Annotated in this window: 65 protein-coding genes and 1 riboswitch (2 of these 66 running past the window's edge); of the genes, 61 read left to right on the top strand and 4 right to left on the bottom strand. The window is 43.0% G+C overall.

Annotated elements, in window-relative coordinates:
* The 3 genes from LWH95_RS10295 to ribT form a co-directional block, all read left to right on the top strand.
* Nucleotides 1-166, top strand: the end of a protein-coding gene (locus LWH95_RS10295; RefSeq protein ID WP_232919466.1) for a bifunctional 3,4-dihydroxy-2-butanone-4-phosphate synthase/GTP cyclohydrolase II. Its footprint begins 1031 nt before the window's first position; only the last 166 of its 1197 coding nucleotides appear in the window; the start codon falls outside the window, past its left edge; the stop codon is at nucleotides 164-166.
* 32 nt (nucleotides 167-198) lie between these two features.
* Nucleotides 199-663, top strand: coding sequence for a 6,7-dimethyl-8-ribityllumazine synthase (ribH, locus tag LWH95_RS10290; protein WP_003223915.1), 465 nt, complete (start codon nucleotides 199-201; stop codon nucleotides 661-663).
* Between the two features lie 112 nt (nucleotides 664-775).
* Complete coding sequence (ribT, locus tag LWH95_RS10285) at nucleotides 776-1150, top strand: GNAT family N-acetyltransferase RibT (RefSeq protein ID WP_003223910.1); 375 nt, start codon at nucleotides 776-778, stop codon at nucleotides 1148-1150.
* Nucleotides 1151-1163: 13 nt separating this feature from the next.
* Here the strand turns inward: ribT and LWH95_RS10280 are convergent, their stop codons facing one another.
* Entirely contained in the window at nucleotides 1164-1688 is a 525-nt protein-coding gene (locus LWH95_RS10280; protein ID WP_133487083.1) for a DUF309 domain-containing protein, read from the bottom strand.
* A 298-nt stretch (nucleotides 1689-1986) separates the two neighbouring features.
* Between LWH95_RS10280 and scpA the strand changes: the two genes are divergently transcribed.
* From scpA to aroD, 15 genes are all read left to right on the top strand, one after another.
* The gene (gene scpA, locus LWH95_RS10275; RefSeq protein WP_004398201.1) at nucleotides 1987-2742 is read left to right on the top strand and encodes a segregation/condensation protein A; all 756 of its coding nucleotides are present in this window, start codon (nucleotides 1987-1989) and stop codon (nucleotides 2740-2742) included.
* On the top strand, nucleotides 2732-3325 hold the full coding sequence (scpB, locus tag LWH95_RS10270) for an SMC-Scp complex subunit ScpB (RefSeq protein WP_003223904.1): 594 nt from the start codon (nucleotides 2732-2734) through the stop codon (nucleotides 3323-3325). Before scpA ends, scpB begins: the two co-directional genes overlap by 11 nt.
* Before the next feature lie 54 nt (nucleotides 3326-3379).
* Nucleotides 3380-3919 carry a YpuI family protein gene (locus tag LWH95_RS10265; protein WP_004398199.1) on the top strand — a complete coding sequence of 180 codons (540 nt, stop codon included), beginning with the start codon at nucleotides 3380-3382 and terminating at the stop codon, nucleotides 3917-3919.
* A 122-nt stretch (nucleotides 3920-4041) separates the two neighbouring features.
* Nucleotides 4042-5190, top strand: coding sequence for a D-alanyl-D-alanine carboxypeptidase DacB (gene dacB, locus LWH95_RS10260; RefSeq protein WP_232919465.1), 1149 nt, complete (start codon nucleotides 4042-4044; stop codon nucleotides 5188-5190).
* The gene (gene spmA / locus LWH95_RS10255; RefSeq protein WP_004398197.1) at nucleotides 5178-5768 is read left to right on the top strand and encodes a spore maturation protein SpmA; all 591 of its coding nucleotides are present in this window, start codon (nucleotides 5178-5180) and stop codon (nucleotides 5766-5768) included. Before dacB ends, spmA begins: the two co-directional genes overlap by 13 nt.
* 4 nt (nucleotides 5769-5772) lie before the next feature.
* Nucleotides 5773-6309, top strand: a complete 537-nt coding sequence (spmB, locus tag LWH95_RS10250; RefSeq protein WP_232919464.1) for a spore maturation protein — start codon at nucleotides 5773-5775, stop codon at nucleotides 6307-6309.
* A 90-nt stretch (nucleotides 6310-6399) separates the two neighbouring features.
* The gene (rluB, locus tag LWH95_RS10245) at nucleotides 6400-7134 is read left to right on the top strand and encodes a 23S rRNA pseudouridine(2605) synthase RluB (RefSeq protein ID WP_019258786.1); all 735 of its coding nucleotides are present in this window, start codon (nucleotides 6400-6402) and stop codon (nucleotides 7132-7134) included.
* 94 nt (nucleotides 7135-7228) lie between these two features.
* On the top strand, nucleotides 7229-7768 hold the full coding sequence (resA, locus tag LWH95_RS10240) for a thiol-disulfide oxidoreductase ResA (RefSeq protein ID WP_148983403.1): 540 nt from the start codon (nucleotides 7229-7231) through the stop codon (nucleotides 7766-7768).
* Nucleotides 7765-9393, top strand: coding sequence for a cytochrome c biogenesis protein ResB (resB, locus tag LWH95_RS10235; RefSeq protein WP_232919462.1), 1629 nt, complete (start codon nucleotides 7765-7767; stop codon nucleotides 9391-9393). The genes resA and resB overlap by 4 nt, the downstream gene beginning before the upstream one ends.
* Before the next feature lie 19 nt (nucleotides 9394-9412).
* Nucleotides 9413-10588, top strand: coding sequence for a cytochrome c biogenesis protein ResC (gene resC, locus LWH95_RS10230; protein ID WP_232919461.1), 1176 nt, complete (start codon nucleotides 9413-9415; stop codon nucleotides 10586-10588).
* Nucleotides 10589-10669: 81 nt separating this feature from the next.
* The gene (gene resD / locus LWH95_RS10225) at nucleotides 10670-11392 is read left to right on the top strand and encodes a DNA-binding response regulator ResD (protein WP_004398187.1); all 723 of its coding nucleotides are present in this window, start codon (nucleotides 10670-10672) and stop codon (nucleotides 11390-11392) included.
* Nucleotides 11389-13158 carry a sensor histidine kinase ResE gene (resE, locus tag LWH95_RS10220; protein WP_232919459.1) on the top strand — a complete coding sequence of 590 codons (1770 nt, stop codon included), beginning with the start codon at nucleotides 11389-11391 and terminating at the stop codon, nucleotides 13156-13158. Before resD ends, resE begins: the two co-directional genes overlap by 4 nt.
* Nucleotides 13159-13361: 203 nt before the next feature.
* A complete protein-coding gene (gene sigX, locus LWH95_RS10215; RefSeq protein ID WP_004398184.1) occupies nucleotides 13362-13946 on the top strand; it encodes an RNA polymerase sigma factor SigX in 585 nt (194 codons plus the stop codon).
* Nucleotides 13882-14991 carry a GerMN domain-containing protein gene (locus LWH95_RS10210; protein WP_232919455.1) on the top strand — a complete coding sequence of 370 codons (1110 nt, stop codon included), beginning with the start codon at nucleotides 13882-13884 and terminating at the stop codon, nucleotides 14989-14991. Before sigX ends, LWH95_RS10210 begins: the two co-directional genes overlap by 65 nt.
* Nucleotides 14992-15103: 112 nt before the next feature.
* A complete protein-coding gene (aroD, locus tag LWH95_RS10205) occupies nucleotides 15104-15871 on the top strand; it encodes a type I 3-dehydroquinate dehydratase (RefSeq protein WP_060398920.1) in 768 nt (255 codons plus the stop codon).
* Between the two features lie 42 nt (nucleotides 15872-15913).
* Here the strand turns inward: aroD and serA are convergent, their stop codons facing one another.
* Nucleotides 15914-17491, bottom strand: a complete 1578-nt coding sequence (gene serA / locus LWH95_RS10200) for a phosphoglycerate dehydrogenase (protein ID WP_232919454.1) — start codon at nucleotides 17489-17491, stop codon at nucleotides 15914-15916.
* Between the two features lie 206 nt (nucleotides 17492-17697).
* Nucleotides 17698-17832, top strand: a riboswitch (FMN riboswitch).
* A 152-nt stretch (nucleotides 17833-17984) separates the two neighbouring features.
* Here serA and fmnP point away from each other — a divergent pair.
* The gene (fmnP, locus tag LWH95_RS10195; RefSeq protein WP_004398177.1) at nucleotides 17985-18557 is read left to right on the top strand and encodes a riboflavin transporter FmnP; all 573 of its coding nucleotides are present in this window, start codon (nucleotides 17985-17987) and stop codon (nucleotides 18555-18557) included.
* A gap of 38 nt (nucleotides 18558-18595) precedes the next feature.
* Here the strand turns inward: fmnP and LWH95_RS10190 are convergent, their stop codons facing one another.
* A complete protein-coding gene (locus LWH95_RS10190) occupies nucleotides 18596-18844 on the bottom strand; it encodes a ferredoxin (RefSeq protein WP_003225461.1) in 249 nt (82 codons plus the stop codon).
* A 265-nt stretch (nucleotides 18845-19109) separates the two neighbouring features.
* On the opposite strand from LWH95_RS10190, the gene LWH95_RS10185 reads away from it, so the two are divergent.
* The 17 genes from LWH95_RS10185 to fni all read left to right on the top strand — a co-directional run bounded on the left by LWH95_RS10185 (nucleotide 19110) and on the right by fni (nucleotide 35001).
* Nucleotides 19110-20168, top strand: coding sequence for a helix-turn-helix domain-containing protein (locus LWH95_RS10185; protein WP_133487340.1), 1059 nt, complete (start codon nucleotides 19110-19112; stop codon nucleotides 20166-20168).
* Nucleotides 20161-21651, top strand: a complete 1491-nt coding sequence (locus LWH95_RS10180; protein ID WP_232919452.1) for a RecQ family ATP-dependent DNA helicase — start codon at nucleotides 20161-20163, stop codon at nucleotides 21649-21651. The genes LWH95_RS10185 and LWH95_RS10180 overlap by 8 nt, the downstream gene beginning before the upstream one ends.
* 26 nt (nucleotides 21652-21677) lie before the next feature.
* Entirely contained in the window at nucleotides 21678-22280 is a 603-nt protein-coding gene (locus tag LWH95_RS10175; RefSeq protein WP_166638368.1) for a CPBP family intramembrane glutamic endopeptidase, read from the top strand.
* Nucleotides 22231-22974, top strand: coding sequence for a LysM peptidoglycan-binding domain-containing protein (locus LWH95_RS10170; protein WP_232919451.1), 744 nt, complete (start codon nucleotides 22231-22233; stop codon nucleotides 22972-22974). The genes LWH95_RS10175 and LWH95_RS10170 overlap by 50 nt, the downstream gene beginning before the upstream one ends.
* 63 nt (nucleotides 22975-23037) lie before the next feature.
* Nucleotides 23038-23481 carry a YpbF family protein gene (locus LWH95_RS10165; RefSeq protein WP_004398163.1) on the top strand — a complete coding sequence of 148 codons (444 nt, stop codon included), beginning with the start codon at nucleotides 23038-23040 and terminating at the stop codon, nucleotides 23479-23481.
* An 84-nt stretch (nucleotides 23482-23565) separates the two neighbouring features.
* On the top strand, nucleotides 23566-24345 hold the full coding sequence (locus LWH95_RS10160) for a metallophosphoesterase (RefSeq protein ID WP_060398914.1): 780 nt from the start codon (nucleotides 23566-23568) through the stop codon (nucleotides 24343-24345).
* A gap of 158 nt (nucleotides 24346-24503) precedes the next feature.
* Entirely contained in the window at nucleotides 24504-25088 is a 585-nt protein-coding gene (locus LWH95_RS10155; RefSeq protein ID WP_003230533.1) for a genetic competence negative regulator, read from the top strand.
* Nucleotides 25089-25244: 156 nt separating this feature from the next.
* The gene (gene gudB / locus LWH95_RS10150) at nucleotides 25245-26519 is read left to right on the top strand and encodes an NAD-specific glutamate dehydrogenase (RefSeq protein WP_004398159.1); all 1275 of its coding nucleotides are present in this window, start codon (nucleotides 25245-25247) and stop codon (nucleotides 26517-26519) included.
* Between the two features lie 107 nt (nucleotides 26520-26626).
* On the top strand, nucleotides 26627-27601 hold the full coding sequence (locus tag LWH95_RS10145) for a YpdA family putative bacillithiol disulfide reductase (protein WP_232919450.1): 975 nt from the start codon (nucleotides 26627-26629) through the stop codon (nucleotides 27599-27601).
* Nucleotides 27602-27720: 119 nt separating this feature from the next.
* Entirely contained in the window at nucleotides 27721-28377 is a 657-nt protein-coding gene (gene prsW, locus LWH95_RS10140) for a glutamic-type intramembrane protease PrsW (RefSeq protein WP_004398155.1), read from the top strand.
* Between the two features lie 153 nt (nucleotides 28378-28530).
* Complete coding sequence (gene sleB / locus LWH95_RS10135) at nucleotides 28531-29442, top strand: spore cortex-lytic enzyme (RefSeq protein ID WP_004398152.1); 912 nt, start codon at nucleotides 28531-28533, stop codon at nucleotides 29440-29442.
* A 35-nt stretch (nucleotides 29443-29477) separates the two neighbouring features.
* Nucleotides 29478-30830, top strand: a complete 1353-nt coding sequence (gene ypeB / locus LWH95_RS10130; RefSeq protein ID WP_232919449.1) for a germination protein YpeB — start codon at nucleotides 29478-29480, stop codon at nucleotides 30828-30830.
* Nucleotides 30831-30926: 96 nt separating this feature from the next.
* Entirely contained in the window at nucleotides 30927-31583 is a 657-nt protein-coding gene (locus tag LWH95_RS10125) for a flagellar brake protein (protein WP_232919485.1), read from the top strand.
* Nucleotides 31584-31627: 44 nt separating this feature from the next.
* Nucleotides 31628-31804: a YpfB family protein gene (locus LWH95_RS10120; RefSeq protein ID WP_004398147.1), complete on the top strand. Its 177-nt coding sequence runs from the start codon at nucleotides 31628-31630 to the stop codon at nucleotides 31802-31804.
* 78 nt (nucleotides 31805-31882) lie between these two features.
* Nucleotides 31883-32557 carry a (d)CMP kinase gene (gene cmk, locus LWH95_RS10115; protein WP_019258767.1) on the top strand — a complete coding sequence of 225 codons (675 nt, stop codon included), beginning with the start codon at nucleotides 31883-31885 and terminating at the stop codon, nucleotides 32555-32557.
* Nucleotides 32558-32790: 233 nt separating this feature from the next.
* Nucleotides 32791-33939, top strand: coding sequence for a 30S ribosomal protein S1 (rpsA, locus tag LWH95_RS10110; RefSeq protein WP_003225495.1), 1149 nt, complete (start codon nucleotides 32791-32793; stop codon nucleotides 33937-33939).
* Nucleotides 33940-33951: 12 nt separating this feature from the next.
* Complete coding sequence (gene fni / locus LWH95_RS10105) at nucleotides 33952-35001, top strand: type 2 isopentenyl-diphosphate Delta-isomerase (RefSeq protein WP_232919448.1); 1050 nt, start codon at nucleotides 33952-33954, stop codon at nucleotides 34999-35001.
* Nucleotides 35002-35041: 40 nt separating this feature from the next.
* Here fni and LWH95_RS10100 read toward each other — a convergent pair whose 3' ends face one another.
* Complete coding sequence (locus LWH95_RS10100) at nucleotides 35042-35173, bottom strand: YpzI family protein (protein WP_004398140.1); 132 nt, start codon at nucleotides 35171-35173, stop codon at nucleotides 35042-35044.
* 77 nt (nucleotides 35174-35250) lie between these two features.
* Here LWH95_RS10100 and LWH95_RS10095 point away from each other — a divergent pair, with 77 nt between their 5' ends.
* From LWH95_RS10095 to trpA, 25 genes are all read left to right on the top strand, one after another.
* Entirely contained in the window at nucleotides 35251-35850 is a 600-nt protein-coding gene (locus tag LWH95_RS10095; RefSeq protein WP_004398139.1) for a YphA family membrane protein, read from the top strand.
* Entirely contained in the window at nucleotides 35847-36740 is an 894-nt protein-coding gene (locus tag LWH95_RS10090; RefSeq protein ID WP_060398911.1) for a YIEGIA family protein, read from the top strand. Before LWH95_RS10095 ends, LWH95_RS10090 begins: the two co-directional genes overlap by 4 nt.
* Nucleotides 36737-36931, top strand: coding sequence for a capping complex subunit for YIEGIA (locus LWH95_RS10085; protein ID WP_004398137.1), 195 nt, complete (start codon nucleotides 36737-36739; stop codon nucleotides 36929-36931). The genes LWH95_RS10090 and LWH95_RS10085 overlap by 4 nt, the downstream gene beginning before the upstream one ends.
* 153 nt (nucleotides 36932-37084) lie before the next feature.
* Nucleotides 37085-38395: a ribosome biogenesis GTPase Der gene (gene der, locus LWH95_RS10080; RefSeq protein ID WP_003225506.1), complete on the top strand. Its 1311-nt coding sequence runs from the start codon at nucleotides 37085-37087 to the stop codon at nucleotides 38393-38395.
* Nucleotides 38396-38412: 17 nt separating this feature from the next.
* Nucleotides 38413-39450: an NAD(P)H-dependent glycerol-3-phosphate dehydrogenase gene (locus LWH95_RS10075; RefSeq protein WP_019258762.1), complete on the top strand. Its 1038-nt coding sequence runs from the start codon at nucleotides 38413-38415 to the stop codon at nucleotides 39448-39450.
* Nucleotides 39451-39789: 339 nt separating this feature from the next.
* Nucleotides 39790-39993, top strand: coding sequence for a DUF2768 domain-containing protein (locus LWH95_RS10070; RefSeq protein ID WP_004398135.1), 204 nt, complete (start codon nucleotides 39790-39792; stop codon nucleotides 39991-39993).
* A 21-nt stretch (nucleotides 39994-40014) separates the two neighbouring features.
* Nucleotides 40015-40749, top strand: coding sequence for a hypothetical protein (locus LWH95_RS10065; RefSeq protein ID WP_004398134.1), 735 nt, complete (start codon nucleotides 40015-40017; stop codon nucleotides 40747-40749).
* Nucleotides 40750-40931: 182 nt separating this feature from the next.
* Entirely contained in the window at nucleotides 40932-42410 is a 1479-nt protein-coding gene (spoIVA, locus tag LWH95_RS10060) for a stage IV sporulation protein A (protein ID WP_004398133.1), read from the top strand.
* 372 nt (nucleotides 42411-42782) lie between these two features.
* Nucleotides 42783-43061, top strand: a complete 279-nt coding sequence (gene hbs / locus LWH95_RS10055) for a non-specific DNA-binding protein Hbs (RefSeq protein ID WP_003153447.1) — start codon at nucleotides 42783-42785, stop codon at nucleotides 43059-43061.
* A 187-nt stretch (nucleotides 43062-43248) separates the two neighbouring features.
* Complete coding sequence (gene folE, locus LWH95_RS10050) at nucleotides 43249-43821, top strand: GTP cyclohydrolase I FolE (protein WP_003225516.1); 573 nt, start codon at nucleotides 43249-43251, stop codon at nucleotides 43819-43821.
* A gap of 21 nt (nucleotides 43822-43842) precedes the next feature.
* On the top strand, nucleotides 43843-44070 hold the full coding sequence (mtrB, locus tag LWH95_RS10045; RefSeq protein ID WP_003225517.1) for a trp RNA-binding attenuation protein MtrB: 228 nt from the start codon (nucleotides 43843-43845) through the stop codon (nucleotides 44068-44070).
* Nucleotides 44071-44233: 163 nt separating this feature from the next.
* A complete protein-coding gene (hepS, locus tag LWH95_RS10040) occupies nucleotides 44234-44989 on the top strand; it encodes a heptaprenyl diphosphate synthase component 1 (protein WP_004398111.1) in 756 nt (251 codons plus the stop codon).
* 6 nt (nucleotides 44990-44995) lie between these two features.
* Complete coding sequence (menG, locus tag LWH95_RS10035) at nucleotides 44996-45697, top strand: demethylmenaquinone methyltransferase (protein ID WP_004398109.1); 702 nt, start codon at nucleotides 44996-44998, stop codon at nucleotides 45695-45697.
* 25 nt (nucleotides 45698-45722) lie between these two features.
* A complete protein-coding gene (gene hepT / locus LWH95_RS10030) occupies nucleotides 45723-46685 on the top strand; it encodes a heptaprenyl diphosphate synthase component II (RefSeq protein WP_004398107.1) in 963 nt (320 codons plus the stop codon).
* 115 nt (nucleotides 46686-46800) lie between these two features.
* Nucleotides 46801-47250 (top strand): nucleoside-diphosphate kinase, encoded by a 450-nt coding sequence (ndk, locus tag LWH95_RS10025; RefSeq protein WP_010886554.1) that lies wholly within the window; start codon nucleotides 46801-46803, stop codon nucleotides 47248-47250.
* Nucleotides 47251-47488: 238 nt separating this feature from the next.
* Nucleotides 47489-48259 carry a protein-glutamate O-methyltransferase CheR gene (gene cheR / locus LWH95_RS10020; RefSeq protein WP_004398101.1) on the top strand — a complete coding sequence of 257 codons (771 nt, stop codon included), beginning with the start codon at nucleotides 47489-47491 and terminating at the stop codon, nucleotides 48257-48259.
* A gap of 74 nt (nucleotides 48260-48333) precedes the next feature.
* Nucleotides 48334-49506 carry a chorismate synthase gene (gene aroC / locus LWH95_RS10015; RefSeq protein ID WP_015483382.1) on the top strand — a complete coding sequence of 391 codons (1173 nt, stop codon included), beginning with the start codon at nucleotides 48334-48336 and terminating at the stop codon, nucleotides 49504-49506.
* The gene (aroB, locus tag LWH95_RS10010) at nucleotides 49506-50594 is read left to right on the top strand and encodes a 3-dehydroquinate synthase (protein WP_004398098.1); all 1089 of its coding nucleotides are present in this window, start codon (nucleotides 49506-49508) and stop codon (nucleotides 50592-50594) included. Before aroC ends, aroB begins: the two co-directional genes overlap by 1 nt.
* Nucleotides 50591-50974 (top strand): chorismate mutase, encoded by a 384-nt coding sequence (gene aroH / locus LWH95_RS10005; protein ID WP_019258756.1) that lies wholly within the window; start codon nucleotides 50591-50593, stop codon nucleotides 50972-50974. Before aroB ends, aroH begins: the two co-directional genes overlap by 4 nt.
* Before the next feature lie 214 nt (nucleotides 50975-51188).
* Nucleotides 51189-52736 (top strand): anthranilate synthase component I, encoded by a 1548-nt coding sequence (gene trpE / locus LWH95_RS10000; RefSeq protein ID WP_133487117.1) that lies wholly within the window; start codon nucleotides 51189-51191, stop codon nucleotides 52734-52736.
* Nucleotides 52708-53724, top strand: coding sequence for an anthranilate phosphoribosyltransferase (trpD, locus tag LWH95_RS09995; RefSeq protein WP_133487119.1), 1017 nt, complete (start codon nucleotides 52708-52710; stop codon nucleotides 53722-53724). The genes trpE and trpD overlap by 29 nt, the downstream gene beginning before the upstream one ends.
* Nucleotides 53717-54469: an indole-3-glycerol phosphate synthase TrpC gene (gene trpC, locus LWH95_RS09990; RefSeq protein ID WP_060398904.1), complete on the top strand. Its 753-nt coding sequence runs from the start codon at nucleotides 53717-53719 to the stop codon at nucleotides 54467-54469. The genes trpD and trpC overlap by 8 nt, the downstream gene beginning before the upstream one ends.
* A gap of 4 nt (nucleotides 54470-54473) precedes the next feature.
* Nucleotides 54474-55121, top strand: a complete 648-nt coding sequence (locus LWH95_RS09985) for a phosphoribosylanthranilate isomerase (RefSeq protein ID WP_148983075.1) — start codon at nucleotides 54474-54476, stop codon at nucleotides 55119-55121.
* On the top strand, nucleotides 55102-56304 hold the full coding sequence (trpB, locus tag LWH95_RS09980) for a tryptophan synthase subunit beta (protein WP_232919442.1): 1203 nt from the start codon (nucleotides 55102-55104) through the stop codon (nucleotides 56302-56304). Before LWH95_RS09985 ends, trpB begins: the two co-directional genes overlap by 20 nt.
* A protein-coding gene (gene trpA, locus LWH95_RS09975; RefSeq protein ID WP_148983077.1) for a tryptophan synthase subunit alpha crosses the window boundary here: on the top strand, nucleotides 56297-56670 show its start. The gene runs 430 nt beyond the window's last position; 374 of the gene's 804 nt are visible here — the first part of the coding sequence; its start codon is at nucleotides 56297-56299; the stop codon falls past the right edge of the window. The genes trpB and trpA overlap by 8 nt, the downstream gene beginning before the upstream one ends.

The following is a 56670-nucleotide window of genomic DNA, read 5'->3' as shown; positions in this document are numbered from 1 at the left end:
GCGGAATATGAAGCTTTTGACGAATAATCCGCGCAAAATTGCCGGCCTTGAAGGCTACGGACTCAGTATTTCAGAAAGAGTGCCGCTTCAAATGGAGGCAAAAGAACACAATAAAAAATATTTGCAAACCAAAATGAACAAGCTGGGTCATTTACTTCATTTCTAATCACAAATATCACAAAAAAGGATGGGAATCATATGAATATCATACAAGGAAATTTAGTTGGTACAGGTCTTAAAATCGGAATCGTAGTAGGAAGATTTAATGATTTTATTACAAGCAAGCTGCTGAGCGGTGCAGAAGATGCGTTACTCAGACATGGCGTAGACACAAATGATATCGATGTGGCTTGGGTTCCAGGTGCATTTGAAATTCCGTTTGCTGCGAAAAAAATGGCGGAAACAAAAAAATATGACGCCATCATCACATTGGGCACTGTCATCAGAGGCGCGACAACACATTACGATTATGTCTGCAATGAAGCTGCCAAAGGCATCGCGCAAGCAGCAAACACTACAGGCGTGCCTGTCATCTTTGGAATTGTGACAACTGAAAACATCGAACAGGCAATTGAGCGTGCCGGCACAAAAGCGGGCAACAAAGGTGTAGATTGTGCTGTTTCTGCCATAGAAATGGCAAATTTAAACCGTTCATTTGAATAATTTGCTGAAAACAGTTTAAAAATATGGCGAAAATGATATAATGTGAGAAAACGGATCACCTATTCGTATCCGTTAATAGCAGACTGGACATTTTGGATATAGAGGGGTTTTTATGTTAATTCGTTATAAAAAATCGTTTGAAAAGATTGCGATGGGACTTCTTTCGTTCATGCCGAATGAAAAAGACCTTAAGCAGCTTCAGCAGACAATTAAGGACTACGAAACGGATACAGACCGCCAGCTCTTTCTTTGGAAAGAGGACGAAGATATCGTCGGAGCAATCGGAGTCGAAAAAAAGGATTCTGAGGTTGAAATCCGGCATATCAGTGTGAATCCTTCTCATCGCCATCAAGGAATCGGAAAACAGATGATGGATGCTCTAAAGCATTTATTCAAAACGCAGGTACTGGTTCCGAATGAATTAACGCAGAGCTTTTTCGAACGTTGTCAAGGTCAGCAGGATCAAGACATTTCATACAATAATTAAGCAGAGGCTGTAATCAGCCTCTGCTTTTTTTCCTCCGTTCTATTTCTTTTTCACGTTCAAGGATGACGTCAGTCCGATCCCGCAAACGGTGCTTGTTGATAAGAAATGTATCAGTGAGTGTGCTGGGCTGCCCCCATGTGTACTCCTTTTTCTTGCATTCAACGCGGCATGCTTCCTCAAGCTTCTCATCTTTGATCGGCAGCATGATGCTTTTATAGGAAGAGCCCGTTTCGATTTGTTCGTAAACCGACTGCATAAGCTCGAGTAAACGGCTATGATCAAGCCCCAAGTATTCGACCGCTTGTTTTTCCGCTTGAAGAATCCGGATGCTGTTCGCCATCAGTCTTTTTGCCCCGGCAGTATTCTTCCTTCTGTGATGATACAAAGCGACCGCAAGCTGTATGAAACCGACCCAATACATTTTTCGTTGGTTTGGAGGATCTTCCTTCCAATATTCTTCTAATATTTCATGGCATTCAAAATAATCCCGCGTCGCGTGAAATTCAACGAGATAATCAATATAAGCTTTCGGGTACAAGATGCTTCCTCCTTTAATCTGCCTTTAGTGTAACACAGGAAGGTTAAAAGGAAAAAGAACGCCCAGCCCTGGCAGCTTCTTTGTTTTAGCACGACAACGCAAGGGAAATCGCCGCTAAGTCTTTTTTCTCCTACCTTCTTTGCTATGGTCTGAGCGAATATTTCCTGTTTTGAATATTCTGTACAACCGGTTCAAAACAGGAAATGAAATAGTATTGGACGAGAGCTTTTTGGTGGCTTATACTAAAGGGTAGCCAGTTTATCCGGCAATGAGAGTGATACTTGAAAATGGTGAGATGATGGAAGAATATCAAGTGAAAATTGATACGTTTGAGGGCCCATTGGACCTGCTGCTTCATTTAATCAATCGTCTTGAAATTGACATATATGATATACCTGTGGCGAAGATCACTGAACAATATTTATTATATGTACATACGATGCGTGTGCTTGAGCTCGATATTGCCAGCGAGTATTTGGTCATGGCTGCCACGCTGCTCAGCATTAAAAGCAGAATGCTGCTCCCGAAGCAAGAGGAGGAGCTTTTTGAAGATGAATTACTTGAAGAAGAAGATCCGCGGGAAGAATTGATTGAAAAGCTGATTGAGTATAGAAAATATAAAGATGCGGCGAAGGATTTAAAAGAACGGGAAGAAGAAAGACAAAAATCGTTCACGAAACCGCCGAGTGATTTGAGCGAATATGCAAAAGAAGTAAAGCAGTCTGAGCAAAAGCTCTCTGTCACGGTCTATGATATGATCGGGGCTTTTCAAAAAGTGCTCAAACGCAAAAAAATAACAAGGCCGATGGAAACAACAATTACAAGACAGGAAATACCAATCGAAGACAGAATGAACGAAATCGTGCACAGTCTGAAATCAAGAGGAACGAGAATCAACTTTATGGATCTGTTTCCGTATGAGCAAAAAGAACATTTGGTAGTGACCTTTCTAGCCGTTCTCGAGCTGATGAAAAATCAGCTGGTTCTCATTGAACAGGAGCACAATTTTTCAGATATTTACATTACGGGGAGTGAATCCATTCATGGGGCTTGATATCGTGAATTGGAAAGCTATAGTGGAAGCCCTTCTTTATGCGGCAGGCGATGAAGGGCTCACAAAAAAGCAGCTGTTAACAGTGCTTGAAATCGAAGAGCCTGAACTGAACACCATTATGGCGGATGTAGCAGATGAATACCGCGGGGATACAAGGGGCATTGAACTTATTGAATATGCAGATACGTATATGCTCTCTACCAAAAAAGACTTTGCCCCGTACTTGAAAAAACTGATTGAAGTGCCGTCAAAGGGCCTTTCTCAAGCATCTTTAGAAGTGCTGGCCATCGTTTCATATAAACAGCCGATTACAAGAGCAGAAATTGAAGAAATCAGAGGCGTGAAATCAGAGCGGATTTTACACAGCCTCGTTGCGAAGGCGCTATTGTGTGAAGTCGGGCGGGCTGACGGTCCGGGAAGGGCTATTTTATACGGCACAACGCCGACTTTTCTTGAGCAATTTGGTCTGAAAACGCTGGACGAGCTTCCGCCGCTTCCTGAAAATGCGGAAGAAGACGTTCTTCAAGAAGAAGCAGATTTATTTTTTGAAAACTTTAACCAAACCTTCGAAGATATAAAATAGAAGTTTAATGAATCGCGCTTTTTCATCATCATAAGATATAAGGAAGAAGCTATCATGAAAGAAGCAAAATGTGAGAGACAAAGACATGAGGGGAAGATACCAAACGAAATGGGACATTCGATTGTGCGAGTGCAGACTCAAAAAACAGGCGAATTCTTATCAATGGTTGTCAATACCGTTAACGACTATCTAAATCAAACGACGCTGGAGTCCTTACAGGCTGAATTGCCTATTGAGAAAGGATACTGCTGTGATGTGCTGAGCACTCTGAGAAGAATGGCAGTATTTTGTGAAGGAGGCGCAGAAGCGTGCCGCCGACTCTTGATGCAGGAGCCTTTTCAGGATGCCAGAGCGGAGAAAACACTGTACAATGTGTATCACCAATGCATTGAAGAGTTCTTTATGCCGAAAAAAGACACGTGGTGTGAAAATAGCCGGGCGTCTTATACGGGGGTCAGCGCAATTGAGTTTTACCATGCTGTTCCTGCGTCGCTTGAGCAATTATTATTGCCGTTGAGCGCAGCCTTTCTGAAGATGAGAGAAGAGCTGGCTCATTACGAAGCGTCCGGATCAAGCATGGCGCCAATCAGATAACGTTTACTCTCCCTTTTTCAGGGAGAGTTTTTTTATGTTTGTCCGCCGTTATATAATTGTTATTCATAACTGATGGACATGCGCATAAACTTGTACAAACCACCACAAGGACGTGAGCAAACATGCGCATTTTCAAAAAAGCAGTCTTCATGGTCATGATTTTTTTTCTATTTGCAAATGTAAATGTGAACACAGCACATGCGGCTATAGATGTTAGTGCAAAAAGCGCGATAGTAATTGATGGAGATTCAGGCAGAGTGTTATTTGCCAAGGGTGAGCATGAAAAAAGGCGGATTGCAAGCATCACAAAAATCATGACGGCCGTTCTCGCCATTGAATCCGGCAAAATGGGTGAAACTGTGACGGTTTCGGCAAATGCTGTCAGAACAGAAGGCTCTGCCATTTATTTAACGGAAGGGCAAAAAGTGAAATTAAAAGATCTTGTGTATGGCCTGATGCTGAGATCAGGAAACGACGCCGCTGTTGCGATTGCCGAGCATGTCGGGGGCAGCCTCGATGGATTTGTTTATATGATGAATCAAAAAGCAGAGCAGCTTGGTATGGAGAATACCCGTTTTCAAAACCCGCACGGATTGGACGACCATGAAAACCATTATTCAACAGCCTATGACATGGCCATCTTAACAAAATACGCTATGAAGTTGAAAGACTATCAAAAAATTTCAGGCACAAAAATATACAAAGCAGAAACGATGGAAAGTGTCTGGAAAAACAAAAATAAACTGCTGACCATGCTTTATCGATATAGCACAGGAGGAAAAACAGGCTATACAAAGCTTGCAAAACGGACACTGGTCTCAACAGCCTCAAAGGACGGCATAGACCTGATCGCCGTTACCATAAATGACCCTGACGATTGGGATGATCATATGAATATGTTTAACTATGTGTTTGATCATTATCAAACCTATTTAATCGCGAAAAAAGGGGACATTCCAAAGCTGAAAGGCACATTTTATGAATCTAAGGCTTTTATCAAACGTGACATCACCTATTTGCTAACCGAAGAAGAAAAAGAAGATGTCAAAATTAGAACCACGCTGCTTAAGCCGAAAAAAGCATGGGAGAAAGATGCATCAAAAATTCCCGACATCGTAGGACACATGAAGATCATGTTCAACGATGAAACCATCGCAAAAGTGCCGATCTTTTATGAAAATGAACGACATCAAAAACCGAAAAAACAATTTTTTGAAACGTTTAAATCCATCTTTCTGAATGCGGCTGGCGGGGCAAAATGGTCAATATAATTTGGGTCAGCTTAACTGTGATCGGACTTGTTTTTGCGATGTGCAACGGAACTCTGCAAGATGTAAATGAAGCCGTGTTTAAGGGTGCGAAGGAAGCCGTTACAATCTCATTCGGACTGATGAGCGTGCTTGTTTTCTGGCTTGGCTTAATGAAAATAGCCGAGCAGGCGGGGCTTTTGGATATTTTCAGCCGGATGTGCAGGCCTTTTATATCTAAGCTGTTTCCTGATATACCGCCGGATCACCCGGCGATGGGCTACATTTTATCTAATCTCATGGCGAACTTCTTCGGCCTCGGGAATGCGGCAACTCCGCTTGGCATTAAAGCAATGGAGCAAATGAAAAAGCTGAATGGAAACCGATCGGAAGCAAGCCGGTCGATGATTACTTTTTTAGCTGTCAATACGTCATGCATCACGCTCATTCCGACAACGGTGATTGCTGTTCGAATGGCCTATTCCTCCAAAACGCCGACAGATATTGTCGGACCGAGCATTTTAGCGACACTCATTTCTGGAATCGGCGCCATTATCATTGACCGGTATTTTTATTACCGCCGCAAAAAGAAGGGAAGGTGAGCGGATGGAAATCATCAACTGGCTGTCTTTAGCTATGATTCCGATCATTATTGCCGGAATTCTTCTTTATGGAACAATCAAAAAGATTCCCACATATGAGTCGTTTGTTGAAGGCGGAAAAGAAGGGATAGAAATCGCTTTTTCCATTATCCCCTACTTAGTCGGAATGCTTGTCGCCATTACAGTTTTCAGATCATCAGGCGCGCTTGATTTTATAATGGACCTTTTAAAACCGGTTTTCTCCGCTATCGGCATCCCTGCTGAGGTGGTTCCGCTTGCGCTGATCCGCCCGATCTCTGGTACGGCAGCACTCGGCATGACGACAGATTTAATTGCAGTATACGGGCCCGATTCCTTTATCGGCAGGCTGGCTTCCGTCATGCAGGGATCAACAGATACCACGCTTTACGTACTGACTGTGTATTTCGGAGCGGTCGGCATTAAAAAAATGGGTGATGCGTTAAAGGTGGGACTTCTTGCTGATTTAATCGGTGTAGTTGCATCTATCATCATCGTTACGTTATTATTTGGGAGCGCCTGAAAACGGCGTTTTTTTGGATTTGGCACAGAAATTTGAAAAAGCTTGTTTGTTAAGGTTGAAAAAAGTAAGATAATACTTGAGGTGAAAGACATGGAAAGACTGCAAAAAGTAATTGCTCATGCCGGAGTTGCATCGCGCAGAAAGGCAGAAGAGCTGATTAAAGAAGGAAAAGTAAAGGTGAACGGCAAAGTAGTAACAGAGCTTGGTGTTAAGGTCACCGGTTCTGATCAGATTGAGGTAAACGGGTTAAAGGTTGAACGCGAAGAGCCGGTTTACTTTCTCTTATATAAACCAAGAGGCGTTATTTCTGCAGCCCAAGATGACAAAGGGCGCAAAGTCGTGACGGACTTTTTTAAAGAAATCCCGCAGCGCATTTACCCGATTGGGCGTCTGGATTATGATACGAGCGGTCTTTTGCTGTTAACCAATGACGGCGAGTTTGCCAATAAACTGATGCACCCTAAGTATGAAATAGATAAAACATACGTGGCGAAGGTGAAAGGGATCCCGCCTAAAGAGCTGCTCAGAAAGCTGGAGCGCGGAATTAGGCTGGAAGAAGGCAAAACGGCGCCTGCTAAAGCGAAGCTGCTGTCTTTGGATAAGAAAAAGCAAACAAGCATTATTCAGCTGACCATCCATGAAGGACGTAACAGACAGGTGCGCCGCATGTTCGAAGCGATCGGGCATGAGGTAATCAAGCTGAAGCGTGAAGAATACGCGTTTTTAAACCTGCGAGGCTTGCACACGGGAGATGCCAGAGAGCTTACGCCGCATGAAGTTAAAAGACTTAGAGCGCTGGCGGAGCACGGTAAAAACGCTTTCTAAATTTCACATAACCTTCAAAAAGTAAGAAATGTGAAATGAACGTGCAATGATATAATTGAATGGATCTGCAATAGGGGGAAGGGGGCAGTGGACAATGAAGAAAAAAAGGCGTTTATTCATTCGGACCGGCATCCTTCTCGTTTTAATCTGTGCACTTGGCTATACAATTTATAACGCTGTATTTGCCGGCAAAGAGAGTATATCCGAAGGGTCCGACGCACCGAATTTTGTCCTTGAAGATACGGATGGGAAACGTATCGAGCTCAGTGACTTAAAAGGGAAAGGTGTTTTTTTGAATTTCTGGGGTACATGGTGTGAACCGTGCAAGAAAGAATTTCCTTATATGGCGAACCAATATAAGCATTTTAAAGACCAAGGCGTTGAAGTTGTCGCGGTAAATGTTGGAGAGTCAAAGATAGCAGTACATAATTTTATGAAATCCTACGGAGTCAATTTTCCGGTTGTTCTGGATACAGATCGCCAAGTGCTTGATGCCTATGACGTATCTCCGCTTCCGACAACCTTTTTAATCAATCCGGAAGGAAAAGTTGTCAAGGTGGTGACCGGCACTATGACAGAAAGCATGATCCATGATTATATGAATCTGATAAAACCCGGAGAGACTTCGGGATGAAGCAAGTTAAATGTGAATGCGGACATGTAAACCCGGTCGGAACCGTTCTATGTGAATCGTGCGGAAGAGCTCTCCAGGAAACCCAGCCTCCGCTTGCTGATATGAGATATGACGGAAGCGCTAGGCGTTCACAAACCTATAACAAAACGATCATCGATAAAATTTGGAATTTCTTTTCTTCGGTTAAGGTGGGAATATGGCTTATCGTCATAACCCTTGCCGCATCAGCGTTCGGCACCATTTTTCCCCAAGAAGCCTATTTACCTCCGGGTGCACAGGCTGATACCTATTACAAAGAGCAGTACGGCACGTTTGGCCAGCTTTATTATTTGCTCGGGTTTCATCATTTATATGGTTCCTGGTGGTATTTGCTGCTCATTGCCTCGATCGGCATTTCACTCGTGATTTGCAGCCTCGACCGGGTCATTCCGTTGTACAGAGCGTTAAAAAACCAAGGTGTCCGCAGGAGTCCTGCTTTTTTAAGAAGGCAGCGCTTGTTCAGTGAAACGGATACTGTACTTAACGGAGAAGCAAAAGAACAGATTGTTGCTCTCTTAAAGAAAAAACATTATAGAATCAGAGAAAAAGAGGGCAGCATTCTTGCCGAAAAAGGGCGTTTTTCCCGCTGGGGCCCGTATGTCAACCACATTGGATTGATTATCTTTCTGATTGGTGCAATGCTGAGATTTGTGCCTGGAATGTATGTCGATGAGACGCTTTGGGTCAGAGAAGGCGAAACCGCAGCCGTTCCGGGAACAGACGGAAAATATTATTTGAAAAACAATCAATTCAGCGTAGAGACCTATAACAGCAAAACGGAAAAAAAGGTATTCGCAGATGCGATTGATAGAGTCGGGGACGGGAAAGTGGCAAAGAACTTTCAAACAGATGCCGTACTCTACAAGAGAGAAGGAAAAATTGTTTATGGTGAGAAGCCGAAGCTGAAAAAAGTAACAGAAGAGGACATTCGTGTCAATCAGCCGCTGCGTTTTGATTCTTTTTCCGTTTACCAGGTGGATTATAAAGAGAATCAGCTTGATCAAATGGTGTTTCAGCTGATAGACAAAAAAACAAAAAAATCCTTTGGGAGCTTAAAGGTCAACCTTCTGGATCCAGATTCGGTTTATGATCTTGGCAACGGTTACAAAGTGGAAATCGCCAGCTATCTGCCAGACTTCTATTTTAATCAGGACGGAGAGCCGAGCACGAAAACAAAGATCCCTAACAATCCGGCTTTTGTCTTTAATATCATAACGCCGGACAAACCGAAGGGTGAGAAAAGCTTTGTCGCCATCCAAGAAACAATCGAGGGCTCAGACAGCAATAAATATAAGCTGAAATTTGACCATGTCGAAACGAAAAACATTACCGGACTCACAGTCAGAAAGGATCTGACACTCTGGGTGCTTGCTGTCGGCGGAGCCATTTTTATGATCGGTGTTATTCAGGGTATGTACTGGCAGCACCGAAGAATCTGGCTTCACTCACAGGATGGCGCAGTCATGGTGGCAGGGCATACGAATAAAAACTGGTATGGCCTGAAGAAGGATTTAGCCTTTGTATTGGCTGATTCCGGACTGACTGAACCGGAGGACCAAAAAGAATTAATCAAAACACAGAAATAGGCGAAAAGGGAGTGATGTCATGGCGGAGCTGAGCGGAAATTTTCTTTATGCGGCCTTTCTTGTGTATTTAATCGCTGTCCCGATTTTCGGCGGGGCCATACGCGGAAATAAAGGTAAAAAGGGCAAGCCTAACCGATGGGCCAACATTGGAATCACCCTTACTATTATCGGTTTTCTCTGCCATCTGGGATATTTCATCACAAGGTGGGCTGCCAGCGGCCATGCACCAGTCAGCAATATGTTTGAATTCACCACCGCCTTTGGCATGATGCTTGTTTTGGCGTTTATTATTCTTTATTTTATCTACAGATTGCCTTCATTAGGTCTGTTTACGCTGTCAATCGCTTTATTGCTGATTGCTTACGCCAGCATGTTTCCGACGGATATCTCGCCCTTAATTCCGTCGCTGCAGAGCAATTGGCTGTATATTCACGTAACAACAGCAGCGCTTGGGCAAGCTATACTTGCTATCAGCTTTGTCGCAGGTGTCATCTTTCTTTTGAAGCATGTAGACCAGACAAAAACAAGCAAAAAAACGTTCTGGCTTGAAGCGATTATGTTTATCCTGGTCACAACCGTCGCCTTTATTGCGATCACATCGGCATTTCGTCTTGCAGGCTATGAAGCGGAGTTTAACTGGGTGGATAAAAATAAAGAAAAAAGTGTGATGGTGTACGAAATGCCTGCACTTGTCGGCCCACATCAGGGAGAGCTTTTGACCGAGGGGAGAATGGAGCCGCTTGCTGAGCTTCCCGCCCTTTTCTCAGGCAGAAAGGTGAACACCGTCATTTGGTCATTTGGAGCAGGCCTTGTTTTGTACGGAGTTCTTCGTCTGATCATCAGAAAAAGAATCAGCGCTCTATTACATCCGCTGGTGAAAAACGTCAATCTTGATCTGGTGGATGAAGTTGGCTACAGGGCCGTTTCGATCGGATTTCCAATCTTTACGCTCGGGGCGCTGATCTTTGCGATGATTTGGGCTCAGCTCGCGTGGACCAGATTTTGGGGCTGGGACCCGAAGGAAGTTTGGGCGCTGATCACGTTTTTGTTCTATGCCGCTTACTTGCATTTAAGACTGTCAAGAGGCTGGCACGGTGAGAAGTCAGCATGGCTGGCCGTAATCGGTTTTGCTATTATTATGTTTAATTTAATATTCGTAAATCTAGTGCTTGCCGGACTTCATTCTTATGCATAGTCCTAAGAAAGCGACACAGTTCTCAAACTTTCTCACGATTTGATAAAATGAAAGTAACAGAAGGAAAGCAGGGGGAAAACGATGGACCAAACGAACGAAACCAAAATATTAGTAGTTGATGACGAAGCCAGAATTCGCCGCCTTTTAAGAATGTATCTTGAACGTGAAAATTATGTCATAGACGAAGCGGAAAATGGTGATGAAGCCATTGCCAAAGGGCTTGAAGCCAATTATGACTTAATTTTGCTTGATCTGATGATGCCGGGGACTGACGGAATTGAAGTGTGCCGGCAAGTTCGTGAAAAAAAAGCGACACCAATTATCATGCTGACCGCAAAAGGAGAAGAAGCAAACCGGGTGCAGGGGTTTGAAGCGGGAACAGATGATTATATTGTCAAGCCGTTCAGCCCGAGAGAAGTCGTGCTGCGGGTAAAGGCCCTTTTGAGAAGAGCATCCCAAACCTCTTATTTCAATGCCAATACACCGACGAAAAATGTGCTCGTGTTTTCACATCTGTCCATTGACCATGATGCTCACCGTGTAACGGCTGATGGAACAGAAGTAAGTCTGACGCCGAAAGAGTATGAGCTCCTATACTTCTTAGCGAAAACACCTGATAAAGTGTATGATCGGGAAAAGCTGCTGAAAGAAGTGTGGCAATATGAGTTTTTTGGTGATCTGCGGACAGTAGACACTCACGTCAAACGATTGAGAGAAAAACTGAATAAGGTATCTCCGGAAGCTGCGAAAAAAATTGTCACCGTATGGGGTGTAGGCTATAAATTTGAGGTAGGCGCTGAATGAAATTTTGGAAAAGCGTAGTAGGCAAGCTGTGGTTTACGATCCTTTCACTCGTCTTGATCGTATTATTCATTTTGACGGTTCTTTTGCTCGAATTTATTGAAAATTACCATGTGGAAGAAGCCGAGAATGATTTAACACAGCTTGCGAATAAAGTTGCTGTCATCATAGAAAATCACGAGGACCAGGCACTGGCAAGATCAATCACTTGGGAGCTCGCTGATAACTTAACAAGCATTGCCATCATTCAGGATGAGAAAAAGTATTGGTATTCTCCGAATGATAAAAATCGCCTGTCGTCCATTACGGTTGAGCAAATACAGCATGACAAAGATTTAAATAATGCTCTCCAAGATCATAAAAAAGTAAGCAAACGAACGGTGCTAAGCAATACAGACACGGATAATGAACGCCTGATTGTAGGTGTCCCGTATGAAAAAGACGGAAAGAAAGGCATGGTCTTTTTATCCCAGTCTTTGCTTGCCGTTAAAGATACAACAAAACACACGACCCGCTATATCTTTCTGGCCGCGGGGATTGCAATTGTACTGACAACGTTTTTCGCTTTCTTTTTATCGAGCAGGGTCACGTATCCGCTTCGAAAAATGAGAGAGGGCGCACAAGACTTGGCGAAAGGCAAGTTCGATACAAAAATCCCGATTTTAACTCAGGATGAAATCGGTGAACTGGCAACCGCTTTTAATCAAATGGGCCGGCAGCTTAACTTTCATATTAATGCGCTCAATCAAGAAAAAGAACAGCTTTCTAACATTTTGAGCAGTATGGCTGACGGGGTTATTACCATTAATATTGACGGTACGATTCTTGTGACAAACCCGCCGGCTGAACGTTTTCTTCAGGCTTGGTATTATGAGCAGAATATGAATATCAAAGAAGGCGATAACCTTCCGCCTGAAGCAAAAGAGCTGTTCCAAAACGCTGTCAGCACTGAAAAAGAACAAATGATTGAGATGACGCTGCAAGGCAGATCATGGGTGCTCTTGATGTCGCCGCTTTATGCGGAATCGCATGTCAGAGGAGCGGTTGCCGTGCTGCGCGACATGACTGAAGAACGCCGCCTTGATAAGCTGCGTGAAGATTTTATCGCAAATGTCAGCCATGAGCTGAGAACACCGATCTCCATGCTTCAGGGATACAGTGAAGCAATTGTCGATGATATTGCAAGCTCCGAAGAAGACCGGAAAGAAATTGCCCAAATCATTTATGACGAATCGTTGCGAATGGGCCGCTTAGTCAATGATTTGCTTGATTTAGCCCGAATGGAATCAGGCCATACAGGCTTGCATTACGATAATATCAACGTCAATGAATTTTTAGAGAAGATCATTCGGAAATTTTCCGGCGTTGCTAAAGAAAAAAATATTGCTTTACATCAAGATATTTCTCTCACAGAAGAGGAGTTTATGTTTGATGAAGACAAGATGGAGCAGGTATTTACCAATTTGATCGATAACGCGCTGCGGCATACTTCATCCGGGGGCAGTGTTTCCATTGCAGTCCATTCTGTGAAGGATGGATTGAAAATTGATATCAAAGACTCTGGATCCGGCATACCGGAAGAAGACCTGCCATTTATCTTTGAGCGGTTCTATAAGGCAGATAAAGCGCGGACAAGAGGCAGAGCAGGAACCGGGCTTGGACTGGCTATCGTTAAAAATATCGTAGAAGCCCACAATGGATCGATTACGGTGCACAGCCGAATGGATAAAGGAACGACATTTACATTTTATATTCCGACAAAACCATAAAAACCGGTCTGAATTTGCCGAAGAATCTTGTTCCATAAGAAACACCTGCTGATTAAGCGGGTGTTTTTTTAAAAGCCAATATTAATAAAATTTAAGGATATGTTAATATAAATTCCCTTCCAAATTCCAGTTTCTCGTAATATAGTTGTAATGTAACTTTTCAAGCTATTAATACGACAAAAAAGTGAACGGAGGGGTTTCAAATGGAAGAAACCTTTCAATTGTTATATGAAACATATCATCAAGATTTGTACCAATTTTTATTTTATATGGTAAAGGATAAAAGCCAGGCAGAAGATCTTCTTCAGGAGGTTTATATCCGGGTATTAAATTCTTACCATACGTTTGAAGGAAGAAGCAGTGAAAAAACATGGCTTTTGTCGATCGCACGCCATGTTGCGATAGACTGGTTCCGTAAACAGCAGACGATCAGACAGCGTATACTCGGCACGTTTGATTGGGATACACAGGATGTCAGAGATCAGCAATTGCTTCCGGACGAACTTGCGGTTCAACATGAAAATGTCCGGGAAATTTATGCTGCGCTTGATCAATGCACGATCGATCAAAGAGCTGTGATTATCTTGCGGTTTATTCAGGGATATTCAATTCAGGAAACAGCCAATGCTCTGCGCTTCTCGGAAAGCAAAGTAAAAACGACCCAACACAGAGGGCTCAAAGTACTTCGGAAACATATGGAGCTTTTGAGGGAGGAGCTAATGGATGATGAAGTCAGATTGGAACGAAGAACAGATAAAGGAGTTGTTAAGTCAACTTCCGGCAGTTAAAGACCATCGTTCGCCTCAGGATATTTACAATCTGCTGACGATGGCTAAAAGCAAAAAAAAGCCCGCTGTTAGGTGGATTGGCCCCGCGTGTGCCACTGCAATTGCGGTTTATATCGCCTTCATTATTTCTCCTCATTTCTTTGATCAGGCACAACCTCAACAAAAAGATGCGTCCCAAGAGAACGCTGTGACGAAAACTGAGACAGCAGACAGCCCAAAAGCTGCATTATCCCTGGATCAGACATCGTTTGTTGTTCCTGAAAAGGAACAGAACAATTACACCACTGTAGCGATTGCTGATGCCGAAACATCCGCAATTATACCCATCAGCATTAAAAAAACAAACGCAGACCAAACGATACAGGATATGCTGTCTAAAAGTAGTGAATTGGATATCCTTGATCATCCTATTACGATTCCATCCTTCATAGATGAAGTAGAGATAAAGGAAAAACCAAAGCAAAAGGAATTAAGTATACGAGTCCATCAGCTCATTACGGCTTTTTCTGTAAAAGATGATACACTGTTAAAAAAACTGCTGAAAGAATCCTTAAAGTGGAGTCCTTATGAAAAAATAAAATTTTTATCGGATCAAAAAAATGAGGACGGTGCCGATATTGGTTCATATGGCACTTTTACGGAAATTCCTATTCCAAAACAGTCGAAAAGAGCCTACTACTTGTACCAAAATAAACAAGGACAAGACTTTCTCGTTCCGTCAGAAAAAACGTTTGATACAGTAAAAGAAGCGGTTAAGGAAATGGAATCGAGCAGCCAAAAAGATACAACTCCTCTTATTCAGGAGGGTGCTGTTCAATCTGTAACGAAGAAACAGAAACACTTATATATCAACTTCTCAAAAGAATCAGAAGTTGAGGATTCTATTGCCGGTATTTTAATGCTTGAGGGACTACTTTTAACAGCAAAGGAGTTTGGTTTTACAGAAGTGACCTTTACGGAAACCAGAACAAAAAAAATCGGCAGATATGACGTATCAGATGCTATTCCGGTACCAGCTGCTCCAAATCCGATTTCCATAAACTAAAAAAGGGCCCTTTCAGGCTCTTTTTTAGTTGCTTTGCATATAATAGAAATTTTCAAAAAATAGTTGTGCGTGTATAATAAAACAAGGTAACGATTGAAAGGATTTGAGACGAGTGAACGTGTTAACAATCAAAGGAGTTTCCATCGGAGAAGGGATGCCGAAAATTATCGTTCCGCTGATGGGAAAAACGGAAAAACAAATTTTGAATGAAGCAGAAGCTGTAAAATTGCTGAATCCGGACATAGTGGAGTGGCGAGTCGACGTTTTTGAAAAAGCAAATGACGTAGAAGCCGTCACAAAAATGATTTCTAAGCTTCGGGAGTCTTTAGCGGACAAGCTGTTTCTATTTACATTCAGAACCCATAAAGAAGGAGGGAGCATGGAAATGGACGAAAGCTCCTATCTTGCTTTGCTGGAGGCGGCAGTCCAAACAAAAAACATCGATCTTATTGACATTGAATTATTTTCAGGAGATGCAAATGTGAAAGCGTTAGTATCGCTGGCGGAAGAAAACGATGTTTATGTGGTGATGTCGAATCATGATTTTGAGAAAACGCCTGAGAAAGATGAGATTCTTTCGAGACTTCGGAAAATGCAGGATTTAGGGGCGCATATTCCAAAAATGGCTGTCATGCCGAATGATACAGGAGATCTCTTAACGCTGCTTGATGCGACGTATACAATGAATACAAAATATGCAGACCGTCCAATCATTACAATGTCAATGGCTGGAACAGGACTGATCAGCAGGCTGAGCGGTGAGGTTTTTGGATCAGCTTGCACTTTTGGGGCGGGAGAAGAGGCGTCGGCACCTGGTCAGATACCTGTTTCTGAGCTGAGGAGTGTCTTAGACATTTTGCACAAAAACATACGAGTATAGAACAATAAAAAAACTCAAGCTATGCAGCTTGAGTTTTTTTGATTATGGAAGGTCAATGAGCTTTACAGACACAATATCAGGAACATCTGTTAGTTCTTTCACAATTTTATCTTTCAGATGTCTGTCAAAGGAAAGCATCATGATGGCTTCTCCGCCTTTTTCTTTACGGCCAACCTGCATGGTTGCAATGTTAATATCGTTATCTCCGAGAATACGTCCTACTCGGCCGATGACACCTGTTGTATCCCGATGCTGGATATATACCAAGTGACCCGTCGGATAAAAATCGATATTAAATCCGTTGATCTCGACAATACGCTCTCCGAAATGAGGAATATACGTAGCCGTCACAGTAAAGGTGCTGCGGTCTCCTGTCACTTTTACGCTGATGCAGTTATCGTATCCAGATTCAGAAGAGGAAATTTTTTCACTGAAGCTGATGCCGCGTTCTTTTGCGACACCCCCGGCATTGACTTCGTTAACAGTTGAGTCAACGCGCGGTTTTAAAAAGCCTGACAGAAGGCTTTTTGTAATGAACGATGTTTCAAGTTTGGCAATTGTGCCTTCGTATTGAATGGCAACATCCTGTACCGGCTCTTTCATGCATTGGGATACGAGGCTGCCAATTTTTCCTGCGATTTGATGGTAAGGCTTAATCTTAGCGAATTCATCTTTTGTCATGGCAGGCAGGTTGATAGCTGACATCACAGGAAGACCTTTTGCGAACTGCAGAACTTCTTCTGACACTTGAGCCGCGACATTCAGCTGAGCTTCTTTAGTCGATGCTCCCAAGTGAGGAGTGGCAATGACTAATGGATGATCAACGAGTTTATTGTCAACTGGCGGTTCAACTTCAAAAACGTCAAGCGCCGCTCCGGCAACATGCCCGTTTTCCAAAGCTTCGAGAAGTGCTGCTTCATCGATAATACCGCCTCGCGCACAGTTAATTAAGCGAACACCTTTTTTCGTTTTTGCAATCGTTTCTTTATTCAATAAGCCTTTTGTTTCTTTCGTTAAAGGCGTGTGTACGGTAATAATATCCGCGCTTTCAAGCACTTCTTCAAATGTACGGCTGTTTACGCCGATTTTTTTTGCTCTTTCTTCAGTTAAGAAGGGATCAAAAACGTGAACGGTCATACCGAACGCTCTCGCACGCTGTGCGATTTCGCTTCCGATTCGGCCTAATCCGACAATCCCAAGTGTTTTTCCGTAAAGCTCTGAACCGACATAAGCTGTGCGGTTCCACTCTCTGGATTTCACTGAGATATTAGCTTGAGGAATGTGTCTCATTAAAGAAGAGATCATCGCAAATGTATGCTCAGCTGTCGAAATGGTGTTGCCGTTTGGAGCGTTAATCACGATTACCCCGTGTTTAGTCGCTTCGTCAATGTCGATATTATCTACACCGACACCGGCTCTTCCGACAATTTTTAAAGAAGTCATTTTTTTGAAAAGGTCTTCTGTTACTTTTGTCGCGCTACGCACCAAAAGAGCATCAAAAGTATGTAATTCATTCTCTGCATCTGCTACGTTTTTTTGAACAATTTCAATAAAGTCTGATTCAATAAGTGGTTGTAAGCCGTCGTTGCTCATTTTGTCTGAGACCAATACTCGAAACATCGTTAGATTTCCTCCTAAATTGACAAACTAAATATCTGATAATTTAACATATTCTCAATAGAGTGTCAACGTGTATTGACGCAGTAAAGGATAAAAGCAAAGCTTGAAAATCAATGTTTTTACAGCTTTCAAGTATTATATATAATTTGAAGCAATTCTCTATACAGCCAACCAGTTATCGTTTATAATGGAACTAAATTCATATGATCAATCTTCGGGGCAGGGTGAAATTCCCTACCGGCGGTGATGAGCCGATGGCTCTAAGCCCGCGAGCTGTTTTTACAGCAGGATTCGGTGAGATTCCGGAGCCGACAGTATAGTCTGGATGGGAGAAGATGGAGGTTCATAAGCGTTTTGAAATTGGATTTTCAAACGTTTCTTTGCCTAGCCTAATTTTCGAAACCCCGCTTTTATATATGAAGCGGTTTTTTTATTGGCTGGAAAAGAACCTTTCCGTTTTCGAGTAAGATGTGATCGAAAAGGAGAGAGTAAAGTGAAAGTAAAAAAATTAGTTGTGATTAGTATGCTGAGCAGCATTGCATTTGTTTTGATGCTGTTAAATTTCCCGTTTCCGGGTCTTCCGGATTATTTAAAAATTGATTTTAGCGATGTGCCCGCTATTATTGCCATTCTGATTTATGGACCTTTGGCGGGTATTGCCGTAGAAGCGATAAAAAACGTTCTTCAATATATCATTCAAGGAAGCATGGCCGGAGTTCCTGTAGGACAAATTGCGAATTTTATCGCAGGAACACTCTTTATATTGCCGACTGCTTTCTTATTTAAAAAGCTGAACTCAGCAAAGGGCTTGGCTGTCAGTCTGCTTCTGGGAACTGCAGCGATGACAATTTTAATGAGTATTTTAAATTATGTTCTGATTCTTCCGGCGTACACGTGGTTTTTACATTCACCGGCATTATCTGACAGCGCGCTGAAAACAGCGGTCGTCGCAGGTATCCTGCCGTTTAACATCATAAAAGGCATTGTGATTACAATAGTATTCTCACTTATTTTCATCAAGCTTAAGCCATGGATTGAACAGCAGCGAAGCGCGCATATCCATTAAATAAAAAAAGCTCCCGCAGGGGAGCTTTTTTGTTACTTCTATTCAAATTTAAGCGGGTCGCCTTCAAATGGCTCATCCGCCACTTTGATGGAATCAGTAGGGCATCCTTCAAATGCGTCAATCATATCTTCTTCCAGTACCTCAGGAACTTCGACAACGCCTTTGTTTTCATCAAGCGTTACGAACGCGATGCCTTCATCATCGTAATCGTAAATGTCTGGTGCAGCAGCTCCGCAAGCGCCGCATGCAATACATGTATCTTTGTCTACGATTGTGTACTTTGCCATGAATAAAACCTCCCAGATTGTTCTTGGTGGAACAAATGGATCAATCTTTATATTTAATCAATTTAACACCTATTCCTCTTACTTATTGTAATGATGTTGCTGCCACATTTCAACAGAAAAATGATTGAGAATGCTTATCACATAAGGGGTTATCTACATAACATCCCCCTTCATGATGACTTTAAACGTCGATTTCTGTTTAAAATCTGTTAAAATAAAAAGAGCAAATCAACGATTTTTGTCAGGAAGAATGTGGGTGGATAGGTTGTCATTAAATTACTTCGATATTATGGTTCTCGATTGCCTTTGCAAAATAAACGGAGAACGGTCGGGAAGTGCTGTTTTTCACCTATTCAAAGGCAAAAGATCGTCACAAACCATTCAAGATGCCGGCTTATTTCAGACTGCAAAATACTTTGGAATGGCTCAGCAATGTTCGAGAAGCGATATTTCAGCGTCACTCACCAAGCTTGAACAGCATTCATATCTCGAACCAATGCCTGAAACAGATACATACAAGGTGACAGCCAGCGGCGCAGCAGCTTTGAGTCATGCTCTCAGTGAACGCCCCTGGCCCACTCACTGCCACGGCGCTTATTACCAGCAGGCTGCTGGCGTACTTTGGAAAAGGCTTTCGCTGCTTGTGCAAGTCTTATCTCATAAACAGCGAGGGAGCAGGCAGTATATCCCTGTCACAAACGATTATAAGACACTTCACTGGGTAAAGAAATACCTGTCCCGGAATACGGATCATATAAAGATGGCAAACAGCCTTTTTGCTATGCTGGAGGAGAATTTGCATAAGATTGATGACAAAGCAGCGCAAATTTTTGTCTACTCCTTAACCTCGCATGATAGGATCGGTTATACGAGCAGGCAGCTTGCTGACACGCTGAAAGAAGATGAATGGTATGTTTATGTCATGTTTTGGGCTTCGGTACATTATTTTATTCATTCTCTTCCGGAGTGTGAACATTCTCTGTTAAAGGACCTCCTCTCTGATGTGTATTTAGAGAATGCCCTGACAGAGTCAACGAGGAAAACATGGCAGATGGTCAAACAAGGGATCCCGATACAGCGAATTGCCGAAATCAGAAAGCTGAAAACAGCGACGATCGAAGACCATATTGTCGAGATTTCTCTCCATGAGCCTGCGTTTATGATTGATGACTATGTATCAGCGGAAGACCAGCTCCACATTGCAGCGTTTGCCAAGCGGATGCGGACGAACAAAATCAAACAAATTCGCGACGGCCTGGAGCAGCAATTCAGCTACTTTCAAATCAGACTGGCATTGACGAAGCAGGTGCAGCAATATGACTAAATTACAGCAAACGTTATATCAGTTTTTTGGTTTTACTTCCTTTAAAAAAGGGCAGGAGGACATTATTAGAAGCATACTTAGCGGGAAGGATACCATTGCGATGCTTCCGACTGGGGGAGGAAAATCGCTTTGCTACCAGCTGCCTGGCTATATGCTTGATGGCATGGTATTAATCGTTTCTCCATTGCTTTCTTTAATGGAGGATCAGGTACAGCAGCTGAAAGCACGTGGTGAGAAGCGTGCGGCCGCTTTGAACAGCATGCTTAGCAGGCAGGAAAGACAATTCGTTTTGGAGCATATTCATCGCTATAAATTTTTGTACTTGTCTCCTGAGGCTTTGCAGTCGCCATATGTATTGGAAAAATTGAAAAGTGTCCCGATCAGCTTATTCGTAATTGATGAAGCGCATTGTATATCTGAATGGGGACACGACTTCAGACCTGACTATTCAAAGCTCGGACAGCTGAGAAAAAAACTTGGGCACCCGCCCGTTCTGGCATTGACCGCTACAGCTACAAAGGATACGCTGCAAGATGTCATGAACCTGCTAGAGCTGCAGCATGCCGAACGGCATCTCAACTCAGTCAATCGCCCAAACATCGCGCTCAGGGTGGAAAATGCGGCAGATATTGCCGAAAAAATAAATAGGGTCATTCAGCTGGTTGAAAACCTGCAAGGTCCGGGAATTGTTTATTGCCCGACACGGAAATGGGCTGAGGAATTAGCGAGTGAAATTAAAAGCAAAACGAGCAGCAGAGCCGACTTTTACCATGGCGGTATGGAGTCTGGCGACAGGATTTTAATTCAGCAGCAGTTTATTCATAACCAGCTTGATGTGATATGTTGTACGAATGCGTTTGGAATGGGTGTCGATAAACCTGATATCAGATATGTGATTCATTTTCACCTCCCGCAGACGGCTGAAGCTTTTATGCAGGAAATCGGCAGAGCGGGACGCGATGGAAAACCTAGTGTCAGCATTTTGCTGCGGGCGCCAGGGGATTTTGAATTGCAGGAGCAGATTATCCAAATGGAGAGTGTTACAGATGAGGAAATCGCCAATGTGATCCGTGTGCTTGAGGAGACGGAGGAGCGGGATGAGAGAAGGCTGCGTGATGTCTTAATGCAGTATGGTGTCGGAGAGACACAAGCCCGTATGATGATTCATCTCTTTATGCAGGGGAAAACATCAATTGAACTGATAAAGCGGGAGATTTCATATCGCATGGAGCTGAAGCTGGAAAAAATGCGCCGCGTATCTTTTCTGCTTCAGCGTGATGGCTGTTTAAGGCAATCTATGTTAACCTATTTTGATGAATCATACGAGCCTGATGACGGAAACCTCCCGTGCTGTTCACATTGCGGTTTTGATCTATCCTTGTATGAACAAAAAGGAGAACGGAGTAAAAAGGCGCCATTAGACAGCTGGAGTTCGGAATTGCAACGGATATTCAGCTTGCAGACTGTAGGTGAGCTGAACTGAAACAGCAAAAGGATTTCATTCAGTATATGTCTGACCGTGATATGCTGAAGCAGTTATATTTGACGCAGCTTTTGATCATCATCGTCGCAGCTGGAGCTGGATTGTTCTTTTTTGCGGATGCAAGGGACGTACTAAAGCTCTGGGATATTCGCGATATGCGAATCATATGGTATGGTGTTTCTGTTGCGGTTATTGTTATTTTAGCCGATATGGCAGTAATGAAATGGTGTCCGCCTCATTTATATGATGACGGCGGAATCAATAAAAAAATATTCAGTAAGAGGTCAATCCCTCATATTATATTTTTAACGCTTCTGATTGCTTTCGCGGAAGAAATGTTATTCAGAGGAGTGCTTCAGACTCATATCGGTTTATGGGCGGCCAGCATTGTATTTGCCGTTCTGCACTTTCGATATTTGTCAAAATGGCTGTTATTTATCATGGTGACAGCAATCAGCTTTTTGCTCGGTCTGATATATGAATGGACCGGTAACTTATTTGTTCCGGTGACGGCACATTTTATCATTGATGCTGTGTTTGCCTGTCAGATTCGTTTTGAACATGTGAGGAGGGATATACATGACGAACATGTCGAGAGTAGAGAGAAGAAAAGCCCAGAATCTTTATGAAGATCAAAACGCCGCCGCATTGGCGGACGATTATGTCGATGATGATGGAGAAAGCCTTCCGACAAGACAATCTGTAAAAAATCAAAAAGAACAGAAAAAAAAGCAAGGCAAAACAAAAACACCATTATTCACTGTACTCGCTGTATTATTTGTATTTGTGCCGGTTATCGTTTTAGTGACCTTATTTTATCTCAAAAGCCACCCGGATAATCATGATGATTATGAAGATGTTTTTATCGACAGCAGCCAAAGCAAATATGAGATTGTGCCGAAATCAGAGGAAAAAAAGGATAACGAAGACACCAAAGTGACCAAAGAGACTGCACTGCAGCAAGAGTCAAAAAAAAAGTCTGAGGATACAAAGGTAAAAGAGCCGGCAAAAACAACAACTGATCAGAAACAGCCTGCTGTAGCGGAAAAAGAAGACTCAGCAAATAAGGAGGAAGCAACCGCCGCGGCTGCTTCCTCTTCCCAACAAACAGCAACCCGGCAAGAACAACAGCCGGCTGAACCAGTTCAACCCGAGCCGAAACGCGTTGTCAAGCACACCGTCCAGAAGAAAGAAACGCTGTACCGCATTTCCATGAAGTATTATAAAAGCAGGTCAGGAGAAGAAAAAATTCGCGCGTATAACCATCTAAATGGAAATGATGTCTACACCGGACAAGTATTGGACATCCCCTTGGTGGATTAAAGGGCATTTTTTTATTTTACGCACATATATTGTAGCAATGAAAATGGACAAGGTGTGAAGCGTATGGAATCTTTATGGAATCAGCTGGATCAGTTTACAGACGCGCCGACCAAACAGATGCTCCAAGCACTGGTGAAACGAAAACGAAAATTTGAAAATTATGCAGCACAGTGCCGCAGGTGGCGATGGACTTCACTCATTTGCCTGGGTTTATTATGTCTGATGATCATGATCAAAAGCCCGGCGCCTCAGCTCGTTCTTCAAGAAATGCTTAGCCATACTTTTTATTTATTTTGGATGATGGCAACCGCTTTTGCATACTGCACTTCATATTATTTTAAGAAAAAGGAAGAAAAAGCTGAGGGTGATTTCCATAAACTGAGATGCGAAATTATCCAGAAAAGCACTGACCTTTGGCCGCAGCCGGATAAATGGAAGGCGAGAGAGTCTGTCTTTCAAATGATGAAGCACAAATATGACATAAATCTATATTTTGAAAGTAAATAAAATGGGGCGTTTTCTCAAACGATAGAAACGTCTTTTTTTTATTGTCCGTCTTATTGATAAGTTCTAAAAGAATGGAGAGTTTTTATGAAGCTATCAGTGAAAATTGCCGGTGTGCTAACTGTGGCGGCAGCGGCAATGACGGCAAAAATGTACTCAACAGCAAAAGGCAACCATCTGAAAACACATACATTTCCTTTATCAAAAATGAAGGGCAAGCCGCCTCTTACAATCTTTTTTATTTCAGACATTCACAAGCGTCTCATCGATCAAGATCTTTTAGAAAAAGCGCGAAGCCATGCCCCTCACCTTGTTATCATCGGCGGTGATTTAGCTGAGGGCGGAGTGTCTAGTACGAGAATCGAGGAAAACATCAAAAGGCTCGCGGCTATCGGGGTCCCTGTCGTATTTGTGTGGGGGAATAATGATTATGAAGTCAGGCAGCATGAACTGTATTCTATATTCAAAGTGCATGGTGTCATCACTCTGAGGAATGAGTCAGTTCCGTTTTCGTACAACGGCCATACGATAGGCATTGCCGGAGTTGATGATATCAGGATGGAGATGGATCATTATGAGGAAGCCATTAAAGAACTCGATAAAAGCCAGCTGAATATTCTGGTTTGCCATAACCCGGAGATCCATGAACAAATCAATGAAGCTGATGGTATTGATGCGATATTCAGCGGACATACCCATGGCGGTCAGATCAGGTTTGGAAAATTCGGCCCGTATGAACTTGGAAAAACAGGCATGATTAAAAATGCGGCGTACCTGATCAGCAATGGATATGGCACAACAAAAGTGCCTCTTCGTTTAGGTGCTGAGCCGGAAACGCACATTGTGACTCTTTGCGCGCCAGAATAACTTCTCAAAAGCAAAAATCCATAAGGCAATAAAAACTGCATTGTGCTTGTCTTACTAGTGAACTCAGTGTAAACTGATAACAATTAAGAACCTATGACTCATCATCTCATATAATGTGTTATATGATTTGTGTGCAAGTAGAGGCAGGAGGGAACGTTATGCGGCTTGAGCGTCTGAATTATAATAAGATCAAAATCTTTTTAACCCTCGATGATTTGACAGACCGGGGATTGACAAAAGAAGACCTCTGGAAGGACTCATTTAAAGTCCACCAGTTATTTAAAGATATGATGAATGAAGCTAATACAGAGCTCGGCTTTGAAGCGAATGGACCGATTGCAGTGGAAGTGTATTCTCTCCAAGCACAAGGGATGGTAGTGATCGTAACAAAAAACCAAGACGCCGATTCAGAAGACGATGAGTATGATGATGATTACATCGAAATGCAAGTCAAGCTTGATGAAAGCGCGGACATCATTTATCAATTCCATTCCTTCGAAGATATCATTCAGCTTTCAGAAAGCTTACAGCGAATCGGTATCACAGGGGGAACTGTCTACCACTATGACGGACAGTACTTTTTAAGCCTTGAAGACCTGGGATCACATACGGCTGAGGGGGTTGTGGCGGTTCTGGCTGAATACGGCAATCCGACAACTTTAACGATTTATCGCTTGCAAGAGTATGGTAAGCTCATTATGGACGGTAATGCCGTCGAGACGATACAGACTCATTTTTCATAAGAACGCACGAAAAACTGCTGATTTCACAGCAGTTTTTTTTCGTTAAAAAACATGGAAAAACATAACGTTTATTCTATGCACAGATCATATGAAGGTGTATACTATTCTCTGAAAGGGAGCATGTGAGAAACAGAAGATTCTAGGAGGTTAACTCAAATGGCAGCCGATCGAAACACCGGTCATACAGAAGAGGACAAACTTGATGTATTAAAATCAACCCAAACCGTAATACATAAGGCTCTGGAGAAATTGGGATATCCTGAAGAAGTGTACGAACTGTTAAAGGAGCCGATGAGATTATTAACGGTAAAAATACCTGTTCGTATGGACGACGGTTCAGTAAAAATTTTCACAGGTTATCGTGCGCAGCACAATGACTCTGTCGGTCCGACGAAAGGCGGGATACGTTTTCACCCGAACGTAACAGAAAAAGAGGTGAAGGCGCTTTCTATTTGGATGAGTTTAAAATGCGGCATAATTGATCTTCCATATGGCGGTGGTAAAGGCGGAATTGTTTGTGATCCAAGGGATATGTCGTTTAGAGAGCTGGAGCGTCTGAGCAGAGGGTATGTCAGAGCAATCAGCCAAATTGTCGGTCCGACGAAAGACGTGCCGGCGCCGGATGTATTTACAAACTCACAAATCATGGCTTGGATGATGGATGAGTATTCAAGAATTGATGAATTTAATTCGCCTGGATTTATTACAGGCAAGCCGCTTGTGCTTGGCGGATCTCACGGGAGAGAATCTGCGACAGCAAAGGGTGTAACCATCTGCATTAAAGAAGCGGCTAAGAAAAAAGGCATCGATATTAAAGGTGCGCGTGTCGTTGTCCAAGGCTTCGGAAACGCGGGAAGCTATTTGTCGAAATTTATGCACGATGCAGGGGCAAAGGTTGTCGGCATCTCAGATGCGTATGGCGGACTTTACGATCCAGAAGGACTCGATATCGATTACTTACTCGACCGCCGCGACAGCTTCGGTACCGTAACAAAGCTTTTCAACGATACCATTACGAACCAAGAACTGCTGGAGCTGGATTGTGATATCCTCGTTCCTGCTGCGATTGAAAATCAAATTACAGAAGAAAATGCCCATAATATCCGGGCTGAAATTGTCGTTGAAGCGGCAAACGGGCCAACGACACTTGAAGGAACAAAAATTCTTTCAGACCGGGACATTCTGCTTGTACCAGATGTGCTGGCAAGTGCCGGCGGCGTAACGGTTTCTTATTTTGAGTGGGTTCAGAATAATCAAGGCTTCTACTGGAGTGAAGAAGAAGTAGAAGAAAAATTAGAAAAAATGATGGTCAAATCATTTAACAATATTTATGAAATGGCTAAAAACCGAAGAATTGACATGAGACTCGCTGCTTATATGGTCGGCGTTCGCAAAATGGCTGAAGCTTCGCGTTTTAGAGGCTGGATATAAGTTGATGATTTGCATAAAAATAAAAAATCTCCTATGATAAAATAGGAGATTTTTTTATTCGGAAATAGAAAAATATGATGAAATGCCAATCGCAGGAGTTGACGGAAATGATTCAAGAAAAAGCAATAATTATAGGCGGAGGACCTTGCGGATTATCTGCTGCCATTCACCTAAAACAAATTGGCATTGAGGCCCTCGTCATCGAAAAAGGCAATGTCGTTAACAGCATTTACAATTACCCGACGCATCAAACCTTTTTCAGCTCAAGTGAAAAGCTTGAAATCGGAGACGTGGCATTTATTACGGAAAACAGAAAGCCTGTCAGAATTCAGGCTTTGTCGTATTACCGGGAAGTGGTCAAGCGGAAAAACATCCGTGTAAATGCGTTTGAAATGGTTCATAAAGTGACGAAGGCGGAAAACAATACATTCGTGATAGAGACGTCAAAAGGAACTTACACGACACCATATTGTATTATTGCAACAGGCTATTATGATCATCCAAACTATATGAACGTACCCGGTGAGGATTTGCCGAAAGTATTCCATTATTTTAAAGAAGGCCATCCGTACTTTGACAAAGATGTCGTCGTCATCGGCGGGAAAAACTCAAGTGTAGACGCTGCGCTTGAACTCGTGAAATCTGGAGCGCGTGTCACAGTTTTATACAGGGGCAATGAGTATTCGCCAAGCATTAAGCCTTGGATTCTGCCTGAGTTTGAATCGCTAGTCAGAAACGGAACAATCCGTATGGAATTTGGCGCTTGTGTAGAAAAAATCACCGAGGATGAAGTTGTATTCCGCTCCGGCGAGAAGGAAATCATCACCATTAAAAATGATTTTGTATTTGCCATGACAGGCTATCATCCCGACCATCAATTTCTTGAAAAAATGGGTGTTGAAATTGATAAAGAAACAGGACGTCCGTTTTTCAATGAAGAGACCATGGAAACAAACGTTGAAGGTATTTTTATTGCAGGGGTTATTGCTGCGGGGAACAATGCAAATGAAATATTTATTGAAAACGGCAGGTTTCATGGGGGACATATCGCAGAGGAAATCGCAAAAAGAGAAAATCATTAAAGAAAGGGAGCATATGATGAATTCGTATGCTCTTTTTGTTTTTTTAAGTGTAGACAGATGTAAAATCATAAACAACATGGTAGGATAGACTTAGGAATATAAAGGAAAGAGGTTGCCTGATGTTTGCAATCATCTCTGCAGGAATTGCCCCCGGCATCGCGCTGTTAAGTTATTTTTATTTAAAAGATCAGTATGATAATGAACCTGTACATATGGTGCTTCGATCGTTTTTTCTAGGGGTTGTTCTTGTATTTCCCACGATGTTTATCCAGTACGTGCTTGAAAAAGAGAATGTGGGAGGCGGAAGCTTTTTCGTTTCTTTTTTATCTTCGGGGTTTTTGGAGGAATCATTAAAATGGTTTATTTTGATGGTCAGTGTTTACCCGCATGCCCACTTTGATGAGCATTATGACGGGATTGTGTACGGGGCCAGTGTATCGCTCGGTTTTGCAACCCTCGAAAATATTCTATACTTAATCGGTCACGGCGTGGAGCATGCGTTCGTCAGGGCGCTGCTGCCCGTTTCATGCCATGCCTTGATAGGCGTTATTATGGGATTTTACCTTGGGAAAGCCCGTTTTTCCGCTGATAAGACGCGTGTGAAGTGGCTTATTCTTTCTTTAGCAGTCCCGTCACTTTTGCATGGATCGTATGATTTTATCCTCACAGCACTCAGTAATTGGATTTATTATATGCTCCCATTTATGTTATTTTTATGGTGGTTTGGTTTACGCAAAGCGAAAAAAGCCCGTTCCGTCAATATGATGCAAATATAGAAGCCGCACAGAAACCGTGCGGCTTTTTTATGTGCCGATTTATCAAATGAGATTTTATGTTTTGAGGGATAACAAGGAAAGAGTGTATAAAAATAACCTCGTTACAGAAAATACGATTACACTTAAAAATTTGCTGTAGGAGGCTTGAAAAAGATGAAGTCCAAAGGATCGATTATGGCATGTCTCATCCTTTTTTCCTTTACAATAACGACGTTTATCAATACTGAAACCATCGCTGCCTTTTCGAATCAGGTCATTCAAAGAGGGGCAACAGGAGACGATGTGGTCGAACTCCAGGCGCGCCTTCAATACAATGGATACTATAACGGAAAAATTGACGGGGTTTATGGATGGGGAACGTACTGGGCAGTTCGAAATTTTCAGGATCAATTCGGGTTAAAAGAGGTTGACGGCCTTGTCGGAGCTAAAACAAAGCAAACCCTAATATCTAAATCTAAATACTATCGTGAATATGTCATGCAGCAGCTTCAAAAAGGGAATACATTCACACATTACGGAAAAATTCCGCTGAAATACCAGACGAAACCATCAAAAGCAGCAACACAAAAAGCAAGACAGCAAGCAGAGGCGCGGCAGAAACAGCCTGCGGAAAAAACAACGCAGCAGCCTAAAGCGAATAAACAACAAAACAATACACCTGCAAAAGCAAGAAAACAGGATGCGGTCGCTGCCAACATGCCTGGCGGGTTTTCCAACAATGATATCAGGCTGCTTTCTCAGGCAGTTTATGGCGAAGCCCGGGGTGAGCCGTACGAGGGGCAGGTTGCCATTGCAGCAGTCATTTTGAACCGATTGAACAGCCCGTTATTTCCGAATTCTGTGGCCGGGGTTATTTTTGAGCCGCTTGCCTTCACAGCAGTAGCCGACGGGCAAATTTACATGCAGCCTAATGAAACGGCCCGAGAAGCAGTATTGGATGCCATCAATGGCTGGGACCCATCAGAGGAAGCGCTGTACTACTTTAACCCGGATACAGCTACAAGTCCGTGGATTTGGGGGCGTCCGCAGATTAAAAGAATCGGTAAACACATTTTCTGTGAGTAGCAGGACATGAGAAAGCATAAAAAGAGGTGTGATAAATGATCAGAGGAATTTTAATCGCCGTGCTCGGTATTGCAATTGTCGGTACAAGCTACTGGGGATACAAAGAGCACCAGGAAAAAGACGCAGTTCTTCTTCATGCTGAAAATAACTATCAGCGGGCGTTTCATGAACTTACCTATCAGATGGATCAGCTTCATGATAAAATCGGAACAACACTTGCTATGAACAGCCAAAAATCGCTGTCACCTGCATTGGTAGATGTGTGGAGGATTACATCTGAAGCTCATAATAGTGTCAGTCAGCTGCCGCTTACATTAATGCCGTTTAACAAAACAGAAGAGCTATTATCAAAGATCGGCGATTTCAGTTATAAAACGTCAGTCAGAGATTTGGACCAAAAGCCGCTTGATAAAAAAGAGTATACATCACTAAATAAGCTATATCAGCAATCCGAAGATATACAAAATGAACTGCGTCATGTTCAGCATCTTGTCATGAGCAAAAACCTTCGCTGGATGGACGTAGAGATGGCGCTGGCTTCTGACGAAAAACAAAGTGATAATACGATTATCAACAGCTTTAAAACTGTCGAAAAAAATGTTGGTGCATTTTCCACTGGAACTGATCTAGGCCCGAGTTTCACAAGCACAAAAAAAGAAGAGAAAGGCTTTGGCCATCTGAAAGGAAAAGAAATTTCCGAACAGGAAGCAAAACAAATTGCTGAGCGCTTTGCCCCGGATGATAATTACTCAATTAAAGTGGTAAAGAGCGGAAAAAAAACAAATCGCGACGTATATAGCATCAGCATGAAAGACCCAGACCATAAAGCAGCGATTTATATGGATATTACGAAAAAGGGCGGGCATCCGGTATATTTGATCCAAAACAGAGAAGTGAAAAATCAGAAAATCAGTTTGAATGACGGATCGAACCGCGCGCTCGCCTTTTTAAAGAAAAACAGATTTGAAACAGATGATTTGGAAATTGATGAAAGTGCCCAATATGATAAAATCGGCGTATTTTCATATGTTCCTGTTGAAAATAAAGTCCGGATGTACCCAGAAGCGATTCGCATGAAAGTAGCCTTGGACGACGGTGAGGTTGTCGGCTTTTCAGCAAGAGACTTCCTAACATCCCACAGAAAAAGAAACATAGCTAAGCCAGCCATTACTGAAGAAGAAGCAAAATCCAAATTAAATAAAAATGTACAAGTGAGGGAAACAAGGCTCGCTTTGATTACAAATGAAGTTGGGCAAGAAGTGTTGTGCTATGAAATGCTCGGAACCATTGAAAACGACACATTCAGGATGTATATTAATGCTAAAGACGGATCGGAAGAAAAGGTTGAAAAACTAAAAAATGCCGAACCTATATATAAAGACCTATAAAAAATAGGAGGAAAGGACTAAATGTCTTTTCCTTTTTTTCATTACATGCTTTAATAAAAAGTGAGTATATTTGAATACGAAAGAGTGAAGTCAATGATGATAGAGATTGGGGAAAATGTACATTTAGAATATATAGAAGAAAATGAATTGAAAAAGGCAAAGAGCAAGGCAGTAAGCATCGAAAACAATGAGCTTTTGATTGCGTACCCTGTTGATGTAGTTACAGGGCGAACTGTGATTTTACATAACGATATGGAAGTAATGGTAGAGTTTGTGGGCAAAGACGAAGTTCCTTACCGCTTTACAAGCCGCATAAAAGGTAAAGTGAAGGACAAACTTCAAATGATCTGTCTTGAAGTGCCTCCCCGTGAAAAAATGAAACGAATCCAGCGCCGCCAGTATGTAAGGTCTGATGCGGTATTGGATGTGCAAATTAAGCCGGGAGATGAAAAAGAAGGGTTCCACACACTTTCCTATAACATCAGTGCAGGCGGCATCGCCGTGATTTTAGCTGATGGCCGTTCTTTTCAATCCGGAGAATCATTGCGCCTTATCATCAGTCTTTCTGAAGAGGAGAACGCACGTCAAATAGAAACAGCAGCCGTTGTCAGACGAATCTTTAATGATCCAAAATCCAGGAAACGTAAAATGACCATTGAGTATACGGGAATCGCAGCAAGTGACCAGCAGTTCCTGCTTCAATATTGCATCCGGCGCCAGTTAAATAAGAGAAGAAAGGCCCGGATGGAATAAACATCGGCAAACACTTCCATACTATTTGTGATGGAGGTGCTCCGATGAAAACATTTGAACGGCTGCTAATTAAAATATTGTTTATTCAGGCCATCATTTTACTTAGTGTCCAATTTCTTTTTCACTATCAGCATATTGAACCTTATGTATCAAAAGTGATTCAATATGAAGGGGTGGATAACATGGAGGGGGACAATAAGATTGAAACCTTCAAACATTAATTATTCATCAATTTTTCACCCTTTTTCATAAAGTTCGTGATACAATCCATAGAGGAGAAAAGAGCAAGGAGAGGAATTATGGAAAAGAAATTATCGATTGCAATCGACGGCCCGGCAGCTGCGGGGAAAAGCACCGTTGCCAAAATTGTGGCTGAGAAAAAATCGTACATATATATTGATACAGGAGCGATGTATCGGGCGATTACGTACGCGGCTTTACAGGAAAACGTTGATCTGACAGATGAAGAAAAACTGGCTGAGCTGCTAAAGCGGACAAACATTGAACTGATTACAACAAAAGAAGGACAAAAAGTACTCGTTAACGGCACCGATGTAACTGAGGCGATCAGAACAGATGAAGTCAGCAACCAAGTTTCAATTGCGGCCAAGCATAGAAGCGTCAGAGAAGAAATGGTGAAGCGCCAGCAGCAGCTTGGGGAAAAAGGCGGCGTCGTCATGGATGGACGTGATATCGGGACTCACGTGCTGCCGAATGCAGAAGTGAAGATTTTTCTTTTGGCATCTGTTGAAGAGAGAGCGAAACGCCGTTATGAAGAAAATATGAAAAAAGGCTTCGATGTCAACTACGAAACATTAATAGAGGAAATTGCAAGAAGAGACAAGCTTGATTCAGAGCGCGAAGTATCTCCCCTGCGCAAAGCAGAAGACGCTCTTGAAATCGACACGACATCTCTTTCTATTCAAGAAGTAGCTGATAAAATCCTTGAGGCAGTAGAGCAAAAGTCCCGCTGATTAAGGCGAATGCCACTTTTTTTGAATTTTTCAACGAAGAAAGAATGTTATTGCTTGACAAACCTGTCCTTTTATTAGAAGTTAATACTAATAAAACTTTTTATTGATCATTCAAAAAACTTTTTTGGATGATTCTTTAATACATATTCGGCTAAAAGCGGGCATGTTTATATGTTCAGCTTTCAAACCGTTTTAATTAAGCTGTGTAGGTTTGGACCAAGGAGGTTATTCAAATGACAGAGGAAATGAATCAAATTGATGTTCAAGTGCCAGAGGTTGGAGATGTAGTTAAAGGGATTGTGACAAAGGTAGAGGACAAGCATGTGGATGTAGAAATTATCAATGTCAAACAGTCCGGCATTATTCCAATCAGTGAATTATCAAGTCTTCATGTAGAGAAAGCATCGGATGTTGTAAAAGTAGACGACGAGCTTGACCTGAAAGTAACAAAAGTGGAAGACGATGCTTTGATTTTATCTAAACGTGCTGTTGATGCAGACCGCGCTTGGGAAGACCTTGAGAAAAAATTTGAAACAAAAGAAGTGTTTGAAGCTGAAGTAAAAGATGTCGTAAAAGGCGGCCTTGTCGTTGATATCGGCGTTCGAGGTTTTATCCCGGCATCACTTGTTGAAGCGCATTTCGTTGAAGATTTTACTGACTATAAAGGGAAAACACTGTCTCTGCTCGTTGTAGAGCTTGACCGTGATAAAAACCGCGTGATCCTTTCACACCGTGCCGTTGTTGAAAGTGAACAAGCGAATAAAAAACAAGAACTTCTTCAGTCTCTTGAAGTTGGAAGTGTACTGGATGGAAAAGTACAGCGCCTGACTGACTTTGGCGCGTTTGTTGATATCGGCGGTATCGACGGACTTGTACACATTTCACAGCTTTCCCACTCCCATGTAGAGAAGCCGTCTGACGTTGTCGAAGAGGGACAGGAAGTAAAAGTGAAAGTATTATCGGTTGACCGTGATAATGAACGTATTTCTTTATCTATCAAAGATACACTGCCTGGACCTTGGAGCCAAATCGGCGAGAAAGTGAAACCTGGTGATGTGCTTGAAGGAACTGTGCAGCGTCTAGTAAGCTTCGGTGCCTTTGTTGAAATCCTTCCAGGTGTTGAAGGTCTCGTTCATATTTCTCAAATTTCTAATAAACACATCGGCACGCCGCATGAAGTCCTTGAAGAAGGACAGACTGTAAAAGTGAAGGTTCTTGATGTGAATGAAAATGAGGAGCGCATTTCATTAAGCATGCGTGAACTTGAAGAAGCGCCTAAAGCCGATCAGGAAGATTACCGTCAATATCAGGCGAAGGAAGAAACAAGCACTGGCTTCCAGCTTGGAGATCTGATCGGAGATAAGCTGAATAAACTAAAATAATTGGTGATAAACGTGACTCGAGCAGAACGGAAAAGACAACACATCAATCATGCCCTGTCCACCGGCCAAAAGCGGGAAACGGGTCTTGATGATATTACGTTTGTTCATGTCAGTCTGCCCGATCTTGCATTAGAACAAGTAGATATTTCCACAAAAATCGGCGAACTTTCAAGCAGTTCGCCGATTTTTATCAATGCAATGACTGGCGGCGGCGGACAACTTACATATGAAATAAATAAATCGCTTGCACGAGCGGCTCGTCAGGCTGGAATACCTCTTGCTGTCGGATCGCAAATGTCCGCATTAAAAGATCCCTCAGAGCGTGTTTCGTATGAAATCGTTCGAAAGGAAAACCCAAACGGGCTGATTTTTGCCAACCTGGGGAGCGAGGCGACAGCTGATCATGCAAAGGAAGCAGTTGATATGATTGGAGCGGATGCGCTGCAGATTCACTTGAATGTGATTCAGGAAATTGTGATGCCTGAAGGAGACCGAAGCTTTAGTGGCGCTCTGAACCGTATTGAACAAATTTGCAGCCAGGTCAGTGTACCAGTCATTGTGAAAGAAGTCGGCTTCGGTATGAGCAAAGAATCAGCAGGGAAGGTGTATGAAGCTGGAGCGGCAGCTGTTGATATTGGCGGTTACGGGGGTACAAATTTTTCGAAAATCGAAAATCTCCGAAGACAGCGGCAAATTACTTTTTTTGACTCGTGGGGCATTTCGACAGCCGCAAGTTTGGCGGAAATCCGCTCTTCGTTTCCCGCAAGCACAATGATTGCGTCCGGCGGCCTGCAGGATGCGCTTGATGTGGCGAAGGCAATTGCGCTTGGGGCCTCTTGCACCGGAATGGCAGGACATTTTTTAAAAGCACTGACTGACAGCGGCGAGGAAGGACTGCTTGAGGAGATTCAGCTGATCCTTGAGGAATTGAAAATGATTATGACCGTGCTGGGCGCCAGAACGATTTCTGATTTGCAAAAGGCGCCTCTTGTGATCAAAGGTGAAACCCATCATTGGCTTACAGAGAGAGGGATCGATACGTCCAGCTATAGTGTGCGATAAATATTAAAGCCCAAAACTTATGAGTTTTGGGCTTTTTGTTTTATGATTTTCGCTTTTTGAAGCTTCCGTTTTGTTCAAGGCTTGTCGCTCCGTCATAGTGAATGGACTGGTCTCGGTCTGATTCGACTCTGCCAGAAGCTTTGAGTTTTTTCTCCTGTCTGTCTTTTCCCATGATCATGCTCCTTAATGTGAGATGGATTGTTTAAAAAAAGCGCTTGGGTTCCATACTGGGAGTATGGAGGAAGCAATATGGAACAATTTTATTACTATTGGTCAATGTGGTTTCTGTGGGTCCTGACAACATTTATTTTTGAAAAGACGAAAAGACGATTTGCCGTCTCTGTCTTTATTTTGACTAATATAATCCTAAGCATACATGACATTACTTTATATTTTTCCCTGAATGCTGCTTATATGATGTTTTTCGTCTGCGGGTGTGTCTATGCCGGGTATTTGGGAATGTATCGTTTTCGTTATCTCATGGTCTTTCTGACGCTTGTTGGCGGGTATGCGTTTGTCTATCTTTTTGCATTATATGATCCGGTTTGGTTCATCATAAAACCTGAGTGGGTTGCCGTTATATTATTAGTGCTTTTGACAGCTTCAGTTGAAAGGGATTTCGAGAAGCAGCTTACCTTATTTGTCCTAGGGATGTGCCAAGGCGAACTGGTGTATTCGTTTGTGATTCAGAAGTTGGCTGGGGGATTGGCTGTCGGCGGCTTTCAATGGCTGAATGCGTGTTCTGCGGGCATGATATTGCTGTTTGGCATATCCAAATACGAACAGCTCGCAAGCCAAATTGGTCAAAAAAGCAAAAGATCAAACAAAGGAGCTACCAAAATGTCATGAGTGATTACATCTATCCGATTATTGCTGGGGTCATTGCCGGAGTAGCAACACGGCTTTATATGCTGAAAACGGATTACCGCCAGTATCCGACCTATATTCATGGGAAAGTCATTCATATTGCACTAGGGCTGATCGCGGCTGGTTTAGGGGCAATTATTATGCCGGCGCTTTTGCAGGAGGAATTTACGGCCATCACATTTTTAACGTTAGCCGCGACGCAATTTAGAGATGTCCGAAACATGGAGCGGAACACGCTGACGCAAATGGATTCGTATGAACTTGTCTCAAGGGGAAGCACATATATTGAGGGAATTGCCATTGCGTTTGAAAGCAGAAATTATATTGTGATCTTTACAGCGCTTTTGACAACCTCTGCGTATGTGTTTTTATCCATTTGGGCTGCAATTATAGCGGCTATTGTTTGTTTTTTGCTGGCAATGAAATTTATGTCGGGCAGTGTATTGAAGGATATTGTAGACATTGAGTACATAAAGCCTCACTTTGACGGTCCGGGACTGTTTGTTGATAATATTTATATGATGAATATCGGGCTTCCGGAGAAACAGGAGCTGATTTTAAAGCATGGCATGGGCTTTATTTTAACGCCGAAAAACTTTAATTCAGCAGCGACGATTGCCAACTTAGGGCAGCGCCAGGCGATTTTATTTGATGTTTCCAATGTGCTCGGGGTTTATCGGGACTCAGGCGAGCCGTCTCTGACGCCCATTGCAAAACGGGATTTAAATGACGGGAGAGTGGCAGTCTTTGTTCTGCCGCAAATTAACCACCCCGAAACGGCTGTTCAGATCATCAGCAATGTTCCAACCTTGGAAAACGCAATCAGAATGCCGACGGAATTTATCAAAAAGCAGGATAAGGTGATAGGATGAGCGAATCTCTCACGAAAGTGATTTTGTCTGTGATCACGACTAACCGAAACCGGGCTGCGGGAGGAGCGCCTGTCTTTTTTTGCAATGACCAAAAGGAGATGGAGCTTTTCGCTAAAAATCTTGAGGCGATCCTTGATGGAATAGCGCATAGAATTGGGGATGACGTGTATTTGATCGTGAAACATTTTTAAGAATAGTTGTGATCCCAGTAAAAACTGATATAATAAATGAGTTAAGCCCTTCCTCTGAAGGGTTTCTTTTCATAAAAGTGAATGAAATGATTTTAATAACCGGTTGAAAATTTATGTAAAAATGAAAGCGGCTGGATCGAAAGGAAGGGTACTATGGGTAAACCTGTCGTAGCCATTGTCGGGAGACCAAATGTAGGAAAATCCACAATCTTTAACCGGATTGCGGGAGAAAGAATTTCAATAGTAGAAGATACCCCTGGTGTGACAAGGGATCGGATATACAGCTCGGCTGAATGGCTGAATTATGATTTTAATTTGATTGATACTGGCGGTATTGATATCGGTGATGAGCCGTTCTTAGCGCAAATTCGCCAGCAGGCTGAAATCGCCATGGATGAAGCGGACGTCATTATTTTTATGGTGAATGGCCGTGAAGGCGTAACAGCTGCTGATGAAGAAGTAGCAAAAATTTTGTACCGCACGAAAAAGCCTGTTGTTTTGGCAGTTAATAAACTGGATAACACAGAAATGAGAGCGAATATTTATGATTTTTATTCGCTTGGCTTTGGCGAGCCGTATCCAATTTCGGGAACACACGGACTCGGACTGGGTGATTTACTGGATGCCGTTGCAGAGCATTTTAAAAACATTCCTGAAACGAAATATGATGAAGAAGTTGTTCAATTTTGCCTGATCGGGCGCCCGAATGTCGGAAAGTCCTCACTTGTGAATGCGATGCTCGGCGAAGAGCGCGTCATTGTGAGCAACGTGGCGGGAACGACAAGAGATGCTGTTGATACGGCATTTACGTACAACCAGCAGGAGTTTGTCATTGTCGATACTGCCGGTATGCGAAAAAAAGGGAAAGTCTATGAAACGACTGAAAAGTACAGTGTGCTGCGCGCGCTGAAAGCAATCGACCGCTCAGAAGTCGTTGCGGTTGTGCTGGATGGCGAAGAAGGCATTATTGAACAGGACAAGCGCATCGCCGGTTATGCACACGAAGCGGGCAAGGCAGTCGTAATTGTCGTAAACAAATGGGATGCTGTTGACAAAGATGAAAGCACGATGAAAGAATTTGAAGAAAATATCCGTGATCATTTTCAATTTCTTGATTATGCACCAATCCTATTCATGTCAGCCTTAACGACAAAACGGATCCATACGCTGATGCCTGCGATTATTAAAGCGAGCGAAAACCATTCACTTCGAGTTCAAACGAATGTCTTAAATGATGTCATTATGGATGCTGTGGCAATGAATCCGACGCCGACTCATAACGGTTCTCGTTTGAAGATTTATTATGCGACTCAAGTGTCGGTAAAGCCGCCGAGTTTCGTTGTGTTTGTAAACGATCCGGAATTGATGCATTTTTCGTACGAACGCTTTTTAGAAAACCGAATCAGAGATGCGTTCGGTTTTGAAGGAACACCAATTAAAATATTTGCAAGAGCTAGAAAATAAAAAGGTGTGAAGCAAATATGAAAAGAGTCACTATGCTCGGAGCGGGAAGCTGGGGGACGGCACTGGCTTTAGTGTTAGCTGATAATCATCACAATGTAACCATGTGGGGGCACCGTGCAGATCTGATTCATCAAATCAATGATCTCCATGAAAATAAGGATTATTTGCCGAACGTCAAGCTTCCTGAATCAATAGAGGCAACAACGGATATCGAGAAAGCTGTTTCGGATGCAGATTTCATTATCGTTGCGGTTCCGACAAAAGCGATTCGGGAAGTGCTGAGACAGGCTGTGCCTTTTATAACGAAAAAGGCAGTCTTTGTTCATGTCAGCAAAGGCATAGAACCTGATTCGCTCCTGCGCATTTCTGAGATTATGGAAATTGAGCTCCCGAGCGATGCCAGAAAGGATATTGTTGTTCTTTCCGGACCGAGCCATGCGGAAGAAGTGGGGCTGCGGCATCCGACGACCGTTACTGCATCTTCAAAGAGCATGCGGGCAGCAGAAGAGGTGCAGGATTTATTTATTAATCACAATTTCCGGGTGTACACAAACCCTGACATTATCGGAGTTGAAATCGGGGGGGCTTTAAAAAATATTATTGCCCTCGCCGCAGGAATTACAGACGGTTTAGGGTATGGCGACAATGCCAAAGCGGCTTTGATTACACGCGGACTTGCCGAAATCGCGAGACTCGGAACGAAAATGGGCGGGAATCCCCTGACGTTTTCTGGATTGACAGGAGTAGGCGATCTGATTGTTACGTGCACAAGTGTACATTCCAGAAACTGGCGTGCCGGCAATTTGCTTGGAAAGGGCTACAAGCTTGAAGACGTACTCGAAGAGATGGGAATGGTAGTCGAAGGCGTCCGCACGACAAAAGCGGCTTACCAGCTTTCGAAGAAATATGATGTGAAAATGCCGATTACAGAAGCACTCCATCAAGTTCTATTTAACGGACAAAAAGTGGAAACTGCTGTTGAATCTTTAATGGCGAGGGGCAAAACCCACGAGATGGAGGATCTGGTCAATACGTTTGAAAATCAAGTGAAGTAAAAGTGTCAATCGTATTGAAGACCGCATATCTTAATTGAACGAAAGCTCGAAAAACAGAAGAACACCCAAGTCTTGGGATCTCCTGAAACATTTTGCCGATTTAGGCAATAGAGGATGCATCTGTGTGTCAAGTCGCATACTATAGCATCGAAGTCCAAGAGAGTGTTTCTTAAACGTGCAGGTGAATATAGTCAATTTGACTGAAGTGAAGGTCCCCCTCTTTGCTTCAGTTTTTTTTGTTCTATCAAAGGATGGAAAATCTGGTTGATCTTTTCCGGGGCTGTATATTAAAATTAAAATATAACGCTTACATCATACATATCGGGGAGGCGCAGGTCATTGAGTCTGGCATTGATGAAAATGTGGTTTGCACTGGGGTCCATGGGTCTGATGTTTCTGGCTGTAGCTTCCATCTATTTAAGCCGGTTTAAGTTTCAAAATCGGTTTCTGAAGATTGCGGTATCGTCTTTTGCTTACATGTGTATGCTCATATCTGGAATTATTGTGTTTTTCGTGGTATTCAGCGGCCCCGTCAATGAATAAAGCTGTAAAAGGAAGTGCTGTATGGGTAAACTGAAGTGCGCTATAATTTTTGCGGCAGTCGTGTTTTTATCGGGGTGTTTATATCCGAATGAGCGGAAAAGCAGTGTACATGCCATTCCTTATCAGGACCAGCTAAAGCAGGTTCAGTCTGCTGTTGATGAATTTCAAAAGGCTAATGGAGGGCTGCTTCCCATTCAAACAAAAGATATGTCGACACCGCTATATCAAAAGTATCCGATAGACTTTAACCGTTTAGCGCCGAGATATATAGCCGAACCTCCAAGCACGGCATATGAAAGCGGAGGAGACTATCAATATGTGCTTGTTGACGTAGAGAACGATCCGACTGTTAAATTGATTGATCTAAAGATGGCTGAAAAAATCCGCGATGTGAAATTGCGCGTCCAAATGTACCGCCAGGAGCATCAATATCCGCCTTACAAGGATGTGCTATCACGTGATTTATTTACACTCGATGGGAAGAAGCTTGGGGATGGAAGCTCTCTTACAGTGACAAGCCCAATCTCAGGGAATTCCTTGCCGCTTATGATTGACGGAGACGGAGAAATATATGCCGATTACCGGACTGAGCTGGCTTCTTGCCTCAAAAAAAGCAAAAAAACGTTTAAACCCGGTTCTGAAATCCAGGATATGATTTGGCAAGAAACCCCCTTTGTCCCCGCGTTTTCTGTGAAATATACGGTAAATGACAAACAGGAACCTGTTTTTTTAGAAAATGATATGAAAAAGGAATGAACCTTTCTCCCTTGCATACAAATAGGGAGAAAGGTTTTTTTATACTTTAATAGATTGTGGATGGGAAATTTTCTAAAGATGTCATATTGAAATAGGACAACGTCATACACATATAGTGTCCTGTGTTTGATTGAAAGAGCTTAATAAAATTGAGAAGGATAGGAAGTCCGGGAGGGGATCACTTGGAAAAGGTCGATATTTTCAAGGATATCGCTGAACGAACAGGAGGCGATATATACTTAGGAGTCGTAGGTGCTGTCCGTACAGGAAAATCCACGTTTATTAAGAAATTTATGGAGCTTGTGGTGCTCCCGAATATCAGTAACGAAGCAGACCGGGCACGTGCGCAGGATGAACTGCCGCAAAGCGCAGCCGGCAAAACGATTATGACTACAGAGCCTAAATTTGTTCCGAATCAGGCGATGTCTGTTCATGTGTCAGACGGACTCGATGTCAATATAAGATTAGTAGATTGTGTAGGTTACACAGTTCCCGGTGCAAAAGGATATGAAGATGAAAACGGGCCGCGGATGATTAATACGCCTTGGTACGAAGAACCGATCCCATTTCATGAGGCTGCTGAAATCGGCACACGAAAAGTCATTCAGGAACACTCGACCATCGGAGTTGTCATTACGACAGACGGCACCATTGGGGATATCGCCAGAAGTGACTATATAGAGGCTGAAGAAAGAGTTATTGAAGAGCTGAAAGAGGTTGGCAAACCCTTTATTATGGTCATCAACTCAGTGAGGCCGTATCACCCGGAAACAGAAGCCATGCGCCAGGATTTAAGCGAAAAATATGATATCCCGGTATTGGCAATGAGCGTAGAAAGCATGCGGGAAACAGATGTGCTGAATGTGCTCAGAGAGGCCCTCTACGAGTTTCCGGTGCTTGAAGTGAATGTCAATCTCCCAAGCTGGGTAATGGTGCTGAAAGAAAACCATTGGCTGCGTGAAAGCTATCAGGAATCCGTGAAGGAAACCGTTAAGGATATTAAGCGTCTCAGGGATGTAGACAGGGTTGTCGGCCAATTCAGCGAGTTTGAGTTCATTGAAAGTGCCGGGTTAGCCGGAATCGAGCTGGGCCAAGGGGTGGCTGAAATTGATTTGTACGCGCCGGACCAATTATATGATCAAATCCTGAAAGAAGTGGTGGGCGTTGAAATCAGAGGAAGAGACCATCTGCTTGAGCTCATGCAGGACTTCGCCCATGCGAAAACAGAATATGATCAAGTGTCCGATGCCTTAAAAATGGTCAAACAGACGGGATACGGCATTGCAGCGCCTGCTTTAACAGATATGAGTCTCGATGAGCCGGAAATTATACGGCAGGGCTCACGATTCGGTGTGAGGCTGAAAGCTGTCGCTCCGTCGATCCATATGATCAAAGTAGACGTCGAAAGCGAGTTCGCGCCGATTATCGGAACGGAAAAACAAAGCGAAGAGCTTGTACGCTATTTGATGCAAGACTTTGAGGATGATCCGCTCTCCATCTGGAACTCCGATATCTTCGGAAGATCACTGAGCTCAATTGTAAGAGAGGGGATTCAGGCAAAGCTGTCATTAATGCCTGAAAACGCACGGTACAAATTAAAAGAAACGTTAGAAAGAATTATAAACGAAGGCTCAGGCGGCTTAATCGCCATCATCCTGTAATACCGCAAGACCTCTTTATAGAATGGGAGGTCTTTTTTCTTTGCTCTTAATAATGGAAAAGGATCAAAGAATAGGATGAAAAAAGTAAAAAAAGGAATATTTGTTCGATAAATCACGTTAAATCCTTGACGAGCAAGGGATTGACGCTTTAAAATGCTTGATATGGCTTTTTATATGTGTTACTCTACATACAGAAATTCTTCACTTTGTTGGACAAACATTCCTCAGAGTGCAGTTTTTCGTAAAAAGCCGTTTAATTGTCTTTCTTGCCTGCTCTGATTTTTTTCTGAGACAGGTTTAGAATCAGACTGAACTGTGAAGAAATGATAATAAACGAACTGAATGTATTCCTTTTGGGAGGAGGTGAAAGGCATGAACAAAACAGAACTTATCAATGCGGTTGCAGAAGCAAGCGAATTGTCTAAAAAAGACGCTACAAAAGCAGTTGACTCTGTTTTTGATACGATCTTAGATGCACTTAAAAACGGTGATAAAATTCAACTGATCGGTTTTGGTAACTTCGAGGTGCGTGAACGTTCTGCACGTAAAGGACGCAATCCTCAAACAGGTGAAGAAATCGAAATTCCAGCAAGCAAAGTACCTGCTTTCAAACCAGGTAAAGCGCTTAAAGACGCAGTTGCCGGAAAATAATTGTGAATATAGATCGTGTATGCATCTAGCTTACATACACTTTATTTCTTCACAGAAAAGCCCCTTTCTAAGGGGCTTTTCATATTTCAAGAGCATGGGCTTCCTGGCAGGGCATTCACTTTGCTTTTAGCGGGGCATGTGTGCTAGAATCGAAATTAAATGTATTCATTGGTGGAGGACATAGAACATGAAAGAAGTTAATAAAGAGCAAATCGAACAAGCTGTTCGTCAAATTTTAGAAGCGATCGGAGAAGACCCGAATAGAGAAGGGCTTCTTGATACTCCGAAAAGAGTCGCAAAGATGTACGCCGAAGTATTCTCCGGCTTGAATGAAGATCCGAAAGAACATTTCCAGACTATCTTCGGTGAAAACCATGAGGAGCTTGTTCTTGTAAAAGATATCGCGTTTCATTCTATGTGTGAGCATCACCTTGTTCCCTTTTATGGAAAAGCACACGTTGCATATATACCGCGAGGCGGAAAGGTCACAGGCCTCAGCAAACTGGCACGTGCCGTTGAAGCTGTTGCAAAGCGCCCGCAGCTTCAGGAACGCATCACTTCTACTATTGCGGAAAGCATCGTAGAAACGCTTGACCCGCACGGCGTAATGGTAGTGGTTGAAGCAGAACACATGTGCATGACGATGCGCGGTGTAAGAAAACCGGGTGCAAAAACTGTTACTTCAGCAGTCAGAGGCGTTTTTAAAGATGATGCCGCTGCCCGTGCTGAAGTATTGGAACATATTAAACGCCAGGACTAATAAAGATAGAGGGTGCTATAAATGAACGAAAAGCATTCAAGTGATTTTGTCGTCATTAAAGCGGTTGAGGACGGAGTGAATGTGATCGGCCTGACAAGAGGAACAGACACAAAGTTTCACCATTCCGAAAAACTCGACAAGGGAGAAGTAATCATCGCTCAGTTTACAGAGCATACTTCTGCCATTAAAGTCAGAGGAGAGGCACTCATTCAAACCGCATACGGAGAAATGAAAAGCGAAAAAAAATAAGCTGGCTGTTCCCGCTGTTCAACGCAAATGCTCGCAAACAGCGGGTGAATACAGCCAATTTCTTTTTTTTATGCTATAATGATACCTGCGTAAGCGAATGAAAAGATAAAACTCATACATAGATTAAGAAATAAATGTGAATTTGGGGACAAGGGTGATATTTTTGCAAGACATCTACGGAACTTTAGCCAATCTGAACACGAAATTAAAACAAAAGCTGTCTCATCCTTATTTAGCGAAGCATATTTCTGCGCCAAAGATTGATGAGGATAAGCTTCTTCTTTTTCATGCTTTATTTGAGGAAGCCGACATAAAAAACAACGACAGAGAAAATTATATTGTAACAGCGATGCTTGTACAAAGCGCCCTTGATACCCATGATGAAGTGACGACAGCCAGAGTCATAAAACGAGACGAAAACAAAAACCGCCAATTGACTGTTCTCGCAGGCGATTATTTCAGCGGGCTGTACTACTCTTTGTTATCTGAAATGAAGGATATCTACATGATTCGGACGCTTGCTACAGCCATCAAAGAAATCAATGAACATAAAATTCGTCTCTATGACCGTTCTTTCAAGGATGAACACGATTTTTTCGAAAGTGTCGGCATCGTTGAATCAGCTTTATTCCATCGGGTGGCGGAACACTTCAACCTCCCGCGCTGGAAAAAGCTGTCGAGTGATTTTTTTGTATTTAAGCGGCTTATAAACGGAAATGATACATTTCTGGATGTGATCGGCAGTTTTATACAGCTGGGAAAAACAAAAGAAGAGATATTAGAAGATTGTTTTAAAAAAGCGAAAAACAGCATTGAGTCACTTTTGCCTCTAAATTCACCTATTCAGCATGCTTTATTAAACCGCCTGAAGACAATCAGCCAAGATCAAACCTATCATCAGAAAGTGGAAGAAGGGTAAACCATTATGCAGGAATCAAAAGAACAGCGCGTTCATGGAGTATTTGAAAAAATATCTAAAAACTACGACCAAATGAACTCTGTCATCAGTTTTCAGCAGCATAAAAAATGGCGCGAAAAAACGATGCGCATCATGGATGTGAAAGAAGGTGCCAAGGCACTTGATGTTTGCTGCGGAACGGCTGACTGGACGATCGCTCTTGCAAAAGCAGCCGGCAAAAACGGCGAGATCAAGGGCTTGGATTTCAGTAAAAATATGCTGAGTGTCGGCCAGCAGAAAGTAAAAAACGGCGGATTCAGCCAAATTGAACTGCTGCACGGAAATGCGATGGAGCTTCCTTTTGATGATGATACGTTTGATTATGTCACGATTGGCTTCGGACTCCGCAATGTCCCTGATTACTTGACTGTACTGAAAGAGATGAGACGTGTAGTGAAGCCGGGCGGACAGGTCGTATGTCTGGAAACGTCCCAGCCGGAAATGTTCGGATTCAGACAGGCCTACTTTATGTACTTTAAGTATATTATGCCGTTTTTCGGGAAACTGTTTGCGAAGAGCTATAAAGAATATTCTTGGCTTCAAGAATCAGCCAGAGAATTCCCTGGAATGAAGGAACTGGCAGGCCTGTTTGAAGAGGCGGGCTTGAAGAATGTCAAATATCATTCGTTTACTGGCGGAGTCGCTGCCACGCATATCGGATGGAAATGAAAACACAGATGTTTGGGTGAATGATATGAAATTTAAAATGGCCTACTCTTTTTTAAATGACGATATTGATGTAATCGAAAGAGAACTTGAACAAACCGTACGTTCCGATTACCCGCTTTTAAGCGAGGCGGGTCTTCATCTGCTGCAGGCAGGAGGGAAGCGCATTCGGCCTGTTTTCGTGCTGCTTTCCGGCATGTTTGGCGATTACGATATTAATAAGATTAAATATGTCGCCGTCACTCTGGAAATGATTCACATGGCATCTTTGGTTCATGATGATGTTATTGACGATGCCGAGCTTCGCAGAGGGAAGCCGACAATCAAAGCAAAGTGGGACAATCGCATTGCGATGTACACAGGCGATTATATGCTTGCGGGATCACTTGAAATGATGACGAGAATTAACGAACCGAAAGCCCATAGGATTTTGTCACAGACTATTGTTGAAGTTTGTCTTGGGGAAATCGAGCAGATCAAAGACAAATACAACATGGAACAAAATCTCAGAACGTATCTCCGCCGTATCAAAAGAAAAACGGCACTCCTGATCGCAGTCAGCTGCCAGCTCGGTGCCATTGCGTCCGGAGCTGATGAAAAGATTCATAAGGCGCTGTATTGGTTTGGGTATTACGTTGGCATGTCTTATCAAATTATTGATGATATTCTTGATTTTACTTCAACTGAAGAAGAGCTGGGCAAACCTGTTGGAGGAGATTTGCTTCAAGGGAATGTCACATTGCCAGTGCTGTATGCCCTGAAAAATCCAGCATTAAGAAACCAGCTTAAATTGATTAACAGTGAGACTACGCAGGAACAGCTTGAACCAATCATTGAAGAAATCAAAAAAACAGATGCAATTGAAGCATCTATGGCTGTAAGCGAAATGTATCTGCAGAAAGCTTTCCAGAAATTAAACACGCTTCCGAGAGGACGTGCACGTTCGTCTCTTGCGGCCATCGCAAAATATATCGGTAAAAGAAAATTTTAATTTTTGTAGATATTAAGAAATTTCTCCGCCCCGGATTGATTAATTATCAGAAAGATGTTACGATTTCGGTGTGCAGTGTGAAAGCCTATACATACATAATGATGGGGTGGAGAATGTGATGGAAAAGACTTTTATCATGGTGAAACCAGACGGTGTCCAACGTCAGCTCATTGGTGATATTTTATCCAGATTCGAGCGTAAGGGCTTACAATTAGCTGGCGCCAAGTTAATGAGAGTGACAGAACAAATGGCTGAGAAACACTACGCCGAACATCAAGGGAAGCCTTTCTTCGGAGAGCTCGTTGAGTTTATTACTTCAGGACCTGTATTCGCAATGGTTTGGGAAGGCGAAAATGTCATTGAAGTGACGAGACAGCTGATCGGAAAGACAAATCCAAAAGAAGCTTTGCCTGGTACGATTCGGGGAGATTATGGCATGTTTGTCGGGAAAAACATCATCCACGGCTCTGATTCTCTCGAAAGTGCTGAACGCGAGATTAACATTTTCTTTAAGAATGAAGAATTAGTATCATATCAACAGCTCATGGCAGGCTGGATCTATTAATCATTATGAAAATAAGTAACAGAGCCGGCACCATGTAATGCCGCCGGTTTTCATTCTGTTTTGTAAAGGTTTACATTAAAGTGAATAAAGGGTGAAACGGCAGTGTGCATCAGACTCCTGCCTTTCCCAACCGATCCTAAAATCAGCTGAAAAGCTGATTTTTTTATTGAAACAATACAATTTCCTGATAAAACAAGCTATACTAGGACAAAAAGACAGCGAGACTGGGAGAGTAGAGATGGATACATACAGCGTATTTACAACAAAATGGAAGCAATTAACCGGAGTCGATTTGACATTATATAAAGAAGCACAAATGAAAAGAAGGCTGACGTCGCTTTATGAGAAAAAGGGGTATCAGAGCTTTAAGGAGTTTGCGGCGGCATTGGAAAAGGATCAAGCTCTCTTAAATGAAACATTGGACAGAATGACGATCAATGTTTCAGAATTTTATCGTAATTATAAAAGATGGGAAGTTCTTGAGACTGCTATTCTGCCGTTAATCAAGCACTCTAAGCCTTTAAAGATATGGAGTGCCGCCTGCTCAACGGGTGAGGAGCCTTATACGCTTGCCATGCTTTTGGATCAGCAAAAAAGTCTTCCCGGCTTTCAGATTCTGGCGACTGATATTGATGAAAAAGCATTGGAGAAAGCGAAAAAAGGCATCTATCAGGAGCGGTCTTTACAGGAAGTTCCATCATCTGTGAAGGATCGTTATTTTACTCAAAACGCAAATAGAAGCTATGAAGTAAAAGCAGAAATCAAAAAAAATATTACATTCAAAAAGCATAATCTGCTGGCGGATCGTTATGAACAAGACTTTGACTTAATCGTGTGCCGCAATGTATTTATTTATTTTACAGAAAGCGCGAAGGAAGAACTTTATTTGAAAATGGCACATAGCCTGAAAAAGAATGGAGTTCTCTTTGTCGGCAGCACTGAGCAAATCTTTAATCCTGAGAAATTTGGCCTGGCTCCAGCCGATACATTCTTTTATCAAAAAAGATAGACTGACTTTTTGCTGAAAAATATGTTATAGTAGTTTTACTTAAAAGCGTTAATGCGATGAAGGGAGAAGAAGTCATGAGATATTTAACAGCCGGAGAATCACACGGCCCCCAACTGACAACCATTATTGAAGGTGTGCCTGCCGGGCTTTACATAACGGAGGAAGATATCAATTTTGAGCTTGCCAGACGCCAAAAAGGCCACGGCCGCGGCCGCCGCATGCAAATCGAAAAAGATCAGGCCAAAATTATGAGCGGGGTGCGCCATGCCCGCACACTCGGTTCGCCAATTGCTCTCGTTGTAGAAAACAACGATTGGAAACATTGGACAAAAATCATGGGCGCAGCTCCGATTACAGAAGATGAAGAAAAGGAAATGAAACGCCAAATTTCCAGACCGAGACCTGGGCACGCTGATTTAAACGGTGCGATTAAATATAATCATCGTGATATGAGAAATGTGCTTGAGCGTTCTTCAGCAAGGGAAACTACTGTCAGAGTGGCAGCAGGGGCTGTCGCTAAAAAAATTCTTTCTGAGCTTGGCATTAAGGTAGCGGGCCACGTATTGCAAATTGGCGCAGTTAAAGCTGAAAAAACAGAATATACGTCAATTGAAGACCTGCAGCGTGTAACGGAGGAGTCTCCGGTCAGATGCTACGATGAAGAAGCAGGCAAAAAAATGATGGCTGCCATTGATGAAGCGAAGGCAAACGGAGATTCCATCGGCGGAATTGTAGAAGTCATTGTCGAGGGAATGCCGGTAGGCGTGGGCAGCTACGTCCATTATGACCGCAAGCTGGACAGTAAGCTTGCTGCTGCAGTGCTGTCAATTAACGCATTTAAAGGTGTGGAATTCGGCATCGGCTTTGAAGCGGCCGGCAGAAATGGAAGCGAAGTCCATGACGAGATCATTTGGGACGAGGAAAAGGGCTATACTCGCGCTACAAATAGGCTTGGCGGACTGGAAGGCGGCATGACGACAGGAATGCCTATTGTCGTCCGCGGAGTTATGAAGCCGATTCCGACTTTATATAAACCGTTGAAGAGTGTGGATATTGAAACGAAAGAACCGTTTTCTGCCAGTATTGAACGTTCAGACAGCTGTGCAGTGCCTGCGGCAAGTGTAGTAGCTGAAGCTGCTGTTGCATGGGAAATTGCGAACGCAGTCGTTGAACAATTCGGCTTAGATCAAATCGACCGCATTAAAGAAAATGTGGAGAATATGAGAAAACTGTCGAGGGAATTTTAATGAGAACACTGCATGTTCAAACCGCTTCCTCATCGTATCCTGTTTTTATCGGGCAAGGCATCAGACAAGAGGCTTGCGAACTATTAACCTCTCTAAACAGGCCTTTAACACGGATTATGCTTGTCACGGATGAAGAGGTGGATCGCCTGTATGGTGATGAAATGCTTCATTTGCTGCAAGAAAAATGGCCTGTGAAAAAAGTGACGGTGCCGAGCGGAGAGCAGGCGAAATCCATGGACATGTACACAAAACTGCAGAGTGAAGCGATTCGTTTTCATATGGATCGCTCCTCATGCATCATCGCATTCGGTGGCGGTGTTGTAGGAGATCTTGCCGGTTTTGTGGCTGCTACTTTTATGCGCGGCATTGATTTCATTCAAATGCCTACGACGCTTTTGGCGCATGACAGCGCAGTCGGAGGAAAAGTAGCCGTGAATCATCCGCTCGGAAAAAATCTAATCGGTGCGTTTTATCAGCCGAAAGCCGTGCTCTACGATACAGACTTTCTGCGTTCTCTCCCCGAAAAAGAGCTTCGGTCCGGAATGGCAGAAGTGATTAAACACGCTTTTATCTATGACAGAGCGTTTCTGGAAGAGCTGTTGAATATCCGCTCACTGCACGATATCACAAGTGATCAGCTGAATGACATGATTTTTAAAGGCATTTCAATTAAAGCGTCTGTCGTTCAGCAGGATGAAAAAGAAGAGGGGATTAGAGCCTACTTAAACTTCGGGCATACGCTCGGCCATGCCGTTGAGGCGGAATATGGATACGGACAGATCACTCACGGTGATGCCGTAGCCCTCGGAATGCAGTTTGCTTTATATGTAAGCGAAAAGACAGTGGGCTGTGAAATGGACAGAAAACGTTTGGTCAGCTGGCTAAAAAGCCTGGGCTATCCAAGTCAAATCAAAAAAGAGACGGAAACTTCGGTTCTTTTAGACCGTATGATGAATGATAAGAAGACCCGTGGCGGGAAGATTCAGTTTATCGTGCTCAACGAATTAGGAAAAGTTGCTGATCACACATTTTCCAGAAATGAACTTGAGAGCTGGCTGAACAAATGGCGATTGGAGGAGACATCATGATGATTCGCGGAATTCGCGGAGCAACTACAGTTGAACGGGATACTGAAGAAGAAATTTTACAAAAAACAAAACAGCTGTTAGAGAAAATCATAGAAGAAAACAAAACAAAGCCCGAAGATGTTGTTCAAATGCTTCTTTCGGCGACACCTGATTTGCACTCCGTTTTCCCGGCAAAAGCTGTTCGTGAGCTTTCAGGATGGCAGTACGTGCCGGTAACCTGTATGCAGGAAATGGACGTAACCGGCGGTCTGAAAAAGTGCATAAGAGTCATGATGACCGTCCAGACAGATGTTCCTCAGGATCAGATCAGACATGTATATTTAGAAAAAGCTGTCGTATTAAGACCCGATTTATCATTGACAAAAAATACTGAATTGTAATACGATAGGAACAGCTTAGAAATACACAAGAGTGTGTATAAAGCATTGAATGAGTTGAGTTAGAGAATAGGGTAGCAGAGAATGAGTTTAGTTGAGCTGAGACATGTATGTTTATTCTACCCAAAAGAAGCCTTTCTTTTGGGTTTATTTGTTATATAATAGTTTATCCTCTCATGCCATCTTCTCATTCTCCTTGCCATAAGGAGTGAGAGCAATGAATTTCCAATCAAACATTTCTGCATTTTTACAGGACAGCTTGTCCAACCACACCATACCGATTGTGGAGACCTTCACAGTCGATACGCTGACACCCATTCAAATGATAGAGAAGCTCGACAGGGAGATTACGTATCTTCTTGAAAGCAAGGATGATACATCCAATTGGTCGAGATATTCGTTTGTCGGCCTGAATCCATTTCTCACAATTAAAGAAGAGCAGAGCCGTTTTACAGCCGCTGATCAGGACGGCAGATCTCTTTACACAGGAGATGAACTCAAAGAAGTTCTGAACTGGATGAATTCCACGTACAACATCAAAACGCCAGAGCTTGGCATTCCTTTTGTCGGGGGAGCTGTTGGGTACTTAAGTTATGATATGATCCCGCTAATTGAGCCTTCTGTTCCTCCGCATACAAAAGAAACAGGAATGGAAAAGTGTATGCTGTTTGTTTGCCGGACAATAATTGCGTATGATCATGAAACCAAAAATGTCCACTTTATCCAATATGCAAGACTCAATGGACAGGAAACTGAAAACGAAAAAATCGATGTGTTTCATCAAAATCATCAAGAGCTCCAAGATCTCATTGAAAAAATGATGGATCAAAAAAACATAAAAGAGCTGTTTCTCTCTGCTGATTCATATAAGACGCCCAGCTTTGAGACAGTATCTTCTAATTATGAAAAATCGGCTTTTATGGCTGATGTAGAAAAAATCAAAGAATATATAAAAGCGGGCGATGTCTTCCAAGGCGTTTTGTCACAAAAATTTGAGATTCCGATAACAGCAGATGCCTTTGAGTTATACCGAGTGCTGCGGATCGTCAATCCTTCTCCGTATATGTACTATATGAAACTCCAAGACAGAGAAATAGTCGGCAGCTCTCCGGAACGGTTAATCCACGTTCAGGACGGGCACTTGGAAATCCATCCGATTGCCGGAACGAGAAAACGGGGCGCAGACAAAGAGGAAGATGAAAAACTCAAAGTTGAGCTAATGAAGGATGAAAAAGAAAAAGCAGAGCACTACATGCTCGTTGATCTTGCCCGGAACGATATCGGCAGAGTAGCAGAATATGGATCTGTTTCTGTGCCGGAGTTCACAAAAATTGTCTCCTTTTCACATGTCATGCACATTATCTCGGTGGTTACAGGCCGATTGAAAGAAGGGGTTCATCCTGTCGATGCACTGATGTCCGCTTTCCCGGCGGGAACGTTAACAGGCGCACCAAAAATCCGTGCCATGCAGCTTTTGCAAGAGCTGGAGCCAACACCGAGAGAGACATACGGAGGCTGCATCGCCTACATCGGATTTGACGGTAATATCGACTCTTGTATTACGATTCGCACTATGAGCGTAAAGGACGGTGTTGCAACGATACAAGCAGGTGCTGGTATTGTTGCGGATTCTGTTCCGGAAGCCGAATACGAAGAAAGCTGTAATAAAGCCGGTGCGCTGCTGAAAACGATTCATATTGCAGAAGACATGTTCCATAGCAAGGAGGATAAAGCTGATGAACAAATTTCTACAATTGTGCGTTGACGGAAAAACACTCACTGCCAGTGAGGCAGAAGCGCTGATGAATATGATGATGACAGCGGAAATGACTCCTTCTGAAATGGGCGGTATATTGTCTATTCTTGCTCATCGGGGAGAGACGCCAGAAGAGCTTTCGGGCTTTGTGAAGGCGATGCGGGCGCACGCTCTTACAGTAGATGGACTTCCTGATGTTGTAGATACATGCGGAACCGGAGGAGACGGTATTTCCACTTTTAATATCTCAACGGCATCTGCAATTGTTGCCTCAGCAGCCGGTGCGAAAATTGCTAAGCACGGCAATCGCTCTGTCTCTTCTAAAAGCGGAAGCGCTGATGTTTTAGAGGAGCTAGAGGTTCCAATTCAAACTACTCCCGAAAAGGTCAAAAGCAGCATTGAAACAAACAACATGGGATTTCTTTTTGCGCCGCTTTATCATTCGTCTATGAAACATGTAGCGGGTACTAGAAAAGAACTAGGTTTCAGAACGGTATTTAATCTGCTTGGACCGCTCAGCAATCCTTTGCAGGCGAAGCGTCAGGTGATCGGGGTCTATTCCGCTGAAAAAGCGGGACTGATGGCAAGCGCACTGGAAACGTTTCAGCCGAAGCATGTCCTGTTCGTATCCAGCCGCGACGGTTTAGATGAGCTTTCAATTACAGCACCGACTGATGTGATTGAATTAAAGGACGGAGAGCGCCGGGAATACACCGTTTCACCCGAAGATTTCGGTTTTGCAAATGGCAGAATTGAAGATTTACAAGTGCAGTCACCGAAAGAGAGTGCCTGTCTCATTCAGAATATTTTTGAAAATAAAAGCAGCAGTTCCGCTTTATCTATTACTGCTTTTAATGCAGGGGCTGCGATATACACGGCGGGGATAACCGCTTCATTAAAGGAAGGAACGGAGCTGGCGTTAGAGACGATTACAAGCGGAGGCGCTGCCGCGCAGCTTGAACGACTAAAGCAGAAAGAGGAAGAGATCTATGCTTGAAAATATTATCAAACAAAAGAAAGAAGAAGTAAAAACACTGGTACTGCCGGAAGAGCAGCTTTTCGAAAAACGTTCATTTAAAGAGGCGCTGGCAAGTCCGAATCGGTTTATCGGATTGATTGCCGAAGTAAAGAAAGCGTCACCGTCAAAAGGGCTTATTAAAGAGGATTTTGTCCCTGTACAGATTGCAAAAGACTATGAAACTGCGCAGGCAGATGCGCTTTCCGTATTAACAGACACCCCGTTTTTTCAAGGGGAAAACAGCTATTTATCAGACGTAAAGCGTGCTGTATCAATTCCTGTACTCAGAAAAGATTTTATTATTGATTCTCTTCAAGTGGAGGAATCGAAAAGAATCGGAGCGGATGCCATACTGTTAATCGGCGAGGTGCTTGATCCCTTACACCTCCATGAATTATATCTTGAAGCAGGTGAAAAGGAGATGGACGTGTTAGTAGAGGTTCATGATGCTTCAACGCTTGAACAAATATTGAAAGTATTTATGCCTGCTATTCTCGGCATAAACAACCGAAACCTAAAAACATTTGAAACCTCTATAATGCAGACAGAACAAATCGCATCTCTCGTACCGAAAGAATCCCTGCTTGTCAGCGAAAGCGGAATCGGTTCTTTAGAACATTTAACATTTGTCAAAGAACATGGAGCACGAGCTGTGCTTATCGGTGAATCATTGATGAGACAAACATCACAGCAAAAAGCAATCCATGCTTTGTTTGGGGAGTAAGGTTGTGAAGAAACCGGCATTAAAATATTGCGGCATACGGTCACTGCAGGATTTGCAGCTTGCAGCGGATTCACAGGCTGATTATCTGGGCTTTATTTTTGCTGAAAGCAAACGGAAAGTATCTCCGCAAAATGTGAAAAAGTGGCTGAGTCAAGTTCATGTCGAAAAACAGGTTGCGGGTGTTTTTGTTAATGAATCGATAGAGACAATGTCACGCATTGCCGAAGACTTAAATCTCGACGTCATTCAGCTTCACGGTGATGAGGAACCGGCGGATGCCGATGCTCTTCGCATGCTGACAGGTTGCGAAATATGGAAGGCGCTTCACCATCATGAGAACACAATTCAAGAAATAGCCCGTTTTAAAGATGGTGTGGACGGCTTTGTGATTGATTCATCTGTAAAAGGGCAAAGAGGCGGCACTGGTGTTGCTTTTTCTTGGGACTGTGTGCCGGAATATCAGCAGGCGGCTGCGGGCAAACGCTGCTTTATCGCAGGCGGCGTGAATCCGGACACCATCACAGACCTATTGAAATGGCAGCCGATAGGAATTGACCTTGCCAGCGGAATCGAAAAAAACGGACAAAAAGATCAAAATCTGATGAGGCTTTTAGAAGAAAGGATGAACCGATATGTATCCATACCCGAATGAAATAGGAAGATACGGCGATTTTGGCGGAAAATTTGTTCCGGAAACACTCATGCAGCCGTTAGAAGAAATTGAAACTGCATTTAAAGAGATCAAGGATGATCCCGCTTTTCGTGACGAATATTACAAGCTGTTAAATGACTATTCCGGCAGGCCGACTGCATTGACATACGCTGATCGAGTCACTGAATACTTAGGTGGTGCAAAAATCTATTTGAAACGAGAAGATTTAAACCATACAGGTTCTCATAAAATCAATAATGCGCTAGGCCAAGCGCTGCTTGCTAAAAAAATGGGCAAAACCAAAATCATTGCTGAAACTGGCGCCGGGCAGCACGGCGTTGCCGCTGCGACAGTCGCAGCTAAATTCGGCTTTTCCTGCACTGTATTTATGGGCGAGGAAGACGTTGCTCGCCAGTCTCTTAACGTTTTCCGAATGAAGCTTCTTGGAGCGGAGGTTGTGCCTGTAACAAGCGGAAACGGCACATTGAAGGATGCCACAAATGAGGCGATCCGGTACTGGGTTCAGCATTGCGAGGATCATTTTTACATGATCGGATCAGTTGTCGGACCGCACCCTTATCCGCAGGTCGTCCGTGAATTTCAAAAAATGATCGGTGAGGAAGCAAAGGATCAGCTGAAACGCATTGAAGGCGCTCTGCCAGATAAGGTGGTGGCGTGTGTAGGCGGAGGAAGCAATGCGATGGGCATGTTTCAGGCGTTTTTAGATGAAGATGTTGAACTCATCGGCGCTGAAGCAGCCGGAAAAGGAATTGATACCCCTCTTCATGCCGCTACTATTTCGAAAGGAACCGTAGGTGTCATTCACGGTTCATTGACTTATCTCATTCAAGATGAGTTCGGGCAAATTATTGAGCCTTACTCCATTTCAGCAGGACTTGACTATCCAGGAATCGGTCCAGAGCACGCTTATTTGCATAAGAGCGGCCGAGTCACTTATGACAGTATCACAGATGAAGAAGCGGTGGATGCATTAAAACTCTTGTCAGAAAAAGAGGGGATTTTGCCGGCAATCGAATCTGCCCATGCGTTAGCAAAAGCATTCAAACTTGCTAAAGAGATGGATCGCGATCAAATGATTCTCGTCTGTTTATCAGGACGGGGAGATAAGGATGTCAACACCTTAATGAATGTATTGGAAGAAGAGGTGAAAGCGCATGTTTAAATTAGACCTTCAAGCGTCAGAAAAATTGTTTGTCCCGTTTATTACGGCGGGCGATCCATTGCCTGAGGTTTCAGTTGAACTGGCGAAGTCTCTCCAAAAAGCGGGTGCCACGGCACTGGAGCTTGGTGTTGCATACTCAGACCCGCTTGCAGACGGTCCGGTAATCCAGCGGGCTTCGAAGCGGGCGCTTAATAATGGAATGAATATCGTAAAGGCAATCGAATTAGGCGGAGAAATGAAAAAAAACGGAGTGAATATTCCGATTATCCTCTTTACGTATTATAATCCTGTGTTACAATTGAACAAAGAATACTTTTTCGCTTTACTGCGGGAAAATCATATTGACGGTCTGCTTGTTCCGGATCT

Origin of the sequence: Bacillus sp. G16, assembly GCF_021282335.1 — a bacterium.
Lineage (GTDB): Bacteria > Bacillota > Bacilli > Bacillales > Bacillaceae > Bacillus > Bacillus inaquosorum.
This window is presented reverse-complemented; position numbering and strand designations above follow the sequence as displayed.

Excerpts from the sequence above, each read along its gene's own strand:
- ribH (WP_003223915.1), top strand. The coding sequence starts at position 199 with ATGAATATCATACAAGGAAATTTAGTTGGTACAGGTCTTAAAATCGGA.
- ribT (WP_003223910.1), top strand. The coding sequence starts at position 776 with ATGTTAATTCGTTATAAAAAATCGTTTGAAAAGATTGCGATGGGACTT.
- scpA (WP_004398201.1), top strand. The coding sequence starts at position 1,987 with ATGGAAGAATATCAAGTGAAAATTGATACGTTTGAGGGCCCATTGGAC.
- scpB (WP_003223904.1), top strand. The coding sequence starts at position 2,732 with ATGGGGCTTGATATCGTGAATTGGAAAGCTATAGTGGAAGCCCTTCTT.
- LWH95_RS10265 (WP_004398199.1), top strand. The coding sequence starts at position 3,380 with ATGAAAGAAGCAAAATGTGAGAGACAAAGACATGAGGGGAAGATACCA.
- dacB (WP_232919465.1), top strand. The coding sequence starts at position 4,042 with ATGCGCATTTTCAAAAAAGCAGTCTTCATGGTCATGATTTTTTTTCTA.
- spmA (WP_004398197.1), top strand. The coding sequence starts at position 5,178 with ATGGTCAATATAATTTGGGTCAGCTTAACTGTGATCGGACTTGTTTTT.
- spmB (WP_232919464.1), top strand. The coding sequence starts at position 5,773 with ATGGAAATCATCAACTGGCTGTCTTTAGCTATGATTCCGATCATTATT.
- rluB (WP_019258786.1), top strand. The coding sequence starts at position 6,400 with ATGGAAAGACTGCAAAAAGTAATTGCTCATGCCGGAGTTGCATCGCGC.
- resA (WP_148983403.1), top strand. The coding sequence starts at position 7,229 with ATGAAGAAAAAAAGGCGTTTATTCATTCGGACCGGCATCCTTCTCGTT.
- resB (WP_232919462.1), top strand. The coding sequence starts at position 7,765 with ATGAAGCAAGTTAAATGTGAATGCGGACATGTAAACCCGGTCGGAACC.
- resC (WP_232919461.1), top strand. The coding sequence starts at position 9,413 with ATGGCGGAGCTGAGCGGAAATTTTCTTTATGCGGCCTTTCTTGTGTAT.
- resD (WP_004398187.1), top strand. The coding sequence starts at position 10,670 with ATGGACCAAACGAACGAAACCAAAATATTAGTAGTTGATGACGAAGCC.
- resE (WP_232919459.1), top strand. The coding sequence starts at position 11,389 with ATGAAATTTTGGAAAAGCGTAGTAGGCAAGCTGTGGTTTACGATCCTT.
- sigX (WP_004398184.1), top strand. The coding sequence starts at position 13,362 with ATGGAAGAAACCTTTCAATTGTTATATGAAACATATCATCAAGATTTG.
- LWH95_RS10210 (WP_232919455.1), top strand. The coding sequence starts at position 13,882 with ATGATGAAGTCAGATTGGAACGAAGAACAGATAAAGGAGTTGTTAAGT.
- serA (WP_232919454.1), bottom strand. The coding sequence starts at position 17,491 with ATGTTTCGAGTATTGGTCTCAGACAAAATGAGCAACGACGGCTTACAA.
- LWH95_RS10190 (WP_003225461.1), bottom strand. The coding sequence starts at position 18,844 with ATGGCAAAGTACACAATCGTAGACAAAGATACATGTATTGCATGCGGC.
- LWH95_RS10180 (WP_232919452.1), top strand. The coding sequence starts at position 20,161 with ATGACTAAATTACAGCAAACGTTATATCAGTTTTTTGGTTTTACTTCC.
- LWH95_RS10175 (WP_166638368.1), top strand. The coding sequence starts at position 21,678 with ATGTCTGACCGTGATATGCTGAAGCAGTTATATTTGACGCAGCTTTTG.
- LWH95_RS10170 (WP_232919451.1), top strand. The coding sequence starts at position 22,231 with ATGACGAACATGTCGAGAGTAGAGAGAAGAAAAGCCCAGAATCTTTAT.
- LWH95_RS10165 (WP_004398163.1), top strand. The coding sequence starts at position 23,038 with ATGGAATCTTTATGGAATCAGCTGGATCAGTTTACAGACGCGCCGACC.
- LWH95_RS10160 (WP_060398914.1), top strand. The coding sequence starts at position 23,566 with ATGAAGCTATCAGTGAAAATTGCCGGTGTGCTAACTGTGGCGGCAGCG.
- LWH95_RS10155 (WP_003230533.1), top strand. The coding sequence starts at position 24,504 with ATGCGGCTTGAGCGTCTGAATTATAATAAGATCAAAATCTTTTTAACC.
- gudB (WP_004398159.1), top strand. The coding sequence starts at position 25,245 with ATGGCAGCCGATCGAAACACCGGTCATACAGAAGAGGACAAACTTGAT.
- LWH95_RS10145 (WP_232919450.1), top strand. The coding sequence starts at position 26,627 with ATGATTCAAGAAAAAGCAATAATTATAGGCGGAGGACCTTGCGGATTA.
- prsW (WP_004398155.1), top strand. The coding sequence starts at position 27,721 with ATGTTTGCAATCATCTCTGCAGGAATTGCCCCCGGCATCGCGCTGTTA.
- sleB (WP_004398152.1), top strand. The coding sequence starts at position 28,531 with ATGAAGTCCAAAGGATCGATTATGGCATGTCTCATCCTTTTTTCCTTT.
- ypeB (WP_232919449.1), top strand. The coding sequence starts at position 29,478 with ATGATCAGAGGAATTTTAATCGCCGTGCTCGGTATTGCAATTGTCGGT.
- LWH95_RS10125 (WP_232919485.1), top strand. The coding sequence starts at position 30,927 with ATGATAGAGATTGGGGAAAATGTACATTTAGAATATATAGAAGAAAAT.
- LWH95_RS10120 (WP_004398147.1), top strand. The coding sequence starts at position 31,628 with ATGAAAACATTTGAACGGCTGCTAATTAAAATATTGTTTATTCAGGCC.
- cmk (WP_019258767.1), top strand. The coding sequence starts at position 31,883 with ATGGAAAAGAAATTATCGATTGCAATCGACGGCCCGGCAGCTGCGGGG.
- rpsA (WP_003225495.1), top strand. The coding sequence starts at position 32,791 with ATGACAGAGGAAATGAATCAAATTGATGTTCAAGTGCCAGAGGTTGGA.
- LWH95_RS10100 (WP_004398140.1), bottom strand. The coding sequence starts at position 35,173 with ATGGGAAAAGACAGACAGGAGAAAAAACTCAAAGCTTCTGGCAGAGTC.
- LWH95_RS10095 (WP_004398139.1), top strand. The coding sequence starts at position 35,251 with ATGGAACAATTTTATTACTATTGGTCAATGTGGTTTCTGTGGGTCCTG.
- LWH95_RS10090 (WP_060398911.1), top strand. The coding sequence starts at position 35,847 with ATGAGTGATTACATCTATCCGATTATTGCTGGGGTCATTGCCGGAGTA.
- LWH95_RS10085 (WP_004398137.1), top strand. The coding sequence starts at position 36,737 with ATGAGCGAATCTCTCACGAAAGTGATTTTGTCTGTGATCACGACTAAC.
- der (WP_003225506.1), top strand. The coding sequence starts at position 37,085 with ATGGGTAAACCTGTCGTAGCCATTGTCGGGAGACCAAATGTAGGAAAA.
- LWH95_RS10075 (WP_019258762.1), top strand. The coding sequence starts at position 38,413 with ATGAAAAGAGTCACTATGCTCGGAGCGGGAAGCTGGGGGACGGCACTG.
- LWH95_RS10065 (WP_004398134.1), top strand. The coding sequence starts at position 40,015 with ATGGGTAAACTGAAGTGCGCTATAATTTTTGCGGCAGTCGTGTTTTTA.
- hbs (WP_003153447.1), top strand. The coding sequence starts at position 42,783 with ATGAACAAAACAGAACTTATCAATGCGGTTGCAGAAGCAAGCGAATTG.
- folE (WP_003225516.1), top strand. The coding sequence starts at position 43,249 with ATGAAAGAAGTTAATAAAGAGCAAATCGAACAAGCTGTTCGTCAAATT.
- mtrB (WP_003225517.1), top strand. The coding sequence starts at position 43,843 with ATGAACGAAAAGCATTCAAGTGATTTTGTCGTCATTAAAGCGGTTGAG.
- menG (WP_004398109.1), top strand. The coding sequence starts at position 44,996 with ATGCAGGAATCAAAAGAACAGCGCGTTCATGGAGTATTTGAAAAAATA.
- hepT (WP_004398107.1), top strand. The coding sequence starts at position 45,723 with ATGAAATTTAAAATGGCCTACTCTTTTTTAAATGACGATATTGATGTA.
- cheR (WP_004398101.1), top strand. The coding sequence starts at position 47,489 with ATGGATACATACAGCGTATTTACAACAAAATGGAAGCAATTAACCGGA.
- aroC (WP_015483382.1), top strand. The coding sequence starts at position 48,334 with ATGAGATATTTAACAGCCGGAGAATCACACGGCCCCCAACTGACAACC.
- aroB (WP_004398098.1), top strand. The coding sequence starts at position 49,506 with ATGAGAACACTGCATGTTCAAACCGCTTCCTCATCGTATCCTGTTTTT.
- aroH (WP_019258756.1), top strand. The coding sequence starts at position 50,591 with ATGATGATTCGCGGAATTCGCGGAGCAACTACAGTTGAACGGGATACT.
- trpE (WP_133487117.1), top strand. The coding sequence starts at position 51,189 with ATGAATTTCCAATCAAACATTTCTGCATTTTTACAGGACAGCTTGTCC.
- trpD (WP_133487119.1), top strand. The coding sequence starts at position 52,708 with ATGAACAAATTTCTACAATTGTGCGTTGACGGAAAAACACTCACTGCC.
- trpC (WP_060398904.1), top strand. The coding sequence starts at position 53,717 with ATGCTTGAAAATATTATCAAACAAAAGAAAGAAGAAGTAAAAACACTG.
- trpB (WP_232919442.1), top strand. The coding sequence starts at position 55,102 with ATGTATCCATACCCGAATGAAATAGGAAGATACGGCGATTTTGGCGGA.